Below are 55,256 nucleotides of genomic sequence, written 5' to 3' on the forward strand. Positions count from 1 at the left end.
CTGGGCTTCGGCGAGGAAGAACCAGGTTTCCAGCACCGAATCCGGGTTCAGGGAAACGCTCTCGATGCCCTGCTCCATCAGCCAGCGCGCCAGATCCGGGTGGTCCGACGGACCCTGGCCGCAGATACCGATGTATTTGCCCGCCTTGTTGCATGCCTGGATGGCGTTGGACAGCAGCTTCTTGACCGCCGGGTTACGCTCATCGAACAGATGCGCGACGATTCCGGAGTCACGATCCAGGCCCAGGGTCAGCTGGGTCAGGTCGTTGGAGCCGATGGAAAAACCGTCGAAGTATTCCAGGAATTCCTCGGCCAGGATGGCGTTGGACGGCAGCTCGCACATCATGATGACCTTCAGGCCATCCTGCCCGCGGGCCAGGCCGTTCTCGGCCAGCAGATCGACCACCTGCTTGGCTTCGCCCAGGGTGCGCACGAACGGCACCATGATCTCGACGTTGGTCAGGCCCATCTCGTTACGGACTTTCTTCAGCGCCCGGCACTCGAGCTCGAAGCAGTCGCGGAACGATTCGCTGATGTAGCGCGACGCGCCACGGAAGCCCAGCATCGGGTTCTCTTCTTCCGGCTCGTACAGCTTGCCGCCGATCAGGTTGGCGTATTCGTTGGACTTGAAGTCGGACAGGCGCACGATGACCTTCTTCGGCCAGAACGCCGCCGCCAGGGTGCTGATGCCTTCCACCAGCTTCTCGACGTAGAAGTTCACCGGGTCGGCGTAGCCGGCGATGCGCTTCTCGACGCTTTCCTGGATTTCCGGCGGCAGGCCGTCCATGTTCAGCAGCGCCTTGGGGTGCACGCCGATCATGCGGTTGATGATGAACTCCAGGCGCGCCAGGCCGATACCGGCGTTGGGCAACTGGGCGAAATCGAAGGCGCGATCGGGGTTGCCGACGTTCATCATGATCTTGAACGGCAGTTCGGGCATGGCGTCGATGGAGTTCTGACGCACGTCGAAACCCAGTTCGCCCTCGAAGATGAAACCGGTGTCGCCTTCGGCACAGGAAACCGTCACGCCCTGGCCGTCACGCAGTGCGTGGGTGGCGTTGCCGCAACCGACCACGGCCGGAATGCCCAGCTCGCGGGCGATGATCGCCGCGTGGCAGGTACGCCCGCCGCGGTTGGTGACGATGGCGCTGGCGCGCTTCATCACCGGTTCCCAGTCCGGATCGGTCATGTCGGAAACCAGCACGTCGCCGGGCTGGACCTTGTCCATCTCGGACACGTCGTTGATCACCCGCACCTTGCCGGCGCCGATCTTCTGGCCGATGGCGCGGCCTTCGACCAGCACGGTGCCTTTTTCCTTGAGCAGGTAGCGCTCCATCACGGTGGCGCTGGCGCGGCTCTTCACGGTTTCCGGGCGCGCCTGGACGATGTACAGCTTGCCGTCGTCACCGTCCTTGGCCCACTCGATGTCCATCGGACGACCGTAGTGCTTCTCGATGATCATGGCCTGCTTGGCCAGCTCGCTGACCTCGGCATCGGTGAGGCAGAAACGCGCGCGGTCGGCACGGTCGACGTCGACCACCTTGACCGACTTGCCGGCCTTGGCTTCGTCGCCGTAGATCATCTTGATCGCCTTGCTGCCCAGGTTGCGACGCAGGATCGCCGGGCGACCGGCCTCCAGGGTCTGCTTGTGGACATAGAATTCGTCGGGATTGACCGCGCCCTGAACCACGGTCTCGCCCAGGCCGTAGGCACCGGTGATGAACACCACGTCGCGGAAACCCGATTCGGTATCCAGGGTGAACATCACGCCGGCAGTGCCGGTTTCCGAACGCACCATGCGCTGCACGCCGGCGGACAGGGCGACCAGCTTGTGGTCGAAGCCCTGGTGCACGCGGTAGGCGATGGCGCGGTCGTTGAACAGCGAGGCGAAGACTTCCTTGGCCGCGCGGATGACGTTTTCCACGCCGCGGATGTTCAGGAAGGTTTCCTGCTGGCCGGCAAAGGAGGCATCGGGCAGGTCTTCGGCGGTGGCCGAGGAACGCACGGCCACCGCCATGTTGTCATTGCCACCCGCCATGGCGGCGAAGGCGGTGCGGATCTGCTCGTTGAGCGCAGCCGGGAACTCGGCCTCCATCACCCACTGGCGAATCTGCGCGCCGGTCTTGGCCAGGGCGTTGACGTCGTCGACATCCAGGGCGTCCAGGGCCTCGTGGATCTGCGCATTGAGGCCGCTCTGCTCGAGAAAGTCGCGATAGGCCTGGGCCGTCGTGGCGAAACCACCGGGAACCGAAACGCCAGCGCCCGCCAGGTTGCTGATCATCTCGCCGAGGGAGGCGTTCTTGCCCCCTACATGCTCGACATCGTGATTGCCGAGCTTATCGAGGGAAACTACGTACTCTGCCAAGGTGATCTCTCCACTTCAGTGTTGGAAAAGCTCATGGGCTGGAAACGCCGTCGGCATGCGCCGGGTGGACAATGGCCTGGCCCTGGAAAATAAGTAACAATGCAAACCCATCAGGGCCGGCAAAAAACCGACCTATCATAGCCAAGATTCGTTCCCAGCTTATAGGCCATTTGCGCAATGACACGAACCGCGTACTTCATCTCCGACGGCACCGGTATCACCGCGGAGGCATTGGGGCAAAGCCTGCTGGCCCAGTTCGACACCATCGGCTTCACCAAGCTCACGCGGCCCTACGTGGACAGCGTCGAAAAGGCGCGCGCCATGGTACAACAAATCAATAATGCCGCCGACAAGGACGGCGCCAACCCGATCATCTTCGCCACCATCGTCAACCAGCAGATCCACGACATCCTGGCCGAGTCCCGCGGCTTCATGATCGACATCTTCTCGACCTTCCTGGCGCCCCTCGAGCAGGAACTCGCCTCCCACTCGTCGTACTCGGTGGGCAAGTCGCACTCGATCAGCGGCAATACCAACTACATGGAGCGCATCGAGGCGGTCAATTTCGCCCTCGACAACGATGACGGCGCACGCACCCATTACTACGACAAGGCCGACCTGATCCTGGTCGGCGTGTCGCGTTGCGGCAAGACCCCGACCTGCCTGTACATGGCCATGCAGTACGGCATTCGCGCCGCCAACTACCCGCTCACCGAAGACGACATGGAGCGCCTGCAACTGCCGGCTTCGCTGAAGAAACACCGCGAGAAGCTGTTCGGCCTGACCATCGACCCCGACCGCCTGGCGGCCATCCGCAACGAGCGCAAGCCAAACAGTCGCTACGCCAGCTATGCTCAGTGCGAATTCGAGGTGCGCGAGGTGGAAAGCCTGTTCCGCCGCGAATCGATCGCCTTCATCGATTCCACCCATTTCTCGGTGGAAGAGATTTCCGCCAAGATCCTGGTGGAAAAAGGCGTCGAACGACGCTTCAAATAACCGCCCCCTTGAGGCCCCAGCCATGACGCTGTCCGATGCCGTGCTGTTCGCCCCGCTCGCCTTTGTGATCGCCTTGACGCCGGGGCCCAACAACTTCTGCGCGATGAACAACGGCATCCGCCATGGCATCGGCGCGGCCCTGCTGGCCACCACCGGGCGGGTGGTGGCGTTCGCCATTTTCCTGAGCATCTCCGCCGTTGGCCTGGGCGCCATGTTGCTGGCGTCGGAAACCGCCTTCACGGTGATCAAGTGGGTCGGCGCGCTGTACCTGCTGTATCTCGGTGTCAGTGCCTGGCGCAGCCGGGAATTCAGCGGCCTGGACCTGGAAGGCGCGGTGCCGGCCGTGCAGCCACAACGGCAGGTGTCGCGCCTGATGCTGCAGGAGTTTCTGATCGGCATCAGCAATCCCAAGGCGATTCTTCTGTTCGCCGCGATCTTCCCGCAGTTCATCAAGCCCGGCGAGCCGGCAAGCGAACAGTTCATATACCTGGGCGCCACCTATCTGCTGGCCGAATACGCCGCCTCGCTGGTCTATGCCCTGTTCGGTCGGCAGATCCGCCGCTTTATCCGCACCCGGCAAGGTGCGCAGCGGCTGAACCGCACCACCGGCGCCTTTTTCATGGGCGCAGGCGGTTTGCTGCTCAGCACGACTCAGCACTGACGAGTAGCCGGTTCACGCCGGCACCCGTACCCAGCCTTCCATAAGGATTCGCGCACTGCGGCTCATGATCGCCTTGGTGACCGCCCAGCTGGCGCCGACCTGACTGGCTTCGGCGCCGACCCGCAAGGTGCCGGAAGGATGCCCAAAGCGCACCGCCTGCCGCTCGCCACCGCCAGCGGCCTGGTTGACCAGTGTGCCAGGTACCGCCGCCGCCGCGCCGATGGCCACCGCGCAGGTGCCCATCATGGCGTGATGCAGCTTGCCCATGGACAGCGCGCGCACCAGCAGATCCACTTCATCCGCAGCGACCGTCTTGCCGCTCGATGCCCGGTAGCTTTTCGCTGGGCTGACGAAGGCGATCTTGGGCGTATGCTGGCGGGTCAGGGCCTCCTCCGGGCTTTTGATCAAGCCCATACGCAATGCGCCGGCCACGCGAATCTGCTCGAAACGCGCCAATTGCGCCGGGTCCGAGTTGATGTCTTCGCGCAACTCGGTACCTTGATAGCCAAGGTCCGCGGCGTTGACGAAGATGGTCGCAATGCCGGCGCTGATCAGGGTCGCCTTGAACGTACCGACCCCAGGCACGTCCAGCTCATCCACCAGATTGCCGGTGGGAAACATCGAGCCACCCTCCTCGCCTTCCTCGGACGGATCGAGAAACTCCAGCACGATCTCGGCTGCCGGGAAGGTCACCCCATCGAGTTCGAAATCGCCGGTTTCCTGGACCTGGCCATTGCTGATCGGCACATGGGCGATGATGGTTTTCTGAATATTGGCCTGCCAGATACGTACCATGCAGGTGCCGTTCTCGGGAATGCGCGAAGCGTCCATCAGGCCGGCATGGATGGCGAAGGCGCCGGCGGCGGTGGACAGGTTGCCGCAGTTGCCGCTCCAGTCGACAAAGGCCTTGTCGATGGACACCTGGCCGTAGAGGTAGTCGACATCGTGACCAGGCTGGCTGCTTTTCGACAGGATCACGCACTTGGAGGTGCTCGACGTCGCACCGCCCATGCCATCGATATGCGCCGAGTAGGGATCGGGGCTGCCGATCACGCGCATAAATAGCTTGTCGCGGGCCTCGCCCGGCACCTGGCATTGCACGGGCAGATCCTCGAGGCGAAAGAACACGCCCTTGCTGGTACCGCCACGCATATAGGTGGCGGGGATTTTCACTTGCGGCAGATAAGCCATGAGCGCAGTCCTGATAGAAAAATGGTGGGGCTGGTTTTCCCGAATTACAGCCTGGCTATGCACTAAATAAATCGTCGGGTGGATCGGGGCGCGTAGCTCACGCCCCATCGATACACCGTGGAACTCGCCACGGTGGATGGAAAAGCGCCATCCACCCTACGTGATCAAGCCACCGCGCCTTCGAGGAAGTCCTTGGCGAAGCGCTGCAGCACGCCACCGGCCTTGTACACACTGACATCGGCCGCCGTATCCAGCCGGCAGGTCACCGGTACCCGCACCACCTCGCCGTTGCGCCTGTTCACCACCAGGGTCAGCTCGCCGCGTGCCGTGATATCGCCCTGGATATCGTAGGTCTCGGTACCGTCCAGGCCCAGGGTCAGGCGCGTGGTGCCCGGCTTGAACTCCACCGGCAGCACGCCCATGCCCACCAGATTGGTACGGTGGATGCGCTCGAAGCCTTCGGCGACGATCACCTCGACACCCGCCAGGCGCACGCCCTTGGCTGCCCAGTCCCGCGACGAGCCCTGGCCGTAGTCGGCACCGGCCACGATGATCAGGTTCTGCTTGCGGTTCATGTAGGTCTCGATGGCCTCCCACATGCGCATCACCTGGCCCTCGGGCTCGACGCGGGCCAGCGAGCCTTTCTTCACCTCACCGTCGACCACGACCATTTCGTTGACCAGTTGCGGGTTGGCGAAGGTGGCGCGCTGTGCAGTCAGATGGTCACCCCGATGAGTCGCGTAGGAGTTGAAGTCCTCCTCCGGCAAGCCCATTTTCGCCAGGTACTCACCGGCGGCCGAGTCCGCCAGGATGGCGTTGGACGGCGACAGGTGATCGGTGGTGATGTTGTCCGGCAGGATCGCCAGCGGGCGCATGCCCCTGAGCGTGCGTTCACTGGCCAGCGCGCCCTCCCAGTACGGCGGGCGGCGAATGTAGGTGGACGTCGGCCGCCAGGCATACAACGGGCTTTCAGCCTCCTGCACGCTGCCCAGATCGAACATCGGAATGTAGATCTGCTTGAACTGCTCGGGCTTCACGCTCGCGGCGACGATGGCGTCGATCTCTTCGTCACTCGGCCACAGGTCCTTCAGCGTGATCGGATTGCCGGCCGCGTCATGGCCGAGCACGTCCTGTTCGATATCGAAGCGCACGGTACCGGCGATGGCATAGGCCACCACCAGCGGCGGCGAGGCCAGGAAGGCCTGCTTGGCATAGGGGTGAATGCGCCCGTCGAAATTGCGGTTGCCCGACAGCACGGCAGTGGCATACAGGTCGCGGTCGATGATTTCCTTCTGGATCGCCGGATCCAGCGCGCCGGACATGCCATTACAGGTGGTGCAGGCATAGGCGACGATGCCGAAGCCAAGCTTTTCCAGCTCCGGCAACAGACCGGCCTCCTGCAAATACAGCTTGGCGACCTTGGAGCCTGGCGCGAACGAGGTCTTCACCCAGGGCTTGCGCACCAGGCCCAGCGCGTTGGCCTTCCTGGCCACCAGGCCGGCGGCCACCACGTTGCGCGGGTTGGAGGTGTTGGTGCAACTGGTGATGGCGGCGATGATCACCGCGCCATCGGGCATCAGGCCCTGGGCTTCCTCGCCTTTGCCGACCTGCAGCTTGGCTTCGTCGGCGATCCCGCGCTCGGCCAGTGCCGAGGTCGGCAGGCGACGGTGCGGGTTGCTCGGGCCGGCCATGTTGCGGCCCACGCTGCCCAGGTCGAAACGCAGCACGCGCTCGTACTCGGCGGTTACCAGCGCATCGCTCCACAAGCCAAGGGTCCTGGCGTAGTGCTCCACCAGGGCGACCTGCTCCGGCTCGCGGCCGGTGAGCCGCAGATAATCGATGGTCTGGCCATCGATATAGAACATCGAGGCGGTGGCGCCGTACTCCGGACACATGTTGGAAATGGTCGCACGGTCGCCGATGGACAGGCTGTCCGCCCCCTTGCCGAAGAACTCGACCCAGGCGCCGACCACCCGCTCCTTGCGCAGGAACTCGGTCAGCGCCAGGACGATATCGGTGGCAGTGATGCCCGGCTGGCGCTTGCCGGTCAGCTCGACACCGACGATATCCGGCAGGCGCATCATCGATGGGTGACCAAGCATCACCGTCTCGGCTTCCAGGCCGCCGACGCCGATGGCGATCACGCCCAGGGCGTCGACGTGCGGGGTATGGGAGTCGGTGCCGACGCAGGTGTCCGGGAACGCGATGCCGCCGCGCGCCTGGATCACCGGGCTCATCTTCTCCAGATTGATCTGGTGCATGATGCCGTTGCCGGCCGGGATCACGTCGACGTTCTTGAACGCGGTCCTGGTCCAGTCAATGAAGTGGAAGCGGTCCTCGTTGCGGCGGTCCTCGATGGCGCGGTTCTTCTCGAAGGCGTCCGGGTCGAAGCCCGGCGCTTCCACGGCCAGCGAATGGTCGACGATCAACTGGGTCGGCACCACCGGATTGACCTTGGCCGGATCACCGCCCCTCTCGGCGATGGCGTCACGCAGGCCGGCCAGGTCGACCAGCGCGGTCTGGCCGAGAATGTCGTGGCAGACCACCCGCGCCGGGTACCAGGGGAAGTCCAGATCACGCTTGCGATGGACCAGTTGCTCCAGCGAGGCGGCCAGATCCCGGGGCTCGCAACGGCGCACCAGTTGCTCGGCAAGCACCCGCGAGGTGTAGGGCAGCTTGCTCCAGGCGCCGGCCTGAATGGCCTCGACAGCCTCGCGGGCATCGAAGTAATCCAGGTCGGTGCCGGGCAGGCGCTTGCGGTATTGGCTATTCACGGTGTAGTTCATGGTGTTTTCCATGATTGATTATTTGCGGTCCTTGAGCGGCACGAACTTCAGGTCTTCAGGCCCTGTGTAGTTGGCGCTCGGGCGGATGATCTTGCCGTCGATGCGCTGTTCGATGACATGGGCGGACCAGCCGGCGGTGCGGGCGATGACGAACAGCGGGGTGAACATGGCGGTCGGCACGCCCATCATGTGGTAGCTGACGGCACTGAACCAGTCGAGGTTGGGGAACATCTTCTTGATGTCCCACATGATGGTTTCCAGGCGCTCGGCAATGTCGAACATCTTGTTGTTGCCCTGCTCGGCCGACAGCTCCCGTGCGACTTCCTTGATCACCTTGTTGCGCGGGTCGCTGACGGTGTAGACCGGGTGGCCGAAGCCGATCACCACTTCCTTGCGCCCCACCCGCTCGCGGATATCGGCCTCGGCCTCGTCCGGGCTGTCGTAGCGCTTCTGCACCTCGAAGGCCACTTCGTTAGCGCCGCCGTGCTTGGGCCCGCGCAATGCGCCGATGCCGCCAGCGATGGCGGAAAACAGGTCCGATCCGGTGCCGGCGATCACCCGCGAGGTGAAGGTCGAGGCGTTGAACTCGTGCTCGGCATACAGGTTCAGCGAGGTGTGCATGGCACGCACCCAGGAAGCGCGAGGCGCTTCGCCGTGCAGCAGGTGCAGGAAATGTCCGCCGATGGAGTCGTCGTCGGTCTGCACCTCAATGCGCTTGCCGTTGTGGCTGAAGTGGTACCAATACAGCAGCATCGAGCCGAGCGAGGCCATCAGCTTGTCCGCGATATCCCGCGCGCCGGGGTGGTTGTGATCATCCTTTTCCGGCGACAGGCAGCCGAGCACCGATACGCCGGTGCGCATCACATCCATAGGGTGAGCCGAAGGCGGCAGCTGCTCCAGCGCGACCTTGAGTGCTGCCGGCAAACCACGCAGCGCATTGAGCTTGGCCTTGTAGGCGGTCAGTTCGGCAACGGTCGGCAGTTTGCCGTGCACCAGCAGGTGGGCGATTTCCTCGAACTCGCAGCTGTTGGCCACGTCGAGAATGTCGTAACCGCGGTAATGCAGGTCATTGCCGGTGCGGCCCACGGTGCACAGGGCGGTGTTGCCGGCAGCGGTGCCACTCAGGGCGACGGACTTCTTCGGCTTGAAACCCGCAACGGTGGTGTCGGTGGCGCTCATCAGTCTCTCCTTTCATCCGCAGGGGATGTCTTGTTGTTATGCACGGGCGCGGTGCGGCCCGCCAGGCGATCACTTCTTGGCGGCGAACAGCGCGTCGAGCTTCTGCTCGAAGGCGTGGTAGCCGATACGCTCATACAGCTCGGCACGGGTCTGCATCTGCTCGACCACCTCCTGCTGATGACCATTTTGGCGAATCGAGGTGTAAACGCTTTCCGCCGCCTTGTTGGCCGCGCGGAACGCCGACAGCGGATAGAGCTGGATGGCCACGCCCACCGACGCCAGTTCGTCGCGGGTGAACAGCGGCGTGGCGCCGAACTCGGTGATGTTGGCCAGGATCGGCACGTTCAGCGCATCGACGAAGCGCTGATAGGTCGGCAGATCAATGGCGGCTTCGGCGAAGATGCCTTCGGCGCCCGCCTCCACATAACGAAGGCAACGCTCGATGGCGGCGTCCACGCCCTCGGCCTGGATGGCATCGGTGCGCGCGATCAGGAAGAAGTCCGGGTCGGTCCTGGCGTCGGCCGCAGCCTTCACCCGGTCGGCCATTTCCTCGCAGGAGACGATTTCCTTGCCCGGGCGGTGACCGCAACGCTTGGCGCCGACCTGATCCTCGATGTGCGCTGCCGCCGCACCGGCCTTGATCAGGCTCTTGATGGTGCGCTCGATGTTGAAGGCGCTGGGGCCGAAGCCGGTGTCGATATCGACCATGAGCGGCAAGCCGCACACGTCGGTGATGCGGCGCACGTCGATCAGCACGTCTTCCAGGGTATTGATGCCCAGGTCCGGCAGACCCAGTGAGCCCGCCGCCACACCGCCACCGGACAGGTAGATCGCCTTGAAGCCGGCACGCTGGGCCAGCAGCGCATGGTTGGCATTGATCGCACCGATCACCTGCAACGGTTTTTCTTCAGCGAGGGCCTGGCGGAAACGCTGGCCGGCAGAAAGCTGGGTCATGATTCACCTCGGGTCTTGGAAGGTTTGGCGAGCGCCACCTGCCCGACCTGGGCCTGGTAATGACGCTCGATATTGCGTTTGGAAGCGCCGATATGCCGGCGCATCAGCAACTCGGCCAGTTCGCCGTCCCGGCCTTCGATGGCATCGAGAATGCGGTGGTGTTCGGCAAAGGCCTGGTGCGGCCGGTTGGGCGTGGCGGAGAACTGCAGGCGATACATGCGCACCAGCTGATACAGCTCATCGCACAAGAGCTTGGCCAGGGTACGGTTGCCGCTGCCCTGGATGATCCGGTAGTGGAAGTCGAAATCACCTTCCTGCTGGTAGTAGCCGACACCGGCCTGGAACGCGGCATCCTGCTCGTGCAGGTCGAGCACCCGGCGCAGGTCGTCGATCTCGGTCTGGCTCATGCGTTCGGCCGCCTGACGGCAGGCCATGCCCTCCAGGGATTCGCGGATCTCGTACAGCTCGATCAACTCGGCATGGCTGAGCGACACCACCCGGGCGCCGACATGGGGAATGCGCACCAGTAGCTTCTGCCCCTCGAGCCGATGGATGGCCTCGCGCAACGGCCCGCGGCTGATGCCATAGGTCCGTGCCAGTTCGGGCTCGGAAATCTTGCTGCCCGGCGCCATCTCGCCACGCACGATGGCCAGCTGAATCTGGCGAAAGACGTTTTCGGCCAGGGTCCCAGCATCTTCCTCAGACTCAACGGCTTCCAGCATATTGTCGACACTCACCTAGATTTATCTGCAGATAAAGCGATATCGGCAGAAATTTCAAGTCACCGTGTCGACAATAATCACGCAAGCGAGGCTGACCTCGATATCCATCGCCCCTGCCGGAGCGCCTCGCCCAGCGCCTGGCTGGCCACGGGCTCGGTGCCGGATGATCGCCCAGACCCGTTGGAGGTCGGTCACGGCTCCGCGAGCCGCTGGAGCGGCTCACTGCCTGACCGTACCGGCGCGCGAGCGGATCACAACGGCTTGGCGGCACGGGTGGATTCACCACAACCGAGCCCCTGGCGAACGCCGGTGGTGCGCTGCACAAGCGACTGTCGGCACCTTCGCGGGCCATGCTAGACTTCGCCTCATTTCGCCCCCGGCCACTGCAGCAGCGGCCTGGGGGCCGTCTTCAATGGCGCATGGATCGTCCCATCGCTTCATCTACTCAAGGACCCATGAGACTTCATTTCCTGACTACTCTGCCCTGCCTGCTGGCGCTGTCTTGCCATGCTGTCGCTGCGGACAAAACCATCTATGGGCTGAACGAATACGTCAGCCTCGACATCGACGTGGAAGTGGCCGCCAAGCTCGATACCGGCGCCCAGACCGCCTCGCTCAGCGCTCGCGACATCGAGCGTTTCAAGCGCGACGGTGAGCGCTGGGTGCGTTTCTACCTGGCCATCGACGATGCCCATGCGCATCCCATCGAGCGCCCGCTGGCACGCATCAGCAAGATCAAGCGCCGCGCCGGTGATGTCGACGAGGATGACGAGAAGACCTACACCGCCCGCCCGGTCATCGAACTGGACGTGTGCATGGGTAACGTCAAACGCCAGATCGAAGTGAACCTTACCGATCGCAGCGCCTTCCAATACCCGCTCTTGATCGGCTCCGACGCGCTCAAGCGCTTCGATGCCCTGGTCGACCCCAGCCTAAAATACGCAGCAGGGAAACCTGACTGTTCCAACGCAAAATCCGGCGAGTAATCCCCATGCGCTCTCTTACCCTGCATCTGAAAATCCTGATCACCATTCTGGTGAGCCTGGGCGTTCTGATTACGGCCTATCAGATTTTCATTCTCGGCATCCCGGTCAGCAGTGACGAAACCGACGACCTCTGGAACATCGACACCCGGGTCGAATTCCAGGCCAATGGCCGCGACCCGATCAAGCTGCAGATGTTCGTACCGCCGCTGAACCAGGACTACGTCAGCCTCAACGAGAGCTTCATCTCCAACAACTACGGGGTGAGCGTCAACCGTGCCGATGGCAACCGCAAGGTGACCTGGTCGGCGCGTCGCGCCAGTGGCAAGCAGACCCTCTACTACCGCCTGGTGCTGACCAAGCGCTACAGCGGCGAGCAGGCCAAGGCCAAGGGGCCGATCTTCCGTGACAGCATTCCGGTGGAAGGCCCCGAGAAGATCGCCGCCGAGGCGCTGCTGGCGCCGATCCGCCAGCACTCGGCCGACGTCGAGACCTTCATCAGCGAGACCATCAAGCGCGTCAACAACACCAACGACGACAACGCCAAGCTGCTGCTCGGCGGCGATGCCTCGACCACCAAGAAGGCCCAGGCCGTCGAACTGCTGCTGTCCATCGCCCACGTGCCGATGGAGCGCGTGCACACCATTCGCCTGGCTGCCGACATCCAGCAGAGCCCCGAACTGTGGCTGCGCAGCTTCAACGGCGACCGCTGGCTGTACTTCAACCCGGAAACCGGCGAGCAGGGCCTGCCGGCCGATCGCCTGGTCTGGTGGACCGGTGACGAGCCACTGATCACCCTCGATGGCGGTCGTCAGGCCACCACCACCTTCACCCTCAACAACAGCGAGATGAACGCCATTCGCCTCGCCCAGCTGACCGACGAGAACACCGACGCCGACTTCCTCGAGTACTCGCTGTACGGCCTGCCGCTGCAGACCCAGCAGACCTTCATGATCATGGTGATGATCCCCATCGGCGTGCTGGTGATCCTGATCCTGCGCAACCTCGGTGGCCTGCAGACCCTGGGTACCTTCACCCCGGTGCTGATCGCCCTGGCCTTCCGGGAAACCCAGCTGGGCTTCGGTATCTTCCTGTTCACGGTGATCACCGCCCTGGGCCTGTCGCTGCGCTCCTACCTGGAGCACCTCAAGCTGCAGATGCTGCCAAGGCTGTCGGTGGTGCTGACCTTCGTGGTGGTGCTGATCGCCGCCATCAGCCTGTTCAGCCACAAGCTGGGCCTGGAGCGCGGCCTGTCGGTCGCCCTGTTCCCGATGGTGATTCTGACCATGACCATCGAGCGCCTGTCGATCACCTGGGAAGAACGTGGCGGTGGCCATGCCTTCAAGGTCGCCATCGGCACCCTGGTCGCCGCCACCCTGGCGCACCTGCTGATGAGCGTGCCGGAGCTGGTGTACTTCGTGTTCACCTTCCCGGCGGTGCTGCTGGTGCTGGTGGGCTTCATGCTGGCCATGGGTCGCTACCGCGGCTACCGCCTGACCGAACTGTTCCGCTTCAAAGCCTTCCTGAAGGATTGAGCCAATGCTAGGTCTCTGGAAAACCTGGAAGGCCCTTGAAGCCAAGGGCATCATGGGCATCAACCGCCGCAACGCGGACTACGTGCTCAAGTACAACAAGCGCCACCTGTACCCGATCGTCGACGACAAGATCATCACCAAGCAGCGCGCCATCGAAGCCGGCATTCACGTGCCGGAAATGTACGGGGTGATCTCCACCGAAAAGGAGATCGACAACCTCGACAAGATCATCGGCGAGCGCAGCGATTTCGTCGTCAAGCCGGCCCAGGGCGCCGGCGGCGACGGCATCCTGGTGATCGCCGACCGCTTCGAGGATCGCTTCAAGACGGTATCCGGCAAGATCGTCAGTCACTCGGAAATCGAGCAGCAGATCTCCAGCATTCTCTCGGGCCTGTACTCCCTGGGTGGCCACCGCGACCGTGCGCTGATCGAATACCGGGTCACCCCGGACAGCATCTTCAAGAGCATCAGCTACGAAGGCGTGCCGGACATCCGCATCATCGTGCTGATGGGCTACCCGGTGATGGCCATGCTGCGCCTGCCGACCCGCCAGTCCGGCGGCAAGGCCAACCTGCACCAGGGCGCCATCGGCGTCGGTGTGGACCTGGCCACCGGCGTGACCCTGCGCGGTACCTGGCTGAACAACAAGATCAGCAAACACCCCGACACCACCAACGCGGTGGATGGCGTGCAACTGCCCAACTGGGATGGCTTCATGAAGCTCGCGGCCGGCTGCTACGAGCTGTGCGGTCTGGGCTACATCGGGGTGGACATGGTGCTCGATCAGGACAAGGGCCCGCTGATTCTCGAGCTCAACGCCCGCCCCGGCCTGAACATCCAGATCGCCAACGACTGCGGCCTGACCCATCGCGCCCACGCCGTGGAAGCGCGCCTGGCAGAACTGGCCGCCAAGGGCATCCAGGAAAACGCCGAGGAACGCACGCGCTTCTCCCAGGAGCTGTTCGGCCACATTCCGCCCGCGGAAATCTGATCGAGCCGCCTGCTGCCGGGCCACCCCGGCAGCAGGCGCGCTCGGCCTTGATCACCTGTCCGCCGCCACGGCTGCCGCGCAGATTTGCTACCATCGCCCTCTCACCCACACGCCTCGGAGCCCGCAATGGATCTCGATCTGGACAGACTCAACGCCGAATTCGCCAATCAGCCGCAAAAGCTGATCGAGTGGGCGATCGGCCTGGGCAAACCCGCCATCTGCACCACCAACTTCCGCCCCTTCGAAGCGGTGATCCTGCACATGGTCAGCCAGGCCAAGGCCGATATCCCGATCGTGTGGATGGACAGCGGCTACAACACCGAGGCCACCTACCGGTTCGCCGATGAGGTCACCCAGCAACTGGGCCTCAACCTGATCACCTACCTGCCCAAGCGCAGCCGTGCCCATCGCGAGGCCATCGATGGCCCGACACCGGGACTGGACGACCCGCGCCACGCCGCATTTACCGAAGAAGTGAAGCTCGAGCCGTTCGCCCGCGCCCTGCGCGAAACCGCGCCTGGCGTATGGTTCACCGCCCTGCGCGCCACCGACACGGCAGTGCGTGCGCAGATGCAGCCGGTGAGCATCAACCCGGACGGCCTGATCAAGGTCGCCCCGTTGCTGCACTGGTCCTCCAAGGATCTCTACGGGTACCTGACCGCCCACGGCCTGCCGAACAACTTCGACTACTTCGACCCCACCAAGGGCGAAGACAACCGCGAGTGTGGCCTGCACCTGAGCCACTGATCTCGAGACGAAAAAAATGGCGCCCTTGCAGGCGCCATTTTTCGTTTGGCTGCGTGGCTCAGTGCAGCGGCAGCTTGACGTCCTTGAACAGCTCTTCGAGCTCGACCTTGTTGTGGCACTGCACGGCCTTGGCCAGCACGTCACGGGTCAGGTGCGGGGCGAAGGTCTCGATGAAATCGCACATGAAGCCGCGCAGGAAGGTGCCGCGACGGAAACCGATGCGCGTCACGCTGGACTCGAACAGTTCGCTGGCATCGAGCACCACCAGGTCCGGGTCCAGGTTCGGATCGACCGCCATGCCGGCCACGATGCCGACACCCAGACCAAGGCGCACGTAGGTCTTGATCACGTCGGCATCGACGGCGGTGAACACCACCTTGGGGGTCAGCCCACGGTGACTGAAGGCTTCATCGAGCTTGGAGCGACCGGTGAAGCCAAAGGTGTAGGTGACGATCTCGTGCTCGGCCAGCGCCTCGAGGGTCAGCTTCGGCAATTTGCTCAGCGGATGCCCCTGGGGCACGATCACGCAGCGGTTCCAGCGGTAGCACGGCATCATCACCAGATCGTTGTAGAGCTCCAGGCCTTCGGTGGCAATGGCGAAGTCCACGGTGCCGTCGGCAGCCATTTCGGCGATCTGCGTCGGCGTGCCCTGATGCATGTGCAGGGCGACTTCCGGGTACTGCTTGATGAAGCTGCTGATCACCGGCGGCAGCGCGTAGCGCGCCTGGGTGTGGGTGGTGGCGATGGACAGCGTGCCCTTCTTCTCGTTGGAGAATTCCTGGGCGATCTGCTTGATGCTCTCGACCTTGCGCAGGATTTCCCCGGCGGTGGTGATGATCCGCTCGCCGGCCGGGGTGACGCGGGTCAGGTGCTTGCCGCTGCGGGCGAAGACTTCGACACCGAGCTCGTCTTCGAGCAGGCGGATCTGCTTGCTGATCCCCGGCTGCGAGGTGTACAGGCTCTGCGCTGTGGCGGAAACGTTGAGGTCATGGTGCGCGACTTCCCAGATGTAGCGCAGTTGCTGAAGCTTCATATAAACCCCTCAAAGCGGATAGGCCGCCGCCTGATCATCGATCAGCTATATAACCATATTAATGGTAAAGGCGGTATATATAGATTTTTTATCTGGGTTCAGCCACTTACTCATGGCGGGATCGATGCTGCAGCATGGGCACCAGGTAAATCGGCACGTCGCATAACTGCAGGAGCCGGGCAGCCGTACGGCCCATGGGCACCTCGAGCGCCGCGCCGTGGCTGTGACTGCCTACGACCAGCAGATCCACGGCGAGTTTCTGGGCGTGCTCGAGAACGGAAATCGGCGGATCACCGCGCAGAACGCTGACCGAGCCGATCAGCTCGAGGTCCTCGGGATTGTCGCCCAGTTCGTCGCGAAACCCCTCGAGCACGCGCAGCTCGATATTGCTCATGACGGTTTCCAGCCCCGTGCTGCGCAGTTCTTTCAGGCGGGCTTCGTCGACGTAGGTCTGCAGAACGGATTCGGCGAACAGGCCCATAGGTTCCACCACGTGCACCACATGCAGGCGCGCCTTGAAACTTCGGGCCATCGCCAGCGCGTGCTGCAACACATAGGGCGCATACAAACCAAGATCGGTGGCGTAGAGAATCGAACGGATCATGCGGCCTCCTCGACTGCCGGCACGGCGGGGCCTGGCTTGAGCTTAGCAGCGTCATGGAAAAGCCACCGTAAAAGGCTAGCCCATGGCCAGCCCGACCGCTGTAACGGCCAGGGCACGTCCCTCAGGGCAGCTCTTCGGGTGCTCTGGCAAACGCCTCGGTCATCGCTGCGCGCAGTTCGACAGCCGCCAGCCTGGCATGCAGCGCGCCGAAGAACGCGCCATCGCGCACCAGGAAAAGCGCCGGCAGCTGGAAGACCTCGTAGCGCTGCACCAGGCCGAAGTTCTCCTGCGCATCGATCCATACCAGACGTTCGATGGACAACGCCATCCCTGGAAGCTGCCGGCGCGCGTAGCGGCAGCTCGCGCAGCCCTGGCTGGTAAAGATCACCAGTGAGGTGCCGGGCAGATCGAGCAATCGCCGATCGGCATCAAAATCGGTCAATTCCAATTGCGTGGCTATACTCGGCAGGACAATATCATTCTGATGGCAACCGGGGTGCTCGTTCATGCGTCGCTTTCTTCGTCATAGCAGCAATCTGCCTGTGGAGTTGAGGCTACGCCGCCACTCGCCCAGCGCCAACCAATGCCTGGACAACATCAGCCTGGGCGGTGCGGCCTGCCAGTCCGGTCACCCCCTGGCCCGGGGCACGCCGGTCACGCTGCACATTCCCGTGCTGGGTGCACAGCTAGCCTACCCGGGTCAGGTCGCCTGGTGCACGCAGCAATCGGAGCATTATCTGCTAGGCGTCGCCTTCAGCGAGCACGCGCCCGAGCTGCGCGCACGCATGGTCGAAGAAATCTGCAACCTGGAACGCTACCGCAGGCATCGCGAACAGCAGGCCGGCCAGGTGCTGCCCCTGGAGCTGATTGCCGAAGAATGGCGCGAGCAGCGGCTGGCCATCTTTCAGCCGTCCAAGCCCTAAATACCATTGTCTCGACGGGCGCTAACGCGCTAAGGTTCGGCTTCCCCGCTGTGCCCATACTGCTGTGCCCGCTGCACGGGGATCGCTGGCGGCCGGCTCCCGTGACCCGATGACCCACCCGATGAAAAGCACGACAGCTGAATTACCGATCAACGACCTCAACGTCGCCTCCAACGAAACCCTGATCACCCCGGAACAGATCAAGCTTGAGATTCCGCTGACCGAACGCGCGCAACGCACCGTATCGGCCGGCCGGCAGGTGGTGCGTGACATCCTCGACGGCAAGGATCACCGCCTGTTCGTGGTGGTCGGCCCCTGCTCCATCCACGACATCAAAGCCGCCCACGAATATGCCGAGCGCCTGAAGGTGCTCGCCGAGGAAGTCTCCGACACCCTGTATCTGGTCATGCGCGTGTACTTCGAGAAGCCGCGCACCACCGTTGGCTGGAAAGGTTTGATCAACGATCCCTACCTCGACGACTCCTTCAAGATCCAGGACGGCCTGCATATCGGCCGCAAGCTCCTGCTCGACCTCGCGGAAATGGGTCTGCCCACCGCCACCGAAGCCCTGGACCCGATTTCCCCGCAATACCTGCAGGACCTGATCAGCTGGTCGGCGATCGGTGCGCGCACCACCGAGTCGCAGACCCACCGGGAAATGGCCTCGGGCCTGTCCTCGGCGGTCGGCTTCAAGAACGGCACCGATGGCGGCCTCACGGTGGCCATCAACGCCCTGCAGTCGGTCTCCAGCCCGCACCGCTTCCTGGGTATCAACCAGCAAGGCGGTGTATCCATCGTCACCACCAAGGGCAACGCCTACGGGCACGTGGTGCTGCGTGGCGGCAACGGCAAGCCGAACTACGATTCGGTCAGCGTGGCCATTTGCGAGCAGGAACTGAAAAAGGCATCGATCAAGCCGAACATCATGGTCGACTGCAGCCACGCCAACTCCAACAAGGACCCGGCGCTGCAACCCCTGGTGATGGACAACGTCGCCAACCAGATCCTCGAAGGCAACCAGTCGATCGTCGGCCTGATGGTCGAAAGCCACCTGGGCTGGGGCAACCAATCGATTCCCAAGGACCTGCAACAGCTCAAGTACGGCGTCTCGATCACCGACGCCTGCATCGATTGGGAAAGCACCGAGAAGACCCTGCGCAGCATGCACGGCAAACTCAAGGACGTGCTGCCCAAGCGCCAGCGCGGCTAATACTGCCACCATGAAAAACGCCGAGCAGATGCTCGGCGTTTTCGTAGGCGGCGCCTATTTCAATCCTGCTCGGCAGCGCCTTCGGTACGCGCCATGTAGCGCTCCACATAGGAGCAGGACGCGATCACCGTGTAGCCCATGCTGTCGGCGTAATCCAGCGCCGTCTTGGTCAGGGCCGCAGCGATGCCACGACCGCGCAACGAGTTGGGCACGAAGGTGCGATAGATATCCAGGGTCTGCTTGCCCAGATCCATATAGGAAAGATAAGCGCGATCCCCATCCACTGTGGTCTCGAACTGGTGACCGGCAAGGTCATGATGAATGGACAGTGGCTCGCTCATTACTACTCCTCTCGATTGGGCCAGGCACGACATCCCCGGCAGGGCCTGCGTACATCCGGTAACAATAGGCTATAAAGCCACTGTAGAACGTAAAGGGCAAGGCAAAATCCGTTCACCGGAAAATTGCCGACCCGGCAGAAATCCGAGACGTGAAAATCCTCGCGCTCAGTCGCGTACACGGCCGCCATCTGTACAGCTATTCGGCGCTAGCGCATTCATTTCAGAGAAAAAATTCGGAACCCTTGCCCCTCGTCCGTTTACTTACTAAAAGTTACAGGTAGTATGTACGCCGGCCATTTTCCGGGTTCGGGAAAGGGCTTCAATAAGCAAAAAACTGACCCTAAGGGGAACACGATGAACAACGTTCTGAAATTCTCTGCTCTGGCTCTGGCCGCAGTTCTGGCTACCGGTTGCAGCAGCGTCACCAAAGAAACCGAAGCTCGCCTGACTGCAACCGAAGACGCAGCAGCCCGCGCTCAAGCTCGTGCCGACGAAGCCTACCGCAAGGCTGACGAAGCACTGGCTGCCGCTCAGAAGGCTCAGCAAACTGCTGACGAAGCCAATGAGCGCGCTCTGCGTATGCTGGAAAAAGCCAGCCGCAAGTAATCGCCCTCGGGCAATGAAAAAGCCGGCTTTCGAGCCGGCTTTTTTATGTCTGCATGAATGCTCCACCGGGCGCTCCCCGAGCGCCCGGCACGCCGTCGTCAGAGAGCGGGCGCCTGCGCCTGGATGACCGCATCGCGCGGCGAAGCGATCTCTACCGGCAGGCCGTCATGGGCAGCCACCACCTCACGCACCACGTCCCAGTCCAGGCTATCGGCGCTGAGGTCGTTACGCCGGATCAGGGCGTTGACCACCTCGGTGTGGTGATCGACCGCCGGGGCATCCTCCTCGCCCAGCGGCGTGTGCGCCTCCAGGTAGACCTTGCCGCCGCTGACGCCGAACTTGTACGGCTCGTTGACGATACGCACCGGCGTGCCGACCGGCACCATGTCGGCCAGCTCGAGCACGTTGTTGTTGAGCATGCGGAAGCAGCCATGGCTCACCCGCATGCCGATGCCGAACTTCTTGTTCGAGCCGTGAATCAGGTAGCCCGGCACCGACAGCGTCATCTTGTAGGGCCCCAGCGGATTGTCCGGGCCTGGCGGCACGTAACTCGGCAGCGGGTCGCCGTCGGCCGCGTGCTCGTCGCGAATCGACTGCGGTGGGTACCAGCCCGGGTTCGGTGTCTTGGCGGTGATGCGCGCCTGGGTTACCGGCGAACTCCAGCCCTCGCGACCGATGCCCAGCGGATAGGTGTGGACCACGTTCTGGCCCTTCGGGAAGTAGTACAACCGGTATTCGGCGAGGTTGATCACGATGCCTTCACGCGGCCCGGGCGGCAGGATGAAGCGGGTCGGCAGCACGATATCGGTGCCCTCGCCCGGCAGCCAGGCATCCACACCCGGATTGGCGGCGACCATTTCCAGATAGCCCAGGTCGTTCGCCGTACCGATGTCGGCGAAGGTGTCCTCGTAGCGCGCCTTGATGACCTGGATCTCGCCGACGATGTCCTCGCCGGGCGGTGGCAACGGCAATTCCAGTGCGGCGGCGGAGCCTGCCAGACAGACAGCACCCAACGACAGACAGCGGGCAAGAGCTGAAACGCGCGGCGACATGCAGAAAACCTTCGAGGTGGTGGTGATGGTGGGAGTTGATTGTATACCGTGGCGCCCTTCAGCGCCCCGGCCACGCGGGCCGCTCACCACGGCGCTGGGCCTCCAGCGTCGCCAGGCAGGCGCGGCACAGGCGGCGGTCCTGCAACATCGGCCGTTCCAGGTCGCGCCACAGCGGCTGCGCGGGCAGCAGGCCACCGCACAGGGTGCGATCGGCGTGGCCACCAAGCTCCAGCTGGCGAGCGACCAGGTGCACCTTCACCTCGCGGCAGGCGAACAGATCCAGCTGCTCGTCCGGCTCGATCAGTTGGTAGGCATACAGAGACCAGACGGGTCGCAACATGGGGGGCTCCAGAACGGGGGCGCCACATTAGCCGAAACACCGTCAGCGGAAAAGCCCGTTACAGCAATGGTTTCAAGCTCGGCCAGACATTCTCGAGCAGCCGCGGCTGGGCGGCTACGGCAGGATGCACGCCGTCATCCTGCATCAGGCTCGCGACACCGCCCACGCCCTCGAGCAGAAAGGGCACCAGCGGCACATTCTTGTCGGTGGCCACGTCGTCGAACACCTTGGCGAATGCCGTGGTATAGCGCTCGCCGTAATTGGGCGGGATGCGCATGCCCAACAACAGCACCTTGGCACCGGCGCCACGGGAAGCATCGATCATCGACGCAAGATTCTGTTGCAATTGGCCTGGTGGCAAACCACGCAGGCCATCGTTGCCACCGAGCTCGACGATCACCAGTTGCGGCTGGTGCTCGGCCAGCAGCGCCGGCAGCCGCGCCGCCCCGCCAGCGCTGGTGTCGCCGCTGATCGAGGCGTTCACCACCTGGTGCTCGAACCCCTCGTTGCGCATGCGTTCATCGAGCAAATGAACCCAGCCCTGCCGGGTATCCATGCCAAAAGCGGCGCTGATACTATCGCCGACGACCAGCACGGTCCCCGCCTGCGCCATCTGCCCTATCAGCAGCAGGCCCAGGATGGCCCCCTTCACTATTGCACGCATCGGATTCCTCATGAGCTCAAGCATTCTGTCTGCGCAGAACCTTAACAAAGTGGTCTCCAGCGCGGAAGGCGAGTTGACCATCCTGCACGACCTGTCGCTGGAGCTGGAAAAAGGTGGCAGCCTGGCCATCGTCGGCAGTTCGGGGTCCGGCAAATCCACCCTGCTCGGCCTGTTGGCCGGCCTCGACCTGCCCAGCACCGGGCGCATCCTGCTGGCCGGCAACGATCTCGGCAGCCTGGATGAAGACGCCCGCGCCCGGGTGCGCGCCGAGCACGTGGGGTTCGTGTTCCAGTCGTTCCAGCTGCTCGACAGCCTCAATGCCTTGGAGAACGTGATGCTGCCCCTGGAGCTGGAAGGCCGTAGCGATGCCCGTCAGCGTGCCAGCGAGCTGCTCGAGCGCGTCGGCCTGGGTGCACGCCTGACCCACTCGCCGCGCCAGCTTTCCGGTGGCGAACAGCAGCGCGTGGCCATCGCCCGGGCGTTTGCCGCGGAACCCGATGTACTGTTCGCCGACGAACCGACCGGCAACCTGGACACCCACACCGGCGAGCGCATCAGCGACCTGTTGTTCGAGCTCAACCAGGAACGCGGCGCGACATTGGTGCTGGTCACCCATGACGAACGCCTGGCCGCGCGCTGCCAGCGCATCATCCGCCTGGAGGCCGGCCACCTGGTGGCAGCGGTGAACGCCTGATGCGCAACCTGTCCTTTGCAAGCCTGCTGTCACTGGCGGGCCGCCAGCTGCTGCGCGATGCGCGCTCCGGCGAGTTGCGCGTGCTGTTCTTCGCCCTGTTGATCGCCGTAGCCTCCAGCACCGCCATCGGCTATTTCGGCGCCCGCCTGAACGAGGGCATGAGCCTGCGCGCCACCGAGTTTCTCGGCGCCGACCTGATTCTCCGCGGCAGCGCCCCCGCCAGCCCCGAGCAGATCGAGGCCGGCACCGGGCGCGGCCTGCAGCACGCCCAGGTGGTCGAGTTCACCAGCGTGATCGCCAGCGACGCCGGCATTCAGCTGGCCAGCGTCAAGGCCGCCGGGCAGGGCTACCCGCTGCGCGGCCAGCTCAAGAGCGCCGCCGCGCCCTACGCCGAAGAAACCGTCAGCGCAGGCCCAGGGCCTGGCGAGGTGTGGGCCGAATCGCGCCTCTTGGTGGCGCTGGATCTGGAAGTCGGCGACCAGATCGAAGTCGGCGCCAAGAGGCTGCGCCTCACCCGGGTGCTGACCTACCTGCCGGATGAAGCCGGCGACTTCTACAGCCTGACGCCCCATGTGCTGATGCACCTCGACGACCTGCCGGCCACCCGCGTGGTGCAACCGGGCAGCCGGGTGCGCTACATCGAACAGTGGAACGGCCCGAGCGATGCCCTGGCCAGCTATCGGCAGGCCACCGAGCCGGGGCTGGCGGCCCACCAGCGCTTCGATGACGCCCGCGACGGCAGCCGCCGCGTCGGCGGCGCCCTGGATCGTGCCGAGCGCTACCTGAATCTCGCCAGCCTGGCCGCCGTACTGCTGGCTGGCGTGGCGGTCGCCCTGTCGGCGTCGCGCTTCGCCAGCCGCCGCTTCGACGCCAGCGCGCTGCTGCGCTGCCTGGGCCTGTCGCGCCGCCAGGCGCTGAGCCTGTTCGGCCTGCAACTGGCGATACTCGGGTTGCTCGCCAGCCTTGCCGGCGCGCTGCTCGGCTGGCTCGCCCAGCAGACGCTGTTCCACCTGCTGCAGGGCCTGCTGCCCACGCAGATTCCCCCGGGCGGCGTCTGGCCCGCCCTGGCCGGTATCGCCACCGGCCTGGTGGCTCTCGCCGGTTTCGCCTTGCCGCCATTGGCGGCGCTGGGCCGCGTTCCACCTCTGCGGGTGCTGCGCCGCGACATGCTGCCGGTACCGGCCAGCTCCTGGCTGGTCTACGGCACGGCACTGCTCGCCTTGGGCCTGATCATGTGGCGCTTGAGCCTCGACCTGACGCTGACCCTGGCCCTGCTCGGTGGCGGGCTGATCACCGCCCTCTTGCTGGGCGGCCTGCTGCTGCTCGGCCTGCAGAGCCTGCGCCGCCTGCTGGCACGCGCCGCATTGCCATGGCGCCTGGGCCTTGGTCAGTTGCTGCGCCGGCCGCTCGCGGCAGCCGGGCAATCCCTGGCCTTCGGCCTGATCCTCCTGGCGATGGCGCTGATCGCCCTGCTGCGCGGTGAACTGCTGGACAACTGGCAGGAGCAGCTGCCGGCCGACGCACCCAATCATTTTGCTCTCAACGTGCTCCCTGCCGAGCGCGACGCCTTCGCCGAACGCCTCGCCCAGCTTTCTCCCCACCCCGCCCCGCTCTACCCGGTGGTGCCGGGGCGCCTGACCCAGGTCAATGGCGAGCCGGTGCGTCAGTACGTCAGCGAGGACTCACGGGGCGAACGCGCGGTACGCCGTGACCTGAGCCTGACCTGGAGCGCCGACCTGCCCGATGGCAACACCCTGACGGCCGGACAGTGGTGGACGGCAGGTAAACAACAGGAGTTGCCTGGCGTGTCGGTAGAAGACGAACTGGCGCAGAGCCTGCACATCAAGCTCGGCGACCGCCTGACCTTCAATGTCGGCGGCGTCGATCGCGATGCCGTGGTGAGCAACCTGCGCACGGTGGACTGGAACAACTTCCAGCCCAACTTCTTCATGATCTTCGAGCCCGGCACCCTCAAGGACCTGCCGGTGACCTACCTGACCAGCTTCTACCTGCCCCCGCAGCATGAGCAGCAGCTGGTGGAGCTGTCCCGCGCCTTCCCGTCGGTATCGCTGCTGCAGGTCGAAGCGCTGCTCAACCAGCTGCGCAGCATCCTTGCCCAGGTCACCATCGCCATCGAGTTCGTATTGCTGTTCGTGCTGGCAGCGGGCCTGGCGGTGCTGTTCGCCGGCCTGCAGTCGACGCTGGACGAGCGTATCCATCAGGGTGCCCTGCTGCGCGCCCTGGGCGCCGAACGCAAACTGCTGGTGCAGGCCAGGCGTGCCGAATTCGGCCTGCTGGGCGCCGCCAGCGGCCTGCTGGCGGCATTGGGCTGCGAGCTGGTCAGTTTCCTGATCTACCGCTACGCCTTCCAGATGGCCTGGCAGCCCCATCCGTGGCTGCTGGTGCTGCCGTTGATCGGTGCGCTGCTGGTCGGCATCGCCGGTGTACTCGGTACCCGCCGCGCGCTGAACGCCAGCCCGCTCACCGTTCTGCGCGAGGGTTGATAGACTGCGCGTCCGCACCAGACAGAGCCGAGCATGAGCCGATATCGCCCTCCCCGCGCCGCGGGTACGCCCTTGATCACCCCGCAAGGCGAAGCGCGCCTGCGCGCCGAGCTGCATGAGCTATGGCACGTGCGCAGGCCCGAAGTAACCCGCTCGGTCAGCGAGGCAGCGGCCCAGGGCGATCGCTCGGAGAACGCGGAGTACACCTACGGCAAGAAGATGCTGCGCGAGATCGACAGTCGCGTGCGCTTTCTGACCAAGCGCCTGGAAAAACTCAAGGTCGTGGATACCCGCCCCAGTGATCCGGACAAGGTGTACTTCGGCGCCTGGGTCACCGTCGAAGACGAAGACGGCGTTGAGGCGCGCTATCGCATCGTCGGCCCCGACGAGCTCGACCTCAAGCTGAACCTGATCAGCATCGACTCACCCTTGGCCCGGGCGCTGGTCGGCAAGGGCCTGGACGCCGAGGTGCGGGTGCAGACGCCCACCGGCGACAAGTACTGGTACATCGTCGCCATTGACTACCCCTGAGAGCTGGTTCAGCGCAGGGTGATCAACCCCTGCCGGGCGATACGCGTCAGTTGCCCGAGCGCCTCGGCACTCGGCCGTTGCAGCACGGCGAAGTCGAAACTGTCAGTGGCGAAACGATGCAGCGACTCGCCCGGCTCGGCGAACTGCACGAGAAAGGCGCGCTGGCCTTCGCGGCGAGCGGGCCAACCGTCCAGATAACGCAGCAACGTTGGCTGATGAGTACCGCCCAGCAGTATCCGTGGGTTGCGACGAACCAGCCGGGTGGTGATGGGGACGATACGAATTTGCGCAGCCTGGGAACAGCTCATGGTGTTTGTCTCCGCCTCGGAAATCCCGCTGGGCAGCGGTGAGAGGCAACACCGAACCAGCGCTTTAGCGGAATTTCGAGACTCGTGACAAGTCCCTGAGGCGCCCCGCAAGTAGCTGTCTAAATCGGCGCAAGTGGCAATCCTAGAGAGTTGCCGATCAGCCTGTCAATAACCAGGAAAGCCCGCATGGGCGGGCTTTCGCAAGTGAGGCAGTGATCAGCCGGCGATGCGCTTGTCCAGCGACAGCCGCCCGGCGCCTTCGATCAGCAGCGCCAGCGTGGCGGCCAGCAGCGCCAGGGCGAACTCGTAGCCATTGTTGGCCATGAAGAAGCCATTGCCGATATGCACCGAGAAGATCGCCACCAGCATGGTGATCGCCAGTACCGCCGAAGCAGGCCGCACCAGCAGGCCGATGACCAGGGCCAGGCCGCCGAAGAATTCGGCGCTGCCGGCCAGCAAGGCCATCAGGTAGCCCGGCGCCAGGCCGATGCTCTCCATCCACTGGGCCACGCCGGCAAGGCCATAACCGCCGAACCAGCCAAACAGCTTCTGTGCGCCATGGGCCATGAAGGTGATGCCGACCAGCACGCGCAGGACGGTCAGGCCGAAGCCGGCGCGGGTGGCTGTCAGGGATTTGATGAACGGGTTCATGGGGCGAATCCTTTGCTATGCGAGTGAGATGGCGGCATATTAATTCAAATAGCCAATATGAACACCGAATAAAACCGCTAAAGATAATCGAATAAATCGATTATTTACCCATACTCACTTTTTGCCCCGGCTCCAGGGAATAACGCTCGCGGGCGTAGGCGAGGTAGTACTTATTCACCGCGTTGACGTAGCTGACCACGCCCATACCCAGTTCCTCCATCGCCACCCGCTCGACCTGAAAAAACCACTGATCGGGGTTGAGGCCGCGCCGCCGCGCTTCTGCCCGCAGGCTCTGTACCCGCTGCGGGCCCAGGTTGTAGCCGGCGAGCACGAACGCCATGCGTTCGCGCTCGTTGAGCCGCGGGCTGTTGAAGAAACCGCGGCGAATCTTGGCGAGGTACTTGGCACTGGCCTGCACGTTGTTCTCAACCCGCGAGATATCGCTGACGCCAACGCTGCGCGCCGCCGCCGGGGTGATCTGCATCAGCCCGGTGGCGCCGCTGCTGCCGCGAGCCGCCGGGTTGAGCGTCGACTCCTTGAAGGCCAGGGCCGCCAGGGCCAACCAGTCGAAATCGTGCTGTTCGGCGTAGCGCTGCAACACCGGTCGCACCCGCTCCAGGCGCTGGCGCTCGGTGCGCCCCATGGGCGAATGCACCTTATAGAGCCGCCGGTACACACGCTGGAAGGCGGCGTCCTGGTCATCGGGCACTCGGTAGCCGTCCAGAAAGCGGTCGACGCTGGCACTGAGCATGGGTGCGTCACGGCGCATGTACCATCGCATGTCGCCACTGCTGTCGAGCACCAGATGGCGGTCGACACGCAGCTTGGGCATCACCTTGGCCCAGCGCTCGGCGATGTGCAGCTCCACGGCGGTAAAATCGAAGATACCGGCCTGGACCATCTCCAGCACGTCCTCGACGGCCAGGGTCGGATCCACCCACTCGACGACGATGGGCGGCAGTTTGCGCGCCTCGAGCCGGCGGTTGATGTCGTGCAGTGCCTCCTTGGCGACGCTGCCGGTGGGCAGCGACAGGCTGCGCCCGGCCAGCTGCTCGAGCCGCTGGTAACGCCGATTGCCCTGCCGGGCGACGATCACCACCGGTACGTCACGGCGTATCGCTTCGCTGGCCAGCACGTTGCCGCCCTGGCTGCTGAGCAGTTCGCCTGGCGCCACCAGATCACCCTCGCCACGCTGCAGGGCGGCGAGCAACTGGTCCTTGGCCTTGGGAATCAGTTTCAGGCGCAGGTTGCGGCCATCGCGGGCGTTGCGATTGAGATACTGCTCCAGAGCACGCAGGCGCTGGTACTCCACGCCGATGCTCTGCCCCTTGACCTCACCCGAGCTGTTGCGACTCTGGTTGACCAGCACCTGCAGCTCGCCGCTCTTGCGAATACCCGGCAGATCCCGTGGCGCGGCTGTGCCGGTGACCTCCAGCGGACCGGCGATACGTGCCATTGCCGGCATGGGCAGGCAGAGCAGCAGGCAGATGATGAACAGGACGCGCAATATCGATGCTCCGATAGCGGAAATCGGCTGATAGCCAGAGCGGGTGATTCGAAGATGGATCGCCAGGCACGGCATGTGCCGACACCCTAATGGCTCGGCTCTTTATTTACCTCACGAATCGACCACAAGTTTTTGTAATCGTTAGCTTTTTATTGGCGACAAAAAGCTCTGTTATGCTGCGCCCTCTCGTTTCACAGGGTCACACCATGCAACTCATCGACATCGGCGTCAATCTGACCCACGCAAGCTTCGACGACCAGCACACGGCCGTGCTCGAACGCGCCTTTGCAGCCGGCGTCTGTCAACTGGTATTGACCGGCACCAGCCTGGGTGAAAGTGACCATGCGCTGAGCCTGTGCCGGAAACTCGATGAGCACGCCGAGCGGCTGTTCAGCACCGCCGGCGTGCACCCCCATGACGCCAAGCACTGGAGCAGTGACGACAGCAAGCGCCTGCGTGCCCTGCTCGCCGAGCCGCAAGTCAGGGCGGTGGGCGAATGCGGGCTGGACTTCAACCGTGATTTTTCGCCACGCCCGCAGCAGGAAAAGGCCCTGGAGGAACAACTGAGCCTGGCCGCCGACTTGCAGATGCCGGTGTTCCTGCATGAGCGCGACGCGCACCCGCGCTTCGTGCAGCTCCTGCGCGACTATCGCGATCGCCTGCCAGCCGCCGTGGTGCACTGCTTCACCGGTGAACAGCGGGCGCTGTTCGACTACCTGGATCTGGACCTGCACATCGGCATCACCGGCTGGATTTGCGATGAGCGCCGCGGGGCGCATCTGCATCCTCTGGTAAAGGAGATTCCGGCCGGCCGTCTGATGCTGGAAAGCGACGCCCCCTACCTCCTGCCGCGTAGCCTGCGCCCGAAACCCAAGGGCGGTCGCAACGAGCCGGCGTTCCTCCCCGAAGTGCTGCGCGAAGTGGCCCTGCACCGCCAGGAATCACTCGATGAAGTGGCCAGGCACACGACGGCCTGCGCCCGGGCGTTCTTCGCCCTGCCGACCCTCGCCGAACCGGTCGATGATCGGGAACATGACTGGGAGCCCTCAAGCCAGGCGGATCGTCGCCGTTAACCCGCAGGCAACCGCGCTGCTTGCGAGCCGTGGTGGCCGAGTCGTCGGCTGCCGTTGACTCATATCAAGGGATGATGAATTTGCCCATGAAAGAATAATGGCGCCTTGCCAGCACTTCATTCATGTCGAGAGCAAAAGAACATGCCCGTGTGGATTCGCGATATCTCCCTGAAACACAAGTTCTGGGCGGTGAATGCCGTCGCCTTCGTTACGACCCTGCTGCTGGTGCTGTTCGCCATGCTTCAGGAGCAGGACACCTTCGCCCAGGCCGCCCGCGCCGATGCCCAGCAGCGGGCGCAACTGGTCGCCGCCTGGCCAGCCACCCAGGCGCTACCCGCCAGCGCAGGACTGATCGCCTTCAAGGCGGGTGAAACGCCAGGGCTGCCCGGTGACGCGGACGCCACGCCGCTGCGCAGCGGGCGCGGCTGGGTTGCCCTCGAGCACGAGGTGCTGTTCGGCAGCGAGCCGCTGCTCGGCGCGCAGCTCGTCGAGCGCGGCGCCGGTCAGCGTATCGCCGTCCTCGCCACCGGCCGCAGCCTGGGCCAGGTGTTCGCCGCGCGTGCCGGCAGCTACGCCGTGGCGGTCGCCGTGCTGATGCTCGCCCTGCTCGCCGCCTCGCAGTTGCTGATCCGCTTTCTGCTCACCCACCTCAATACCCTCAAGGACGTCATGCTGCACGTCGAGAAGAGCGGTGACCTGGCCGCCCGCGTGCCCCTGCAGAGCCGCGACGAGGTCGGGCAGATGGCCGGCGCCTTCAATGCCATGCAGGCGGGCTACCAGCGGGTCGTTGGCGCCGTCATCCAGGCGGCCTCGCAGCTCGACGAGGGCACCCGGCGCCTGGCGCAGAGTATGAAGGACGTGCGCCAGGGCATGCTCGGCCAGCAGAGCGAAACCGATCAGGCCGCCACCGCCATCAACGAGATGTCGACCACCGTTCACCACATCGCCGAACACGCCGCCACCACCCGCGACCAGTCGCAGGCCGCCGATCAGCTCGCCGGCGCCGGGCAGACCGTGGTCGCCCGCGTGGTCGATTCCATCACCGGCCTGTCCAGCGGCGTGCAGCAGACGGCCACCATGATCGAGCAGGTGGCCGCCGACAGCCAGAAGATCAGCGGCGTGGTCAACGTCATTCACGGCATCGCCGAACAGACCAACCTGCTGGCCCTCAACGCCGCCATCGAGGCGGCGCGGGCCGGTGAAATGGGCCGCGGTTTCGCCGTGGTGGCCGATGAGGTGCGCAACCTGGCCAAGCGCGTGCAGGACTCCACCGACGAGATCACCAGCATGATCGGCACGCTGCAGGCCGGCACCCGCGATGCCGTGGAGTTCATGCGGGAAAGCTCGCTGAAAGCCGACGATTGCGTGCGCGCCGCCCATGAGGCCGGCGACGCGCTCGCTGCGATCACCGGCGCGGTGGCGCAGATGCGCGAAAGCAACACGCAGATCGCTGTCGCGGCCGAGCAGCAGAGCCTGGTGGCCGAGGAGATGACCCGCTCGGTGATCGGCATCCGTGATGTCACCGAACAGACCGTCCAGCAGACCCTCGAGTCCGCCACCACCAGCAGTCAGCTGGCCGAGCTGGCGGGCGAACTGTCGCGGGCCATCCGCCAGCTGAAACCCTGAGCACCGAAGCACTTGCGCCAAAGCAGATAGTAGAAACCCTATCTGCCGTATAGCGCGGATCAATTCGCGACCCTTGGTGCCTGCGCCATAGACTGGCTCCATCTGATGCAGGAGACCGTTCATGAGCACCCAAGCCGCTACCCTCGCCCGTCACACCGAATCGCTGGACATGCCGATGCTGGCCATTGCCCTGCCCTTGCTGCTGGTATCCCTGGCACTGGCAGGCAGCGGTTCCGGTGCCCTTGCCCTGGTGCTGTCAGGCCTGGGTGCCATTGCCGCCTATGCCCTGGCGCGCCAGGCGCTGCTGGGTGGCGCTTAGTCGAAGACGGTTACGGTCTGACGGCTGATGGCCAGCAACTCGCCGTCCGCGCTCCACAGCCCTGCCGCCACGTGCCCGTAGCCATCGCGGGCATGCTCGATTTCGGCGCGGTACAGGCACCACTGATCGGAGGTGATAGGGCGCAGCGGCTGAATGAACTCGATGGTCCAGGTCAGCGAACTGCCAGGCGCCGGCTTGTCGAGCAGCGACAATACCGCCGGTGGCCACGCATCGACCAGCCCGAGCAGGTGGGCTTCGTCGAGGGTTTCGATGCGCTGCTGGTCGCGAAAACGTACCCAGCCGCCCATTTCCCGCGACGGGTTTCCACTGAACGGCAGACCACCCAAGCCCCAGCGCATCGCCAGATGGCGGGTGAATTCCGGCGTGACCTGAGCAATGTAGGGCAGCTCCTGGCTTTGCTCGGGCGCCTTGATCACCGGCGCCGGCAGCGCCTCTACGCTGATCGAAGAGCTGCGCGGGGTGCCGAAACTACCCTGGATCAAGGCCACCACCTGGCCGTTCTGCACGGCACGTCCTAGCACCTGGCTGACCGCCGATCCCGCGCGCAGCACCTCGGCCTCGAAACCGGTGGCGATGCCGGGGGCGACAGGCGCGACAAAGCTGATCGCCAGGGACCGCGGCGGGCGATCGGCGGGCACCTTGCTGCGCATCACCGCATAGATCAACGCCGCCACGATACCGCCGAAGCTGGCACGGCCCTGGCCCCACTCAGGCGGGATCGACAGCGCCTCGGGTCTATGCTGCACCTGCTCCAGTAGCTCGAAGAAATCCATGGTCACCTCCCCTTGTCATCGTTGGGATGGTAAGAGACGCACCACGCGACCGCGAGCCCGGCGCAGACGGCAGATCGGTCATTGTTGCGGCTGAAGTGTTGCCAGCAGACGCGCCTGGATGGTTTGCGCCGAACGCTCGGCGGCCTCCATCGAGGCGCGCCAGGCGGGGATGAAGCCGCGCAGATCGGGCTCGCGCTCGGCAGTCGCCAACCACTGCACATGGTCGTGCCAATCCCCGAGCACCGCCTGGCCTTTCTTGAGCAGTTTCACCTGGGCAGCCGACAGCGGCGAAAGCTGCGGGTAGGCCTCGGCGGTGTAGCGCACGCGCTTGATCAGCAGACGTACGCGGTGGCGATCGTGCTCTGCATCGCCCAAGGCCTCGACCAGCTTGGCAAGCTGCTTGCGCAGGTAGCGCCGTACCTTCTTGCGCAACTCCTCGAGCTCGCCACTCGCCTGCTGGGCAGCCAGTTCCCGGGGCCACTCGTCCAGGGCGCGGAATAGCGCGGGTAAGGCGCGGCTACCGAGTACCAGGGCATCGCCCTTGCGGCGCTGTACCAGGCGGCGCTGCGCCGCGGCGTGCTCACCACTGGCGCGCAGGGTGCCGATCAGCACCTCCAGATCCCGTATCGGGCCCGTCAGACGCCCGAGTTCGGCAGCGCGCTTCTGCAAAGGATCGCTCCCGGCAGCGCCCTTGAGCGGCTTAAGCAGGCTGCGCAAGCGGCGCAGGCAGACCCGCAGATCGTGCAGCGCCTCGTCATCGGTCTGCGCCTGCAGACGCTCGCGACAGGCGTAGAGCGCAACCTCTAGGCGCAGCACTTCGCTGCGCAACGTACCGACAAAACCACTCATCACGGAACTCCTGAAAAACCGTTCAAGGGGATCGGCTCCAGCGCCAAGGCAGTTGGCGGCGCAGCGCGTTCAGCTGTTGGAGCAGCGCCCGGGGGGAAATGTTCTGCCCTGCGTAACGCTGCGCTTCGAAAGCCTGCACGAAGGCCAGAATGGCGTCTGCCTGGGCGGGCAGCGCCTCGCCGGCACGCTGCGCGAAGCCCCGTGGCCCTTCGCCGGCATGACGCCGCACGCCGTGCTGGGCCAGCAGTCGCTCGAAGCGTTGAAAGAGGCGCAGCAGGGGGTCACGCTCGACCCGCCAGGGCTTGAACAGCCACAGCGAGAGCAGGCCCAGCAGCAAGCCACCGCCACCGACCAGCGCGAATATCAGCCTGCCGGCGTCGACCTGGCCGAACCAGCGCTGCAGCAGTTCGAACTGCTGCGCGCCCTGGTAGCCCAGCACCCAGCGCTGCCAGCCGTAGTTGAGGTCGTCCCAGCCCAGGCGCAATTCGTTCAGCCAGGTCAGGTTGCGGTAACGCAAGGGCGAGAACGGCGAGTCGGCGAGAAAGCTCTGTTCACCGGCCAGGGCCTGCTCCAGGCCTTGCTCGATGCGCTCGGGGGCGACCTGAAAGGTCGGATCCACACGTGTCCAGCCCCGCTCCGGCAACCAGTACTCGACCCAGGCATGGGCATCGAACTGGCGAACCTGCACGTAGCTGCCGTTGCCACTGAGTTCGCCGCCCTGATAACCGGCCACCACGCGGCTGGGAATGCCGGCCGCACGCAGCACGAAGGTCATGGCCCCGGCATAGTGCGCGCAAAAGCCGCTGCGGGTATCGAACAGGAACTCGTCGATGGAGTCCTCGCCCAGGGGGGTTGGCGTCAAGGTATAGACGTAGGGCTGGCGGTTGAAATGGCTGAGCAGCGCCGCGACCAACTGTTCATCCTGCGCGTACTGGCTGCGCAACTCCCCAGCCCAGGCGCGACTGCGGGCATCCCCCCCACGGGGTAGACGCAGCAAGGCCTGCCGGCGGTCCGGCGGCAGCTGCGGCTCGCGCAGCGCGTCAGGCCAGGAGCTCACGTCATAGAGCAGCGCGCGCTCCACCGGCCGGTTGCGCTGCAGCCGGAAATCCCCCATCTGCCGTGTACCTGGCATGTCGGTCCGGGCCACGTCGAGGGCGAACAACCAGGGCCGCGTGGTGGGCTGCATCACCACGCTGTAGTGCAGCGCCTCACCACGGGGCTGCCACTGCGGCGCCGGCGAGAACTGCTCCCCAGGCGACTGCGACCAGCGCCGGCCATCGAAGTGATCGAGCGTCAGCGCGCGCCAGTACAACTCGCCACGCGCTGGCACCCGCCCCTCGAAGCTGGCACGAAAGGCCAGTTCACCGGAACGGGTCAGCTCGGCGATATCGCCGGGCGCCATGCTGTCGGCCAACCCGGTGACCGCGCCACGCTCGTTGGGTACCGGTAACGACCACAGCGGCCCCAGCCGCGGGAAGAACAGGAACAGCAGCAGCATCAACGGCAGCGCCTGCAGCAGCAGGCTGGCCGACAGGCGCAGCGTGCGCCACGGCCGTGTTGCCGTACCGCTCTGCTGCAGCCCGATCAGGGCGGCCAACAGGGCACACACCGGCAGCAGGCTGAATAGCGCGACGAGCATGCTGTCATCGAACAGGTAGGCGGTGACCACCACGAAGAAGCCGAGAAAGATCACCACCAGCGCGTCGCGGCGAGTGCGCATCTCCAGCAACTTGAGGCAGAACGCCGCGACCAGCAACACCACCCCGCCGTCCAGGCCGACCAGGGTGCCGCGGGACAGGAACACGCCGGCGGCCGCCAGGACGATCAGGCAGATACGCACGAGGAGGCTGGGGTAGCCGGCACGCATGCGGAAGATCTGAATGCGCCACGCCGCACAGCCCAGCCACAGGCCGATCACCCAGACCGGCAGGTGGAAGGCGTGCGGCAGGATCACCAATGCCTGGGCGACCAGCAGCCAGGTCAGGCTGATACGCGGAATACCGGCGACGCTGCTCATGGGCGCGCTCCATGCAGCGCCAGCGCGCGCAGGCACTGCTCACGGTGGCGCTCGCCGATAGCCACCGGCAACGACTCGCTCGGCAGTTGCAGGGCGAACGGCTGCTGACGTTCGGAGAGCACCAGCACCCAGTGGCAGAGCAGCGACAAGCGGCTTTCCAGGTCGCCGCTGAGCACATCGAAATCCAGCAACAGGTCACGGCCGGTCTGGGCGGCGAAGTCCTTGACCAGCAATCCCTGCCCGCGCGAGTAAGCCTTCCAGTGCAGCCGCCGCCGTGAATCGCCTGGCTGATAAGTGCGCAGCCCCTGGAAGTCATCGCTGCCCTGCCCCTGGCTGACCAGCCCGGCCTGCTCGTCATCCTCACGGCCGCCAGCCGCCAGCGGCAACTCGCCCTCGAGTGGCCGCGGATACACCAGCACCGCCTGATCAAGATCGACATGGCTCCAGGCGACCAGCAGCCCCAGGGGAAAACGGCTCTCCACCCGCAAGCGACCGGGTTCAAGCCAGCCGCGGCGCTGAGTCTGCAGGCCCAGCTCGCACTCGACCGAGCCTTGCGCCGGCACGTCCTGCTGCTGCAGGTCGGCAGGCGGCCAGCCCAGGGCGATGGCTTCGTGGGCCCGGCCGCGACTTTCCAGACGTACCCGCAGGCGCGCCGCCTCGCCGGCGAACACCGCACCGGCACCACCGGCGTGCAGCACCAGCCCGGCCAGGTTGCGGTAGGTGTGCAGGATGGTGACCACGAACACCGAGCCGAGCAGAAAGGTCAGCCCGTAGGCCAGGCTGTTCTGGTAATTGACGGCGGCCAGCAGCATGACCAACAGGGCGAACAGAAAGGCCACGCCCACGCGGCTCGGCAGGATGAAGATGCGCCGCTGGTTGAGCTGAACGCTGGCGGCCGCCGGTATGCGCCTGGCCAGCCAGCGATTCCAGCGCTGCCTGAAGGCGCCGGTCAAAGTGCCGGCACCTCACGCAGCAACCATTGCACCAGGGCACCGCCGCCGTGACCCGCCGGGTCCGCCTGATCACGCAGGCGATGCCCGGCCACGGCCGGCAGCACGGCCTGGACGTCCTCGGGAATCACGTAATCGCGCTCGGCCAGCAGTGCCCAGGCACGTGCCGCCGCCAGCAGCGCCAGGCTGCCGCGTGGCGACAGGCCCCAGGCGAACTGCGGCTGGGTACGGGTGGCTTCGACCAGACGCAGCACGTAGTCGACCAGGGCATCACTGACGCGCACCTTGGGTACTTCGGCCTGCAGCTTCGCCAGCTCCGCGTGATTGAGTACCGCGTCCAGCGTCGGCAGCACCGAGCGACGGGGCTCGCCAAGCAGCAGGGCTTTCTCCGCGGCACGGGCCGGGTAACCCAGCGACAGGCGCATCAGAAAGCGGTCCAGCTGCGACTCCGGCAGTGCGAAGGTGCCGCTCTGGCTGATCGGGTTCTGGGTGGCGATGACGAAGAAGGGATCGGGCAGCGGCCGTGTGGCGCCCTCGATGGTCACCTGCCCCTCCTCCATGGCCTCGAGCAGCGCGCTCTGGCTTTTCGGCGTGGCGCGGTTGATCTCGTCCGCCAGCACCAGCTCGGCGAACACCGGGCCGGGGTGGAACAGGAACTGGCCGCTGTCCTTGTCGAACACCGAGGTGCCGAGAATATCGCCCGGCAGCAGGTCGGAGGTGAACTGGATGCGCTGGAAGCTCAGCCCCAGCACCTTGGCCAGGGCATGGCTGAGGGTGGTCTTGCCCATGCCGGGCAGGTCTTCGATCAACAGATGACCGCGGGCCAGCAGACAGGTCAGCGCCAGGCGCACCTGCGCCTCCTTGCCGAGCAGCACCTGGTTGATGGTATCCAGGCAGGCGTCCAGTTTCGTGTGCATCGTCCACTCCTCGTGCAAGTGGCCTGATGCTACTGACCTGACGGCGGTGGGCAAAGCGTTACGTAATGTTTGCTGACGAAACTGTGCACCAGGCCCGGGCCTGCAGCGAACCGCGCGGACGCCCGCTAGAGGCGAAAATGCGCGGCCATGCCCTGCAATTCGCGACCCAGCGTCGCCAGTTGCTGGCTGGAGCGGGCGTTTTCCTGCATGGCGGCGGCGGACTGCTCGCCCAGGTCGCGAATCGACGTGACGCTGCGGTTGATGTCCTCGGCCACCGCGGTCTGCTGTTCGGCGGCAGCGGCGATCTGCTGGTTCATGCCGTGGATTACCGCAACGGCGTCGGCGATACCGGTCAAGGCCTCTTGCGTAAGGCGAGCGTCGCCCACCACCTGCTCGACCAGTTCGTCGCTGCGACGCATGTCGGCCACCGAGCGGGTGGCGCCAGCACGCAAGGTGCCCAGCAGCCCTTCGATTTCCTCGGTGGATTGCTGGGTACGCCGCGCCAGCGCACGTACCTCGTCGGCGACCACCGCGAACCCGCGTCCCTGCTCACCGGCCCGTGCCGCCTCGATCGCCGCGTTGAGCGCCAGCAGGTTGGTCTGCTGCGCCACGCTCTTGATCACCTCCAGCACCGCGTCGATATTGCGGGTGTCGGCGCTGAGCTGTTCGATACCTTGACGGGTCACCGCCATGGCCGCGACCAGCTGCTCGATGCGTTGCAGGGTTTCCCCCACCACCTGGCTGCCCGCAGCGACCCGTGAATCGGCCAGGGCGGTGGAGGCAGCAGCCTGCTCGGCGTTTTGCGCCACCTCATGGACCGTCGCCGCCATCTGGGTGATCGCCGTGGCCACCAGATCGGTTTCTTCCTTCTGGCCGCTGACGCCCTGACGCGCCTGCTCGGTGACCGATGAAAGCGTCTGCGCCGACGTGGACAGCTGCACCACGCCGTCCTGCAGGCGCCCGACCATGCCACGCAGGTCCCGCGACATGCCTTGCATGGCAAGCAGCAGTTGGCCGATCTCGTCGGTGCGGCGTACTTCGATCTCGGCGCAGAGGTCACCGGCGGCGATGCGCTGGGCGACCGCGGTCACCTGCTTGAGCGGGCGCACGATCACCCGGGTGATGAGCAACGTCGCCAGCAAGCCGACCAGCAAGGCGGCAGCGGCGGCGACCAGAATCAGCAATGCGCTGCTGCGCACCAGGCTGTGAAGCGCATCTTTCTGCTGGGCATAGGTCTGGCCGACCCGCTCGACCACGTTGTCCGCACGCGCCACCAGTTGCCCGTGCTCCTGCTGTTGCTGTTGCAGCAAGCCGGTGTATTCCTGCAACCGCTGGTTGAAGGAGTCGATATTGCCCACCACCTCGGCAAGCACCGAACGGTACCCCGGGTCACCCAGCGCGTCGCGCAACTGGGCCGCCTGGGTCTGCGCATCGAGCGCTTCCTGGATGCTGCTGCTCGGCACTTCGCCACTGCTGCGGCTGTTTTCCAGGAGAACCCGCGCCTGCTCCAGGGCCTGCAGGAGCAGCACATGCACCTTGCCGATCTGGCCGGCCTGGGTGACCGCCTCGCCGCCCTGGTTGCCCTGGCTCTCCTTGAGGGCGTAAACCCCGTCCTCGGCCAGCCCGTCCTTGAGCAGATCCAGGCTGTTGGCGGCGCCGACCACCAGCCATTTCGCGGCATCCAGCGACAGACGCATATTGTCGCTCTGCTCCACGTAGCGATCGAAGACCTGCACGTATCCGGCAATGTCCTCGTCGACCTGCTGCAATGCCTCGCGCTCGCTACCGGCAACCTGATCGTGCAGCTGTTGCACCTGTTCGCGGATGGCCTGCGCCTGTTCGTGCAGACGCTGGGTCTGCGCCGCGTCGCCGCTGGTGATGAAGGCCTGTTCGGTGCGGCGCATCTGCGCGACGCGATCATTGATGTCGCTGAAACGCTCGAACAGGGAAAACCTGGCGCCCACGTCACCCAGGGCGAAAAACCCGGTAGCCGCCACCACCAGGGTGAGCAGCAGCACCACGCCGAATCCCAGGGACAATTTGACCGCCGTTGCCAGGCTGGCCAGTGCGCGTAGAGAAACCATTGCCGACCCTCCCGTGCTGGGCAGTAGCCCTCCAGGGGTCAACAGTGATACAGGCGACTAGTGGCGACAAGCCAGCAAGGCGCCAGCGGGTGGTTTTAGCTAAGACGATGTCGTTTTCAGGATATGGCCGGCTGTCGGAGAGTCACGCCAGCCGACGATCGCACATCGCCATCAGCCAAGGCCCGTTGTTAGAATCGGCGTGCATTCAGGCTGACGACGGCGTCGGCAGGACAGTCATCATGCCCACCCCATCCCGCCCCGCGTTCCCCCGACTCGCGCTGCTCATCGCCGGCCTGCTGGCGAGCGCCCAGAGTCTTGCCGAGATGGCAGGTGGTGAAGTGGGCATTCGCCTGACCGTGCACAGTGCCTGCCAGGTGGACAGCAGCACCGAGCAGGAAACGCTGCTGCTGACCAACCACGATTGCCGGGATGGCTACCGCATTCGTTACCAGAACGCCGACCTGCAGGTCGACCGCGAGGCCCTGGCACAGGCCAGCACGCGGGTAGACGAGCGCTTCCCGCGATCGCGCATCGAGCTCTATTGGTAGATCAGAGCGGGCGCTGCAGGTCGAAGGTGTCACGGGTGCGGCTGTAGGCCGTGCCGCCCAGACGCCCGATCAGATCGAGGCGCTGCGGGTTGATCCGCCCTTTCTCGTTGAGCACTTCGTCGCTGATATGCGCCAGCAGCACTTCGGCGAAGATCAGGTGATGGTTGGGCTTGTCCTGGGGGTACCCCATGATCTGCGTGACTCGGCACTCGAACGCCACGGCAGCGCCCTCGACCCGTGGCGGGGCGACGCGACTGCTGGCTATCGAGCCGATGCCACACTGGACGAATTCGCTGCTGCTGCGCGGCAGGAAGGCCGCGCTGGCATTCATGGCCTCGGCTTGCGCGAACGCCACCAGGTGGATGACCAGTTCTCCGGTTTCCTGGGCATTGCGCAGGGTGTCTTTCAGCGCGCCGTCGTCGCGGGTGCCGACGTTGACCATCAGCGTCGCCGGCTCGTCGCTGATCACCTGAAAGAAGCTGAAGGGGGCCAGGTTGGTGACACCCTCCTTCGAGATGCTCGACACCCAGGCGATCGGCCTGGGTGTGACGGTTGCGGCGAGCCAGCGGTAGCGGTCCAGCGGGGTCAGGTCAGCGAAATCGAGCAGCATTGCGATCTCCGGCATTCAGATTGCCGCAAGCTTACTCCACTGCGCGACTCAACGGCCTGCTCGGGACTCGCGAATATAGAAGCGCGCCTTCTCGGACTTGTTGGTGCAGCCGCGGTAGGCCTCGAACTGCTGCTGGGTTTTTGCCGCGGTCATCAGCGAGGCGGCCTTGGAATAGCTGACCGTACCGGCAAAACCTTCGGCCTTGGCCAGGTCGAGTTCCTGCCAGGCCGCATCGAGTTGGGTCGCACAGCTGTCACGGTAGGACGTGGTCGCTGAGCAGCCCGCCAACAGCGCAATCGGTAAGAGAATCCAGGCTTTCATGTCGCATACTCCAGAGGTTGGCCGGCAATCAGGTCGCCGGTGCTGTGTAAGACGATGGGCCAGTGAAAAAGTGCCACTATCGAGGTGCGACAAGGCGCAGAATGCGCGTGGACAAGCGGCACAAATCAGGGAGAGCTGGATGAGCAAGAAAGTGGCCTTGGTGCTGGGCTCGGGCGGTGCGCGTGGTTACGCGCACATCGGCGTGATAGAGGAGCTGGAGGCGCGCGGCTACCAGATCGGCTGCATCGCCGGGTGCTCCATGGGGGCGGTGGTCGGTGGCATCTACGCGGCCGGCAAGCTCAAGGAATACAGCGACTGGACCCAGAGCCTGGACTACCTGGATGTGCTGCGCCTGCTGGACGTCAGCTTTCGCCTGGGCGCCATACGCGGGGAAAAGGTCTTCGGGCGCATTCGCGAAATCGTGGGCGAAATCACCATCGAGTCGCTGAACATCCCCTTCACGGCGGTGGCGACCGACCTCACCAACCAGCAGGAAATCTGGTTTCAGGAAGGCTGCCTGCACCAGGCCATGCGCGCCTCGGCGGCGATTCCCAGCTTGTTCACCCCGGTGATCCAGGGCAAACGCATGCTGGTCGATGGCGGCCTGCTCAACCCGCTGCCCATCGTGCCGGTGGTCTCGAGCCACTGCGACCTGATCGTCGCCGTCAACCTCAACTCGGCCCATCAACAGCACTATCAGTTGCCCGTCATCGAGCGCCCTGCCGCCCTGAAGGGACGCTTCGATCAGATGATGACGTCGCTGGGCTCGCATCTGCCGTCGCTGCGTCGCAAAGGTGGCGAGGACGATCCGCTGCTGCTGGAGGCAACCCAACCGGCGGTGCCGCGGCAACCCGACCTGTGGCTGCAGGAGCCGGTCGATCCCCATGGCCAGCAGCCAGCCGCCGCGCCCCAGGACGACAGCGCGCCCAAGTCGGCCAGCGGCTCACGGGTCGCCCATATGGCCGGGCCGGCGTCGCTGCTGGAGTTGATCAACCAGAGTTTCGAGGTGATGCAGACCTCGCTCTCGCAATACAAGATCGCCGGTTACCCGCCGGACATCCTGATCAACGTGCCCAAGCGGGTGTGCCGCTTCTTCGAGTTCTACAAGGCGCCGGAACTGATCATGCTGGGCCGGCAGATCGCCCGCGATACCCTCGACAGGTACGAACGCGGCGACCGCTGAGCCGCCGCGCTACAACGGCGGGCTGCGTTCCTCACGGGGCGGCAGACCCGCCGGCGCCTTGTGGGCGACCCAGTCGCTGAGCAGGCTGTAGGCCACGGCGAGCAGGGTCGGCCCCAGGAACAGGCCCATGAAGCCAAACGCCAGGATGCCGCCGAACACGCCGAGCAACACCACCACCAGCGGCAGGTTGCCGCCGCGACTGATGAGATACGGCTTGAGGATGTTGTCCACGCCGCTGATGATGAAAAAGCCCCACACGCCGAGAAAGATCGCCATGCCGATCTCGCCCTGCCAGATCAGCCAGCCCACCGCCGGGCCCCAGACCAGGGGCGGCACCATGATCAGGCTGCAGGCGAAGGTCAGCAGGCCCAGCAACAAGGCGCCCGGGATACCGGCGATCATGAAACCGATGTACGCCAGCAGCGCCTGCGCCACCGCGGTGCCGATCACCCCGTTGACCACCCGCTGCACGGTCCCGGCGACCAGTTCGAGGTAATGCTGGGCGCGATCGCCGATCAGGCGCTCGAGCAGGCTTTCGACGAAGGCGGCCAGGCGCGGGCCATCGCGATAGAAGAAGAACACCAGGATCAGGCTTAGGGCGAGCTCGAGAATGCCGCCGCCGATCTTGGCGCTGCGCACCAGCAGGAAGTTGCCGACCTGGCCGAGATACGGCTGCACCGTGGCGAACAACGCCGAGCCCTGCTGATCCAGGGTTTCCCAGATGCTCACCAGGCGGTCGCCGACCAGGGGCACCGAGGCCAGCCAGCCTGGCGGAGGCGGCAGGCCCTCGACCTGCACGTCCTTGAGCATCGCGGTGGCATCGCGAATATGGTCGGCGAGGTTGAAGCCCAGCATCACCAGCGGCACCGCCACCAGGACGATCCACACCCCGGTCAGCACGCCGGCGGCAACCGATTGCCGACCTTTCAACACGCGCGTCAGCCAGCGCATCACCGGCCAGCTGGCGAAAGACAGCACGGCAGCCCAGAACAGTGCTGACCAGAATGGCGCGAGCACCCAAAGGCTCGCACCCAGCAGCCCCAGTAGCAGGATCTGCACCAGCAAGCGGTCGTTATTCGGCATTTTTCAGGACTTCCAGAAAACCAGACTCAGGCCCGTGGCACGGGCGCGCTCAACGTAGCACGTCGATGCGCAAACCGTCGCCACTGCTCTCGCCGATTTCCAGACGCGCGGCCCTGACCCGCTCGTCGATCAGCGCTTCCCGCCAGGCCTCGGCATTGACACCGGAGAGGCTGACACGCAGGGTGCTGTCCAGGTTAAGGCTGCGCGCCAGCAGCTCCGTCCACTCCGGTTTGGGCTCATCCTGGCCCGGCAAGCGCAGCTCGCCGGTGCTCTTGAGCTGTCGCGACAGCGTGGCCGGAGTTGGCAGCACCTTCGCCAAGGGCTGGTCCGCCGCCAGTTGCTCGGCATGCAGGTAGGCGCGGCGATTACCGCGGGTGATGCTGTACAGCGCCACCAGGCTGTTCTCGTTGGGCTCTGCCAGGCGCAGCAACGCATAGGCCTGCTGGTCATCGGAGCCGTACAGCGTGGAGTTGCCGAACACTGAATTGGCCCACAGGCTGCTCGAGCCGCACTCTCGTCCCTGGCACCAGTAGAGCAGTTGCGCATCCTGATCCTGCAGGGCCTCGCGCGCCTGGGCGAACACTTCGTTGGCGCTGTGGGTGCGCGGCAATTCGTAGGTGACCGCCGTCAGCGCGCCCTGAACGAGTACTTCGCGCTCGTAACGCAGGCGCCCGCTGATGCGCCGGACGGTCCCCTGGGGATACAGGCGCTCCTGATCGGCCTGTTCCCTGAAGGTGACGATTTCACTGCCTGGGAAACGCGGCAATACTTCCAGATCGCGGCTACCGGCCACATCGGCACCGGCCAACGGGCTGAACACCAGCAGCGCAAGCAGGTAACTCAGACGCATGCCGCCCCTCTTACCCCGATGGCGAGAGGCGTCGGCGAACAGGCAAATGGGGTGGGCAGCGCATCCGGCGCGACGGTATACAGGTCGGTCATGCAGATCTCCATGGCAGTGCCCGACACCTTTCCCCAGTTGCAACGGGCCGTCAAGGCGCACTCAGGAATGGATTGAAACAGTCTGCTACGAGTTGCGCGCCCCGCTCGTCATCCAGATGCAGGTGGTGCCCGCCGGGCAGGCGCTCGACCATGATCGGCGTCCGCCTCAATAATTCGTCCAGGCCTTCACGGGACGCCAGGAGCCCCTGCTCGGCCAGCACCAGGCGGGTGGGACAGCTCAGCGCCATGACGAATGCCTGCACGTGGGCCATGGTCAGGCGCATCGGCGTAGCCAGCGTCAGGCGGCTGTCGGTGCGCCAGGTCAGACCGCCCTCCACCGGCATCAGCCCGCGCTGCGCCAATAACCGGGCCGCCTCGAAACTGACGTGGCCGACACCGCGCTGGCGTATCTGGGCAGCGCGCTCGAGGCTGGGATACAGCGGCTTGCGCTTGGCAGCCAGGGCCAGGCGCCCACGCAGCGCCTCGGCCAAGGTGGCCACCGCTGCATCGGCCTCGACGGTGGGTGGCACCAGGCCGTCTATCAATGCCAGGCGCTGCACCCGTTCGGGGAAGGTTGCCGCCAGCAGCACCGAAACGATGGCCCCCATGGAATGGCCGAGCAGGCTGAAACGCGGCCAGCCGAGCTGTTCGGCAGCCAGCAGCACGTCGTGCACGTAATCCCACAGGGCATAGCCAGCGCCTGGCGGGCGGTGCGCCGAGTGGCCATGGCCGGCGAAATCCACCGCGACGATGCGCAGGCCCCGAAGCTTGGGTGCCAGGCGGGCGAAGGTCGCCGCGTTGTCCAGCCAGCCATGCAGGGCGATCACCGGTATGCCGTCGGCCGGGCCGTACACCTGAGCAGCCAGTTCGATATGCGGCAATCGCAGGTGTATCTCTTCAGGTGCAAGGCTCATCGCACGCCCTCGGCAGGTTCCTGCCAGCGCGTGAACAGACGGCGGATCAGCTGCGCGGTGGCGTCCGGGTGTTCGAGCGGAAACATGTGCCCGCCCGGCAGGGTCAGGAATTCGCCCCGCGGGGCGCGCCGTGCCATGCGCCCATGATGGGGCAGCACCACACGGCTCTGCGCCCCTTTCACCAAGGCCAGTGGCACCTGCAGCTGGTGCGGCCGCCCCGGGCTGGTATGGGGCACGCTGCGATAGATGCTGATTTCGGTCGCCGCTTCGAAGCGCAGGCGCAGACCGTCCTGGTGAGGGTGCAGGCCATGCTCGACATAGGCGTCCAGGCATTCCGGGTCGAAACGGCTGAACAGCGCACGCTCGGCGAAATAACGCCGTGCCTCCAGCCCATCGACGAAGGCTTCGCGCCTGCCCAGCGTACGCCCGGCAGGCGTGAGGCGGTCGATCAGGCCCAGGCGTTTGGCCGCCTGAATCACCAGCTGATCGAGGCGACTGAGCACCGGCGAGTCGAGCATCACCAGGCCGCGATAGAGATCCGGTCGACGCAGCGCCGCGTGGTAATGCAGCACCCCGCCCAGGGAATGGCCCACGCCCCACACCGGCTCGGCGCATTGCTCGAGGTGATGGAGCAGCTCGTCGACCAGGTTGCTCCAGTTGTCATTGACCGGGAAACGCGGGTCATGGGCATGCTGCGCCAGGTGCCGCACCTGGTACTCCGGCGCCAGCGCCGCGAACAATTTGCGGTAGGTGGCCGAGGGAAACCCGTTGGCGTGAGCAAAGAAGATCAACTGGTGCATGGCAGACGTGCTGGTGGCGGGCAGTGAAGGGATTGTCAGGCAGCCCCCTTGAAGGCGGCAACGCCCGTAATGGTCAGGAAGGACGACGCTCCGGCCAAGTACCTGGCGCGCCTAGCCCTGTGGCGGCGGGCTGCCATGCGGCACGATGGCCACGGTCAGCCGGGAAATGCAGCTGGTCCTGCCGTCGTCGCCATGCAGACGGATGTCCCAGACATGGGTGCTACGGCCCAGGTGCACCGCCCTCGCCACCGCGGTGACGCGCCCGCTGCGCAGCCCGCGCAGGTGGTTGGCATTGACCTCCAGGCCCACGCAGAAGAATTGCTGCGTGTCGATGCACTGGTAGCTGGCCGTGGAGCCCAGGCTTTCGGCCAGCACCACCGAGGCACCGCCGTGCAGCAGGCCGTAAGGCTGATGGGTCCGCGAATCGACCACCATGCTGGCGGTCAGCGACTCGTCATCGCAGGCCTCGAAGCGGATGTCCAGCAGCTCACCGATGGTGTTGCGCTGGGCAGCGTTCAGTTCGTCGAGGTCGGGGGTCCGGCGCCAGATGCTCATGCTCGATCCTTGTTCTTATGAAGTGTTCCGACACCGCCCGTTCAGCGCTCCTCGGGGTGCGCCAGCAGGCTGAGGGACATCAGCCCGGCGATCAGGTCATCGCCTTCGAGCAGCGCCAGGCTGGCCGTATGCATGGTCAGCGGCTGCTGGCGATGACCGTGTACCAGAAGCCCGCCCAGTGCGCCAATGAAGGGCTGATGGGAAACCAGCAGGATTTCATCGCCAGCCAGTTGCTGCAACCTGGCGAGGCTGTCACGCGGGTCGCTATCGGGGGTCAGCCAGGCAACCGTCTGCAGCGCACCCGCCACCGACAGAGCGTCACGCACCAGCGCAGCCGTCTGTTGCGCTCGCACATAGGGGCTGGCGTAAATGTTGGGCGCGCGACCTCGCAGGTGCTCGATCGACTGCCCCACTTCGTCGCGGCCATGGGCCGTCAATTCACGCGCCGCATCGGTACGCGCCTCGGCCTGGGCCTGCCCGTGGCGCAGCAACCACAGCCTCATGCTGGCAGACTCATGGCTTTGGTTCCTCGTCGCGGACCGGATGAGGCGCCGGCGGCACGCTGTGCGCCGCCTCGCCTTGCGGTGGGCGCGCAGCCGGCCAATCGGCGAACGGCCAGGGCTTGGTTTCGGTATTGAAGGTGCCGAAGCGGCCGATCTGCGCCAGGTACTGGCTGAGGCTGTCGCCGAAACTCAGCAGACCGACATTCGGCGCACCGTAGACGAGACGGTAGACGAGCTGCAGAAGCACGACGCCGGCCAGCAGCAGTTCGGCCAGTTGCCAGACGAACAGGAACAGCAGCATCCAGACGAGGCGCAGGCCGATGGGCTCGCCCTTGGGGTGATCATTCATACGATTTGTCCTCAGAAACCCGTGGCTGAAATGAAGTCGACATCGGTCTTGGGCTCGGCGCGCATCAGCGCCTCGATCACCTGATCGAGGGTACGCCCTTCGAACAGGATGGCATGCAGTCCCGCCACCAGCGGCATGTACACCTGCAGCTCTTCGGCCTTGGCCTTGAGCACCTTGATGGTGTTGACGCCTTCGGCCACTTCGCCGAGGCGCTCGACGGCCTCCTGCAGGCTCAGGCCCTCGCCGAGGGCAAAACCGACCTGGTAGTTGCGGCTTTTCGGCGACGAACAGGTAACGATCAGATCGCCCACCCCGGCCAGGCCCAGGAAGGTCATGGGATTGGCGCCCAGGTGCACGGCGAAGCGGGTCATCTCCGCCAGGGCGCGGGTAATCAACATGCTCTTGGTGTTCTCGCCCATGCCCAGCGCCGCCGCCATACCGGCGATGATGGCGTAGACGTTCTTCAGCGCACCGCCCAGCTCGACGCCAAACCGGTCGGTACTGGCGTAGACCCTGAAGGTGCGCCCGTGCAGCACTTGCTGCACCGCGCGGCACAATGCTTCGTCCTCGCTGGCCACCACGGTGGCGGTCAGGGTGTGCGCGGCAATTTCCTTGGCCAGGTTCGGCCCGGAGAGCACGCCGATGCGTGCCTGGGGAGCGACCTGCTCGATGATCTCGCTCATCAGCTTGAAGGTCTGCGCCTCGATGCCTTTGGTGGTGCTGACCAGTTGCTTGCCGGCCAGCAGGTCGGATACCGGCTGCAGCACCTGACGCAACGCGCTGGACGGCAGCGCCACGAACGCCAGCTCGCACGCCTGCAGCGCCGCCGGCAGATCGGTGGTCGGTTCCACGCCGTCGAGCACCTTGACGCCCTTGAGATAGCGAGGGTTTTCGCGCTGGGTGCGAATGGCTTCAGCCTGCACGGGGTCGCGCATCCAGTGCAGAACGCGATGCCCATTCTGCGCCAGCAGGTTCGCGATGGCGGTGCCGAAGCTGCCGCCACCCAGTACTGCGATAGGTTGCTGTTGAGTCATGACCAGTCCGTTGTGAATGCTGTGCAAGTGCCGGGCATTATACGGTTAGCCGTTGCGACGACCAGCCTTGTGGCATCGCCAGGCATGGCCGGGCATCCGAGAGGCGGTCGCGATTTTGCCGGCGCATGGCTGGCAATGCGTCGCGGCTCGGTTAACATGCCCGCTCTGCGCGAACAGGGCCGTTGCGTGACGTCTATCATTGTCGTTGATCAATCCATATTGCTGGCGACTTCACTCGCCTGTGCGTGCCCAGTCTCATGCCGCCTATCGGATCCGCTGCCTAGATGACCCGCAATTGCCTTCGCAGCATTGCGCGCTGCCGCCCGTGGATTCGCCGCGCCCTGGTGGTGTTCTGCTTGCTTACCCCTCAGCTACAGGCCGCGGAACTGCTGCTGAGCACGGCAGGCGATACCACCACGCTGGAGCATTTCGGCAACGCGCTGGCAGCGGCACGCCCCGCCGACCGCGTTCGCATCGTGCCTCTGAACGAAATGCCGCTCCTCGACCAGATCCCCGGTGAGACGCGCCTGATCCTGTTCGGCCAGGCGGCGCTGGCCTGGCGCCTGGAGTCGTCGAATGGCCCGCCGACGCTGGTGCTGCACGTCAACAAAACCCGGGCTCGCGAAACCCTTGGCGAGCATCTGCCCGCGAACCTCAGTGTGCTCTGGCAGGATCCGGCACCCCGCCGCCAGCTGCGGCTGCTCAAGCATCTGCTGCCCAGGGCCACGCGCGTAGGTGTGCTGCATGACCCCCATAGCGAGTTTCTGGTTCAGGAGCTGCGGCAGGCCGCCAGCGGGCTGGGTCTGGAAATCGTGGCCCAGGGCTGGCCGGACACCCGAGACAACAAGGCGGTGATTCGCCTGCTCGGCATTAGCGACGTGCTGCTCGCCGTCGCCGATGACGACCTCTACAACCCGCTGACCGCCAAGACCCTGCTGTTGACCAGCTACGGCCAGCAGCATGCGCTGATCGGCCCGAGTGCAGGCTTCGTGCGCGCCGGCAGCCTGGCCAGTACCTACGCCGACCAGGACGACTGGCTCGCCACGCTCGACCAGCTGCTCGACCAGGCGCCGGACAAATGGCCCGCGGGTACCTATTCGAAATCGTTCAAGGTGCTCGGCAACCCGCAGGTGGCACGCGCGCTGGGCATCACCCTGCCCAGCGATGCGGAGCTCGCCCGGCATCTATCGCAAGGAGATACGCCATGAAACGGTGGCGAGGCTGGAACATTCACGCCCGTACCCAGCTCATCAGCGTCGGCCCTGCCCTGCTGCTGACCCTGCTGTTGACCGGTTTTCTGACCTTCAATCGCCTGCAGGACCTGCGCGCGGAGATCAACCACACCGGCCAGCTGATCGCCAGCCAGCTGGCCCCCGCCACCGAATACGGGGTCATTTCCGGTAACCGTCGGGTGCTGGAGTCCCTGCTGCAGGCCACGCTGAAAACACCCCACGTGCGCTTCGTCGAAGTACGCGACCGTGATGAGAACATCCTCGCCTACCTGGAACAGCCCGACCACCCACATGCCGGCAATGGCCATCTGGACATCTTCCAGGCGCCCATCCAGCAGCAGCAGATCGATCTCGACACGGATTTCGGCGAAGCCCGATCATCCGCGGCCGAGCTGCCGGGCGCCGACTACCTGGGGCGCGTGGTCGTCGGCATGTCCAGTGACGCCTTCAATTCCCGGCAACAGGAAATCCTCCTCAAGGTCACGGTGCTCGTGCTGTTCGCCCTGCTGCTGACCTTCCTGCTGGCGCGCCGCCTGGCCAGCCGCCTGTCCAGGCCACTGAGCGCGATGAGCGACGCCGTTACCGCCATCCAGGCCGGCAACTACCAGGCCACGCTTCCCGAGGTCGGCGGCGGCGAACTGGCGACCCTGGCCAGGCATATCAACAACCTGGCCAACGGCTTGAACAATGCTGCCCAGGAGCAACAGCAGGCCATGACCCTGCTGATCAAGGCGCGCGAGGAGTCCGACCTGGCCAACCGGGCCAAGTCCGACTTCCTGGCCATGATGAGCCATGAACTGCGCACCCCCATGAACGGCGTGCTCGGCATGCTGCAATTGCTCGACACCACCGACATGAGCGAGGAGCAGCACGAATATGCCGCACTGGCCATGGAGTCCACCGAGCACCTGCTGAAGGTGATCAACGACATCCTCGACTTCTCCCGCATCGAACGCGGCGCACTGGAGCTCGAACTGATCAGCTTCAACCTGCCGGCCCTGCTCAAGGCCGCCCAGCAGGCCTTCCAGCACAGCGCCCAGCAGCGCGGCCTGCAGTTGCGCCTGGAGCTGGACGACGCCCTGCCGGCGCCACAGGTTCAGGGCGACCCGACCCGCCTGCGGCAGATCCTGGTCAACCTGATCGGCAACGCCCTGAAGTTCACCGAGCGCGGCGAGGTGCGCATCGAGGCCCACTGGCAAGCCCTGGACAATCAGGTGCTGTGGTTCACCTGCAAGGTCCACGACACCGGAATCGGCATCAGTGCCGAGCGCCTGGAGACCATGTTCGACGCCTTCCAGCAGGCCGACAACTCCATATCCCGGCGCTACGGCGGCACCGGGCTGGGCTTGCCGATCGCCCGCACCCTCGCCGAATGCATGGGCGGCACGCTCAAGGCGCAGAGCGAACCAGGCCGCGGTTCCTGCTTCACCCTGGAAATTCCCCTACCCTTTTCCGCCCAGCAGGCACAGCTGCCCATCCATACCGCCGGCACTGCACCTGTTGCAGTGCCGGTACGCTCGGTGTTGCTGGTGGAGGACAACGCGGTCAACCAGACCGTGATCGAAGCCATGCTGCGCAGCCTGGGCTACCAGGTGGAGCTGGTCGCCGATGGTGCCCAGGCGGTCGCGGCGGTCAGGCAACGGCGATTCGCCGCGGTCCTCATGGACTGCCGCCTGCCGGTCATGGATGGCTACGAAGCCACCCGGCGCATTCGCGATCTCGGCCCTGCCGGCCGCCTGCCGATCATCGCGCTGACCGCCAACGCCCTGCAGGGCGACCGCGAGGCTTGCCTGCAAGCCGGAATGAACGATTACCTCGCCAAACCGTTCAAACGCATGGAGCTGCAGGAGGTGCTCGAGCGCTGGCTGTCGGCCGGCGGTGCAGCGAACTGACGCCAGTTGCGCAGCAGCCAAGCGAAATCGCCCCAGCCGGGCGCGCAACGCTCGCAACCTCTAGTCAGATGGGCGAAAATACTGCACGCTTGCTGGTTGAAGTGGGCATCAAAGGGGCATCTGTGACACCATTGCCGCCTGCAGAGTACAACTGTACTCACCACACTGTGACTTTCACCACAACGCAACAGTCTATGACTAGGCTGCTGGCAGTCGCATCACTCATGCGCAGCCGGCCAGGACGATTTACCCAGCCGAGGCGCGTGGGGATTATTGAGGAGCTCGCATGACCAAACAAAACGCCTTCACCCAGGAAGATCTGTTGCGCTGCAGCCGCGGCGAACTGTTCGGCCCGGGTAATGCGCAACTGCCCGCCCCCAACATGTTGATGATCGACCGGATCGTCCACATCAGCGAAACGGGCGGCAAGTACGGCAAAGGCGAAATTGTCGCAGAGCTCGATATCAATCCTGATCTGTGGTTCTTCGGTTGCCACTTCGAAGGTGACCCGGTGATGCCAGGCTGCCTGGGCCTCGATGCCATGTGGCAGCTGGTCGGCTTCTTCCTCGGCTGGCAGGGCAACCCCGGCCGTGGTCGCGCCCTGGGTTCGGGCGAAGTGAAATTCTTCGGCCAGGTGCTGCCGACCGCCAAGAAGGTCACCTACAACATCCATATCAAACGCACCATCACCCGTTCGCTGATCCTGGCGATCGCCGATGGCACCGTGAGTGTCGATGGTCGCGAGATCTACAGTGCCGAAAGCCTGCGGGTCGGCCTGTTCACTTCCACCGACAGTTTCTAAAGGATCCTTTCCATGCGTCGCGTCGTTATTACCGGTCTAGGCATCGTTTCCTGCCTGGGCAATGACAAAGAAACCGTCTCCGCCAACCTCCGCGCTGGCCGCCCCGGTATCCGCTTCAATCCGGAATACGCCGAGAAGGGTCTGCGCAGCCATGTATCGGGCTCCGTCGACCTCAACCTGGAAGAGTTGATCGACCGCAAGCTGTTCCGCTTCATGGGTGATGCCGCCGCCTACGCCTACCTGGCGATGGAGCAGGCGATCAAGGACTCGGGCCTCAGCGAAGAGCAGGTATCGAACCCGCGCACCGGCCTGATCGCCGGCTCCGGTGGCGCCTCCACGCTGAACCAGATGGAAGCCATCGACACCCTGCGCGAGAAAGGCGTCAAGCGCGTTGGCCCGTACCGTGTGACCCGTACCATGGGTAGCACCGTATCGGCCTGCCTGGCGACCCCGTTCAAGATCAAGGGCGTCAACTTCTCGATCTCCTCGGCCTGCGCCACCAGCGCCCACTGCATCGGCCAGGCCATGGAGCAGATCCAGCTCGGCAAGCAGGACGTGGTCTTCGCCGGCGGCGGTGAAGAAGAGCACTGGAGCCAGAGCTGCCTGTTCGATGCGATGGGCGCCCTCTCCACCCAGTACAACGACACGCCGGAAAAAGCCTCCCGTGCCTACGATGCCAACCGTGACGGTTTCGTCATCGCCGGCGGCGGCGGCATGGTCGTGGTCGAGGAGCTGGAGCACGCCCTGGCCCGTGGTGCCAAGATCTACGCGGAAATCGTCGGCTATGGCGCGACTTCCGATGGCTACGACATGGTCGCCCCGAGCGGCGAAGGCGCGGTGCGCTGCATGCAGCAGGCGCTGGCCACCGTCGACGGCCCGATCGACTACCTGAACACCCACGGCACCTCGACTCCGGTCGGCGACGTCGCGGAAATCAAGGGTATTCGTGAAGTCTTCGCAGACAAGGCCCCGGCCATCAGCTCCACCAAGAGCCTGTCCGGCCACAGCCTGGGCGCCGCTGGGGTGCACGAGGCGATCTACTGCCTGCTGATGATGGAAGGCAACTTCATCACTGCCTCGGCCAACATCGAAGAGCTGGACCCGGCGGTCGCCGACCTGCCGATCCTGCGCGAGACCCGCGAAAACGCCAAGCTGGACACCATCATGTCCAACAGCTTCGGCTTCGGTGGCACCAACGCCACCCTGGTGCTCAAGCGCTGGGCCGGCAACTGATCGGTTGCCCGCAATAAAAAACGGCGCCTTAGGGCGCCGTTTTTTATTGCCTGGCGATTTACTCAATGCACGTCGAAGCGTTGCGCTGCCGTGCTGCGATCGCCCTGGAACGGCAGGAAACGCCGCGGGCAGCACCTCATGGTTCGCGGAGAACTCGAAGGCCATGACGGCCCGGCCCTCCGCTTCTGCGCCACCACGAACTTGTCGTGGCGCTGACAGCCTGATGACAATCAGCGAGACGCGGGCAGCGCTTCTTGCACCGTGCGCGGCAGGATGGACAGGAAATTGTCTCGGGCGACCCTGTGGGCGACATCCTCGGGCAGCGCATCGAGAAAGCGGTCGAAGCCATGCATGTACTCGCCCATGCTGTCGAAGCGACCGACCACGTCGGAACCGACCATGAAACGCTCCGGATAGCGTTCGACCAGCTTTACCCACTTGGGGTCCGGCGTGCCGCGCTCATCGGTCAGGTACGGCCGCAACATGGTCCAGGACAGATCGATGTAGAGGTTGGGATAGCTTTCCAGCATGCGCGCCAGGGTGTCGAAGAGAAACTCCAGTTTCTCCTGGTGGCGGTGAATCTCCATGCTGGTGCCCGCGTGGGCCCAGATGAAACGCACGTGGGGGTGGTTGCGTAGCGGCTCCTCGATTTCCTGCAGATACAGCGGATTACGCTCGCGCTTGGAGGTGATGTTGGAGTGCATCATCACCGGCAGGTCGTATTCGGCAGCCAGGTGATAGACCCGCGTCATGGCCTCGTTATTGGCCCGCGGCGTGCTGCCCTCGATCAGCGAGGTGAGGTCGTCATGGCGGGTGAACACCTCGCCGATGCCCTGCCACAGCCCGGGGTCTAGCTCCAGCATCCGGCGAATGTGGGAATCGGAGTTCTTGTCGTTGGGGTTGAAGCCGGACAGGAAGGGATGAAAGCGGTGCCGCTGGGCCTCGGGCACCTGCTTGTAGGCATGGGCGATCAGCACGTCGGTGGCGCTGTACCAATAGGCCGCGGCATCGTCGCCAGCGTAGTAGCGCGGGCGCTTGGGCTCGTCCTCGTGCCATTTCTTGGCCACCGGAATACCCGAGAACATCACGTGGTCGACCTTGGACTCGTCCATGCGCTTGAGCAGCATGTCCATGCCAGCGCTTTCCTGGAAAAAATCCACGTAATGCAGATGGGCGTCGCTGTATCGATACTCGCGAGCGTCGGCAAAGCCCGCCAGCAGCCCTGCCGACAATAAAAAACCGAGACGAATCAGGCGCATGCAGACGCTCCTCTGGCATTGAGCAGCATAGACTGCCGCCGCTTCGCTCAAGTTCAGGCTATCGGCGAGCGTTGCCAGGGCGCTGCCGAGACCAATTGTTTCATTGCCGGCACATCCAAACGCCCCGGTCTCGGGTATAACCCTTGCCACCCCCAGGACGCAGCCCACCACAGGACGACGGCATGTCTGACCCGATGTTCGATTACGACCGTACCCTGGAAGCCTGCGCACGCCATGACGAGCGCGCCTTCCAGGCGCTGTACCGCCAGGAATCGGCGCAGATGCTCGGGCTGGCCATCAGCCTGCTGGGCCAGCGCGACGCGGCCGAAGACTGCCTGCACGATGCCTTTGTGCAGATCTGGCGCAATGCCGGGCGCTTCCAGCGCTCACTGGGCAGCGGTCGGGCATGGATCTACAGCATCCTGCGTTACCGCGCCCTCAACCAGCTGCGTCGGCGTGGCCGTACGGTGGCGCTGGCCGACGATATCGCCGAGCACCTGATCGACGACAGCCCGTCGGCCGCCCAGCAGCACGAACAGCAGTCGGACAGGCGTCAGCTGCGCACCTGCCTGCAGAAGCTCGAGCGTCCACGGCGCCATCCGGTTCTGCTGGCCTTCTACCGGGGCCTGACCCATGAGCAGATCGCCGAGCGCCTGACCACGCCGCTGGGCACCATCAAAGGGCGCATTCGTAGCGGCTTGCGCGCATTGCAGGAGTGTTTGCAACGATGATCAGCACCGACCCCGCCGAACGCCGCGCGCTGATCGGCGAATATGTGCTTGGCCTGCTCGAGCAGGAGCAGGCCGACGAAGTCGCCGAACTGATCGAGCGCGACCCGCAGGCTGCCGCCATGGCGCTGGAATGGCAGCAGCACTTTCTCGAACTCAGTGACAGGCTCGAACCCAGCGTGCCCTCACCCGGGCTCTGGCCGCGCATCCAGCAAAGCCTGGAGCTCGGGCAGCGAGCCAACGCCTGGCAGGCCTGGTGGTCGAGCTTGAGCGCCTGGCGCCTGACCAGCGCAGCCCTGGCGATGGCGCTGATCGTGGCCCTGTTGCCCATGCCCTGGCAAAGCGACACTCCGCAAGCGAGTTACACCGCCGTGCTGCAACCGCCGGGCGAAGCGGCAGCGCCAGGCTGGGTGGTGCATATCGATGCAGCCGGCGCCTTGCTGCTCGAACCCCTGCGCGAGGACCAGGTCGCGGCGGACCGCTCGGTGCAGTTCTGGACACTGGTCGATCCCAAGGACGGCCCCCGCTCGCTGGGTCTGGTCGAGCCGGGCGAGCGGCTGAC

General features: G+C 65.0%; 56 protein-coding genes and 1 pseudogene (2 of these 57 only partly in view). 23 read left to right on the forward strand and 34 right to left on the reverse strand.

The features are described 5' to 3' along the window. On the reverse strand, window positions 1-2,364 hold the 5' portion of the coding sequence (gene ppsA / locus K8U54_RS24870) for a phosphoenolpyruvate synthase (protein ID WP_249908282.1). It extends 9 nt beyond the left edge of the window; the window shows 2,364 of its 2,373 coding nt (coding positions 1-2,364); it begins with the start codon at window positions 2,362-2,364; the stop codon falls past the left edge of the window. Window positions 2,365-2,541: 177 nt separating this feature from the next. Between ppsA and ppsR the strand changes: the two genes are divergently transcribed. Further along, the gene (gene ppsR / locus K8U54_RS24875; RefSeq protein ID WP_249908283.1) at window positions 2,542-3,360 is read left to right on the forward strand and encodes a posphoenolpyruvate synthetase regulatory kinase/phosphorylase PpsR; all 819 of its coding nucleotides are present in this window, start codon (window positions 2,542-2,544) and stop codon (window positions 3,358-3,360) included. Between the two features lie 22 nt (window positions 3,361-3,382). Further along, complete coding sequence (locus K8U54_RS24880; RefSeq protein ID WP_249908284.1) at window positions 3,383-4,021, forward strand: LysE family translocator; 639 nt, start codon at window positions 3,383-3,385, stop codon at window positions 4,019-4,021. Between the two features lie 12 nt (window positions 4,022-4,033). On the opposite strand, the gene prpF is transcribed toward K8U54_RS24880, so the two are convergent. The 5 genes from prpF to K8U54_RS24905 form a co-directional block, all read right to left on the reverse strand. Next, window positions 4,034-5,212, reverse strand: coding sequence for a 2-methylaconitate cis-trans isomerase PrpF (gene prpF / locus K8U54_RS24885; protein ID WP_249908285.1), 1,179 nt, complete (start codon window positions 5,210-5,212; stop codon window positions 4,034-4,036). A gap of 164 nt (window positions 5,213-5,376) precedes the next feature. Beyond that, complete coding sequence (gene acnD / locus K8U54_RS24890; protein WP_249910516.1) at window positions 5,377-7,986, reverse strand: Fe/S-dependent 2-methylisocitrate dehydratase AcnD; 2,610 nt, start codon at window positions 7,984-7,986, stop codon at window positions 5,377-5,379. Window positions 7,987-8,016: 30 nt separating this feature from the next. Then, window positions 8,017-9,177 carry a bifunctional 2-methylcitrate synthase/citrate synthase gene (gene prpC / locus K8U54_RS24895; protein WP_249908286.1) on the reverse strand — a complete coding sequence of 387 codons (1,161 nt, stop codon included), beginning with the start codon at window positions 9,175-9,177 and terminating at the stop codon, window positions 8,017-8,019. A gap of 69 nt (window positions 9,178-9,246) precedes the next feature. After that, a complete protein-coding gene (gene prpB, locus K8U54_RS24900; protein ID WP_249908287.1) occupies window positions 9,247-10,131 on the reverse strand; it encodes a methylisocitrate lyase in 885 nt (294 codons plus the stop codon). After that, the gene (locus K8U54_RS24905) at window positions 10,128-10,853 is read right to left on the reverse strand and encodes a GntR family transcriptional regulator (protein ID WP_249910517.1); all 726 of its coding nucleotides are present in this window, start codon (window positions 10,851-10,853) and stop codon (window positions 10,128-10,130) included. Before K8U54_RS24905 ends, prpB begins: the two co-directional genes overlap by 4 nt. Before the next feature lie 455 nt (window positions 10,854-11,308). Between K8U54_RS24905 and K8U54_RS24910 the strand changes: the two genes are divergently transcribed. The 4 genes from K8U54_RS24910 to K8U54_RS24925 all read left to right on the forward strand — a co-directional run bounded on the left by K8U54_RS24910 (window position 11,309) and on the right by K8U54_RS24925 (window position 15,109). Further along, on the forward strand, window positions 11,309-11,839 hold the full coding sequence (locus K8U54_RS24910) for an ATP-dependent zinc protease family protein (protein ID WP_249908288.1): 531 nt from the start codon (window positions 11,309-11,311) through the stop codon (window positions 11,837-11,839). Between the two features lie 5 nt (window positions 11,840-11,844). Beyond that, window positions 11,845-13,371: an inactive transglutaminase family protein gene (locus K8U54_RS24915; RefSeq protein ID WP_070887792.1), complete on the forward strand. Its 1,527-nt coding sequence runs from the start codon at window positions 11,845-11,847 to the stop codon at window positions 13,369-13,371. Between the two features lie 4 nt (window positions 13,372-13,375). Further along, window positions 13,376-14,362 carry an alpha-L-glutamate ligase-like protein gene (locus tag K8U54_RS24920; protein WP_074888503.1) on the forward strand — a complete coding sequence of 329 codons (987 nt, stop codon included), beginning with the start codon at window positions 13,376-13,378 and terminating at the stop codon, window positions 14,360-14,362. 126 nt (window positions 14,363-14,488) lie between these two features. Beyond that, the gene (locus K8U54_RS24925; RefSeq protein ID WP_249908289.1) at window positions 14,489-15,109 is read left to right on the forward strand and encodes a phosphoadenosine phosphosulfate reductase family protein; all 621 of its coding nucleotides are present in this window, start codon (window positions 14,489-14,491) and stop codon (window positions 15,107-15,109) included. 58 nt (window positions 15,110-15,167) lie between these two features. Here K8U54_RS24925 and cysB read toward each other — a convergent pair whose 3' ends face one another. The 3 genes from cysB to K8U54_RS24940 form a co-directional block, all read right to left on the reverse strand. Next, window positions 15,168-16,142 (reverse strand): HTH-type transcriptional regulator CysB, encoded by a 975-nt coding sequence (gene cysB / locus K8U54_RS24930; protein ID WP_249908290.1) that lies wholly within the window; start codon window positions 16,140-16,142, stop codon window positions 15,168-15,170. 106 nt (window positions 16,143-16,248) lie between these two features. Then, window positions 16,249-16,746, reverse strand: a complete 498-nt coding sequence (locus K8U54_RS24935; protein ID WP_249908291.1) for a universal stress protein — start codon at window positions 16,744-16,746, stop codon at window positions 16,249-16,251. Between the two features lie 121 nt (window positions 16,747-16,867). Then, window positions 16,868-17,254: a thioredoxin family protein gene (locus K8U54_RS24940; protein ID WP_249908292.1), complete on the reverse strand. Its 387-nt coding sequence runs from the start codon at window positions 17,252-17,254 to the stop codon at window positions 16,868-16,870. On the opposite strand from K8U54_RS24940, the gene K8U54_RS24945 reads away from it, so the two are divergent. Continuing rightward, window positions 17,253-17,669, forward strand: a complete 417-nt coding sequence (locus K8U54_RS24945) for a PilZ domain-containing protein (protein ID WP_249908293.1) — start codon at window positions 17,253-17,255, stop codon at window positions 17,667-17,669. The two genes, K8U54_RS24940 and K8U54_RS24945, sit on opposite strands and share 2 nt — an antisense overlap. A 121-nt stretch (window positions 17,670-17,790) precedes the next feature. Continuing rightward, complete coding sequence (locus K8U54_RS24950; protein WP_249908294.1) at window positions 17,791-18,879, forward strand: 3-deoxy-7-phosphoheptulonate synthase; 1,089 nt, start codon at window positions 17,791-17,793, stop codon at window positions 18,877-18,879. 59 nt (window positions 18,880-18,938) lie between these two features. Here the strand turns inward: K8U54_RS24950 and K8U54_RS24955 are convergent, their stop codons facing one another. Next, complete coding sequence (locus tag K8U54_RS24955) at window positions 18,939-19,220, reverse strand: GNAT family N-acetyltransferase (RefSeq protein WP_070887799.1); 282 nt, start codon at window positions 19,218-19,220, stop codon at window positions 18,939-18,941. Window positions 19,221-19,574: 354 nt separating this feature from the next. Between K8U54_RS24955 and oprI the strand changes: the two genes are divergently transcribed. Beyond that, window positions 19,575-19,826: an outer membrane lipoprotei OprI gene (oprI, locus tag K8U54_RS24960; RefSeq protein WP_013791646.1), complete on the forward strand. Its 252-nt coding sequence runs from the start codon at window positions 19,575-19,577 to the stop codon at window positions 19,824-19,826. 98 nt (window positions 19,827-19,924) lie between these two features. Here oprI and K8U54_RS24965 read toward each other — a convergent pair whose 3' ends face one another. From K8U54_RS24965 to K8U54_RS24975, 3 genes are read right to left on the reverse strand one after another with little or no spacing between them, the layout of a single operon-like run. Then, a complete protein-coding gene (locus K8U54_RS24965; RefSeq protein WP_249908295.1) occupies window positions 19,925-20,878 on the reverse strand; it encodes a L,D-transpeptidase family protein in 954 nt (317 codons plus the stop codon). A 58-nt stretch (window positions 20,879-20,936) separates the two neighbouring features. Further along, window positions 20,937-21,218: a hypothetical protein gene (locus K8U54_RS24970; RefSeq protein WP_070887801.1), complete on the reverse strand. Its 282-nt coding sequence runs from the start codon at window positions 21,216-21,218 to the stop codon at window positions 20,937-20,939. A gap of 58 nt (window positions 21,219-21,276) precedes the next feature. Further along, on the reverse strand, window positions 21,277-21,882 hold the full coding sequence (locus K8U54_RS24975; RefSeq protein ID WP_249908296.1) for an arylesterase: 606 nt from the start codon (window positions 21,880-21,882) through the stop codon (window positions 21,277-21,279). Window positions 21,883-21,892: 10 nt separating this feature from the next. On the opposite strand from K8U54_RS24975, the gene K8U54_RS24980 reads away from it, so the two are divergent. The 3 genes from K8U54_RS24980 to greB are packed head-to-tail and all read left to right on the forward strand — an operon-like array spanning window position 21,893 to window position 25,611. Beyond that, window positions 21,893-22,576, forward strand: coding sequence for an ABC transporter ATP-binding protein (locus K8U54_RS24980; protein ID WP_249908297.1), 684 nt, complete (start codon window positions 21,893-21,895; stop codon window positions 22,574-22,576). Next, window positions 22,576-25,080 (forward strand): ABC transporter permease, encoded by a 2,505-nt coding sequence (locus tag K8U54_RS24985; RefSeq protein WP_249908298.1) that lies wholly within the window; start codon window positions 22,576-22,578, stop codon window positions 25,078-25,080. Before K8U54_RS24980 ends, K8U54_RS24985 begins: the two co-directional genes overlap by 1 nt. 33 nt (window positions 25,081-25,113) lie before the next feature. Further along, window positions 25,114-25,611, forward strand: coding sequence for a transcription elongation factor GreB (gene greB / locus K8U54_RS24990; RefSeq protein ID WP_075930053.1), 498 nt, complete (start codon window positions 25,114-25,116; stop codon window positions 25,609-25,611). An 8-nt stretch (window positions 25,612-25,619) separates the two neighbouring features. Here the strand turns inward: greB and K8U54_RS24995 are convergent, their stop codons facing one another. The 3 genes from K8U54_RS24995 to K8U54_RS25005 form a co-directional block, all read right to left on the reverse strand. Next, complete coding sequence (locus K8U54_RS24995) at window positions 25,620-25,919, reverse strand: class I SAM-dependent methyltransferase (protein ID WP_249908299.1); 300 nt, start codon at window positions 25,917-25,919, stop codon at window positions 25,620-25,622. Window positions 25,920-26,135: 216 nt separating this feature from the next. Continuing rightward, complete coding sequence (locus K8U54_RS25000) at window positions 26,136-26,570, reverse strand: DoxX family protein (RefSeq protein ID WP_249908300.1); 435 nt, start codon at window positions 26,568-26,570, stop codon at window positions 26,136-26,138. Between the two features lie 100 nt (window positions 26,571-26,670). Beyond that, window positions 26,671-28,080, reverse strand: coding sequence for a transglycosylase SLT domain-containing protein (locus K8U54_RS25005; protein WP_249910518.1), 1,410 nt, complete (start codon window positions 28,078-28,080; stop codon window positions 26,671-26,673). A 203-nt stretch (window positions 28,081-28,283) separates the two neighbouring features. Here K8U54_RS25005 and K8U54_RS25010 point away from each other — a divergent pair, with 203 nt between their 5' ends. The 3 genes from K8U54_RS25010 to K8U54_RS25020 all read left to right on the forward strand — a co-directional run bounded on the left by K8U54_RS25010 (window position 28,284) and on the right by K8U54_RS25020 (window position 31,095). After that, a complete protein-coding gene (locus K8U54_RS25010) occupies window positions 28,284-29,150 on the forward strand; it encodes a TatD family hydrolase (RefSeq protein WP_249908301.1) in 867 nt (288 codons plus the stop codon). A gap of 141 nt (window positions 29,151-29,291) precedes the next feature. Beyond that, complete coding sequence (locus K8U54_RS25015; RefSeq protein WP_249908302.1) at window positions 29,292-30,776, forward strand: methyl-accepting chemotaxis protein; 1,485 nt, start codon at window positions 29,292-29,294, stop codon at window positions 30,774-30,776. Between the two features lie 121 nt (window positions 30,777-30,897). Beyond that, window positions 30,898-31,095: a hypothetical protein gene (locus tag K8U54_RS25020; protein WP_249908303.1), complete on the forward strand. Its 198-nt coding sequence runs from the start codon at window positions 30,898-30,900 to the stop codon at window positions 31,093-31,095. On the opposite strand, the gene K8U54_RS25025 is transcribed toward K8U54_RS25020, so the two are convergent. From K8U54_RS25025 to K8U54_RS25500, 7 genes and pseudogenes are all read right to left on the reverse strand, one after another. Then, window positions 31,092-31,889: an acyl-CoA thioesterase gene (locus K8U54_RS25025; RefSeq protein ID WP_249908304.1), complete on the reverse strand. Its 798-nt coding sequence runs from the start codon at window positions 31,887-31,889 to the stop codon at window positions 31,092-31,094. The two genes, K8U54_RS25020 and K8U54_RS25025, sit on opposite strands and share 4 nt — an antisense overlap. 78 nt (window positions 31,890-31,967) lie before the next feature. Then, window positions 31,968-32,738: a CHAD domain-containing protein gene (locus K8U54_RS25030; RefSeq protein ID WP_249908305.1), complete on the reverse strand. Its 771-nt coding sequence runs from the start codon at window positions 32,736-32,738 to the stop codon at window positions 31,968-31,970. Between the two features lie 22 nt (window positions 32,739-32,760). After that, window positions 32,761-34,755, reverse strand: coding sequence for a transglutaminase TgpA family protein (locus tag K8U54_RS25035; RefSeq protein WP_249908306.1), 1,995 nt, complete (start codon window positions 34,753-34,755; stop codon window positions 32,761-32,763). Beyond that, window positions 34,752-35,708 (reverse strand): DUF58 domain-containing protein, encoded by a 957-nt coding sequence (locus tag K8U54_RS25040; RefSeq protein ID WP_249908307.1) that lies wholly within the window; start codon window positions 35,706-35,708, stop codon window positions 34,752-34,754. Before K8U54_RS25040 ends, K8U54_RS25035 begins: the two co-directional genes overlap by 4 nt. Next, complete coding sequence (locus K8U54_RS25045) at window positions 35,705-36,622, reverse strand: AAA family ATPase (RefSeq protein ID WP_070887814.1); 918 nt, start codon at window positions 36,620-36,622, stop codon at window positions 35,705-35,707. Before K8U54_RS25045 ends, K8U54_RS25040 begins: the two co-directional genes overlap by 4 nt. Before the next feature lie 125 nt (window positions 36,623-36,747). Next, window positions 36,748-37,620, reverse strand: a complete 873-nt coding sequence (locus K8U54_RS25495; RefSeq protein WP_434060047.1) for a methyl-accepting chemotaxis protein — start codon at window positions 37,618-37,620, stop codon at window positions 36,748-36,750. Window positions 37,621-37,653: 33 nt separating this feature from the next. Continuing rightward, window positions 37,654-38,706 (reverse strand): annotated as a pseudogene (locus K8U54_RS25500) (HAMP domain-containing protein); the annotation flags it as partial. A 239-nt stretch (window positions 38,707-38,945) separates the two neighbouring features. Between K8U54_RS25500 and K8U54_RS25055 the strand changes: the two are divergent. Then, window positions 38,946-39,254: a hypothetical protein gene (locus tag K8U54_RS25055; protein WP_249908309.1), complete on the forward strand. Its 309-nt coding sequence runs from the start codon at window positions 38,946-38,948 to the stop codon at window positions 39,252-39,254. A 1-nt stretch (window position 39,255) separates the two neighbouring features. Here K8U54_RS25055 and K8U54_RS25060 read toward each other — a convergent pair whose 3' ends face one another. Together K8U54_RS25060 and K8U54_RS25065 are read right to left on the reverse strand one after the other, a co-directional pair. Next, window positions 39,256-39,864, reverse strand: a complete 609-nt coding sequence (locus tag K8U54_RS25060) for a flavin reductase family protein (protein WP_249908310.1) — start codon at window positions 39,862-39,864, stop codon at window positions 39,256-39,258. A 48-nt stretch (window positions 39,865-39,912) separates the two neighbouring features. Then, window positions 39,913-40,185: a hypothetical protein gene (locus K8U54_RS25065; protein ID WP_013791667.1), complete on the reverse strand. Its 273-nt coding sequence runs from the start codon at window positions 40,183-40,185 to the stop codon at window positions 39,913-39,915. A gap of 139 nt (window positions 40,186-40,324) precedes the next feature. Between K8U54_RS25065 and K8U54_RS25070 the strand changes: the two genes are divergently transcribed. Further along, the gene (locus K8U54_RS25070) at window positions 40,325-41,368 is read left to right on the forward strand and encodes a patatin-like phospholipase family protein (protein WP_249908311.1); all 1,044 of its coding nucleotides are present in this window, start codon (window positions 40,325-40,327) and stop codon (window positions 41,366-41,368) included. Between the two features lie 9 nt (window positions 41,369-41,377). On the opposite strand, the gene K8U54_RS25075 is transcribed toward K8U54_RS25070, so the two are convergent. From K8U54_RS25075 to K8U54_RS25110, 8 genes are all read right to left on the reverse strand, one after another. After that, window positions 41,378-42,451: an AI-2E family transporter gene (locus tag K8U54_RS25075; protein WP_249908312.1), complete on the reverse strand. Its 1,074-nt coding sequence runs from the start codon at window positions 42,449-42,451 to the stop codon at window positions 41,378-41,380. A gap of 49 nt (window positions 42,452-42,500) precedes the next feature. Then, window positions 42,501-43,301 (reverse strand): DUF4892 domain-containing protein, encoded by an 801-nt coding sequence (locus K8U54_RS25080; protein ID WP_249908313.1) that lies wholly within the window; start codon window positions 43,299-43,301, stop codon window positions 42,501-42,503. A gap of 142 nt (window positions 43,302-43,443) precedes the next feature. Next, a complete protein-coding gene (locus K8U54_RS25085; RefSeq protein ID WP_249908314.1) occupies window positions 43,444-44,307 on the reverse strand; it encodes an alpha/beta fold hydrolase in 864 nt (287 codons plus the stop codon). Beyond that, complete coding sequence (locus K8U54_RS25090; protein WP_249908315.1) at window positions 44,304-45,107, reverse strand: alpha/beta fold hydrolase; 804 nt, start codon at window positions 45,105-45,107, stop codon at window positions 44,304-44,306. The genes K8U54_RS25085 and K8U54_RS25090 overlap by 4 nt, the downstream gene beginning before the upstream one ends. Window positions 45,108-45,218: 111 nt before the next feature. Beyond that, window positions 45,219-45,662: a hotdog fold thioesterase gene (locus K8U54_RS25095; RefSeq protein ID WP_249908316.1), complete on the reverse strand. Its 444-nt coding sequence runs from the start codon at window positions 45,660-45,662 to the stop codon at window positions 45,219-45,221. 41 nt (window positions 45,663-45,703) lie between these two features. Continuing rightward, a complete protein-coding gene (gene sixA, locus K8U54_RS25100) occupies window positions 45,704-46,165 on the reverse strand; it encodes a phosphohistidine phosphatase SixA (RefSeq protein WP_249908317.1) in 462 nt (153 codons plus the stop codon). Window positions 46,166-46,175: 10 nt separating this feature from the next. Continuing rightward, the gene (locus K8U54_RS25105) at window positions 46,176-46,514 is read right to left on the reverse strand and encodes a DUF4389 domain-containing protein (protein WP_249908318.1); all 339 of its coding nucleotides are present in this window, start codon (window positions 46,512-46,514) and stop codon (window positions 46,176-46,178) included. Window positions 46,515-46,525: 11 nt separating this feature from the next. Beyond that, a complete protein-coding gene (locus tag K8U54_RS25110) occupies window positions 46,526-47,548 on the reverse strand; it encodes an NAD(P)H-dependent glycerol-3-phosphate dehydrogenase (protein ID WP_249908319.1) in 1,023 nt (340 codons plus the stop codon). Between the two features lie 284 nt (window positions 47,549-47,832). Between K8U54_RS25110 and K8U54_RS25115 the strand changes: the two genes are divergently transcribed. The 4 genes from K8U54_RS25115 (at window position 47,833) to fabB (ending at window position 52,707) form a co-directional block, all read left to right on the forward strand. Continuing rightward, window positions 47,833-48,756: an ABC transporter substrate-binding protein gene (locus tag K8U54_RS25115; RefSeq protein ID WP_249908320.1), complete on the forward strand. Its 924-nt coding sequence runs from the start codon at window positions 47,833-47,835 to the stop codon at window positions 48,754-48,756. Continuing rightward, a complete protein-coding gene (locus K8U54_RS25120) occupies window positions 48,753-50,672 on the forward strand; it encodes an ATP-binding protein (RefSeq protein ID WP_249908321.1) in 1,920 nt (639 codons plus the stop codon). Before K8U54_RS25115 ends, K8U54_RS25120 begins: the two co-directional genes overlap by 4 nt. Before the next feature lie 286 nt (window positions 50,673-50,958). Then, the gene (fabA, locus tag K8U54_RS25125) at window positions 50,959-51,474 is read left to right on the forward strand and encodes a 3-hydroxyacyl-[acyl-carrier-protein] dehydratase FabA (RefSeq protein ID WP_013791679.1); all 516 of its coding nucleotides are present in this window, start codon (window positions 50,959-50,961) and stop codon (window positions 51,472-51,474) included. 12 nt (window positions 51,475-51,486) lie between these two features. Further along, window positions 51,487-52,707: a beta-ketoacyl-ACP synthase I gene (fabB, locus tag K8U54_RS25130; RefSeq protein ID WP_249908322.1), complete on the forward strand. Its 1,221-nt coding sequence runs from the start codon at window positions 51,487-51,489 to the stop codon at window positions 52,705-52,707. A gap of 230 nt (window positions 52,708-52,937) precedes the next feature. Here the strand turns inward: fabB and K8U54_RS25135 are convergent, their stop codons facing one another. After that, complete coding sequence (locus K8U54_RS25135; RefSeq protein ID WP_249908323.1) at window positions 52,938-53,966, reverse strand: amidohydrolase family protein; 1,029 nt, start codon at window positions 53,964-53,966, stop codon at window positions 52,938-52,940. Window positions 53,967-54,148: 182 nt separating this feature from the next. On the opposite strand from K8U54_RS25135, the gene K8U54_RS25140 reads away from it, so the two are divergent. Beyond that, on the forward strand, window positions 54,149-54,697 hold the full coding sequence (locus K8U54_RS25140; protein WP_249908324.1) for a sigma-70 family RNA polymerase sigma factor: 549 nt from the start codon (window positions 54,149-54,151) through the stop codon (window positions 54,695-54,697). Next, on the forward strand, window positions 54,694-55,256 hold the 5' portion of the coding sequence (locus K8U54_RS25145) for an anti-sigma factor (protein WP_249908325.1). 142 nt of this gene lie beyond the right edge of the window; only the first 563 of its 705 coding nucleotides appear in the window; it begins with the start codon at window positions 54,694-54,696; the stop codon falls past the right edge of the window. The genes K8U54_RS25140 and K8U54_RS25145 overlap by 4 nt, the downstream gene beginning before the upstream one ends.

This window comes from Pseudomonas fulva, from assembly GCF_023517795.1.
Lineage (GTDB): Bacteria > Pseudomonadota > Gammaproteobacteria > Pseudomonadales > Pseudomonadaceae > Aquipseudomonas > Aquipseudomonas fulva_D.

Bases quoted from the DNA above. Each gene is read 5' to 3' on its own strand.
- ppsR (WP_249908283.1), top strand. From the start codon at position 2,542: ATGACACGAACCGCGTACTTCATCTCCGACGGCACCGGTATCACCGCG.
- K8U54_RS25060 (WP_249908310.1), bottom strand. From the start codon at position 39,864: ATGCTGCTCGATTTCGCTGACCTGACCCCGCTGGACCGCTACCGCTGG.
- K8U54_RS25025 (WP_249908304.1), bottom strand. From the start codon at position 31,889: ATGGATTTCTTCGAGCTACTGGAGCAGGTGCAGCATAGACCCGAGGCG.
- K8U54_RS24980 (WP_249908297.1), top strand. From the start codon at position 21,893: ATGAGCTCAAGCATTCTGTCTGCGCAGAACCTTAACAAAGTGGTCTCC.
- K8U54_RS25105 (WP_249908318.1), bottom strand. From the start codon at position 46,514: ATGAATGATCACCCCAAGGGCGAGCCCATCGGCCTGCGCCTCGTCTGG.
- K8U54_RS24925 (WP_249908289.1), top strand. From the start codon at position 14,489: ATGGATCTCGATCTGGACAGACTCAACGCCGAATTCGCCAATCAGCCG.
- K8U54_RS25035 (WP_249908306.1), bottom strand. From the start codon at position 34,755: ATGAGCAGCGTCGCCGGTATTCCGCGTATCAGCCTGACCTGGCTGCTG.
- K8U54_RS24935 (WP_249908291.1), bottom strand. From the start codon at position 16,746: ATGATCCGTTCGATTCTCTACGCCACCGATCTTGGTTTGTATGCGCCC.
- K8U54_RS25080 (WP_249908313.1), bottom strand. From the start codon at position 43,301: ATGCGTCTGAGTTACCTGCTTGCGCTGCTGGTGTTCAGCCCGTTGGCC.
- K8U54_RS24920 (WP_074888503.1), top strand. From the start codon at position 13,376: ATGCTAGGTCTCTGGAAAACCTGGAAGGCCCTTGAAGCCAAGGGCATC.
- K8U54_RS25075 (WP_249908312.1), bottom strand. From the start codon at position 42,451: ATGCCGAATAACGACCGCTTGCTGGTGCAGATCCTGCTACTGGGGCTG.
- K8U54_RS25065 (WP_013791667.1), bottom strand. From the start codon at position 40,185: ATGAAAGCCTGGATTCTCTTACCGATTGCGCTGTTGGCGGGCTGCTCA.
- K8U54_RS25000 (WP_249908300.1), bottom strand. From the start codon at position 26,570: ATGAACCCGTTCATCAAATCCCTGACAGCCACCCGCGCCGGCTTCGGC.
- prpF (WP_249908285.1), bottom strand. From the start codon at position 5,212: ATGGCTTATCTGCCGCAAGTGAAAATCCCCGCCACCTATATGCGTGGC.
- K8U54_RS25045 (WP_070887814.1), bottom strand. From the start codon at position 36,622: ATGCACACGAAACTGGACGCCTGCCTGGATACCATCAACCAGGTGCTG.
- oprI (WP_013791646.1), top strand. From the start codon at position 19,575: ATGAACAACGTTCTGAAATTCTCTGCTCTGGCTCTGGCCGCAGTTCTG.
- sixA (WP_249908317.1), bottom strand. From the start codon at position 46,165: ATGAGGCTGTGGTTGCTGCGCCACGGGCAGGCCCAGGCCGAGGCGCGT.
- K8U54_RS25135 (WP_249908323.1), bottom strand. From the start codon at position 53,966: ATGCGCCTGATTCGTCTCGGTTTTTTATTGTCGGCAGGGCTGCTGGCG.
- K8U54_RS24905 (WP_249910517.1), bottom strand. From the start codon at position 10,853: ATGCTGGAAGCCGTTGAGTCTGAGGAAGATGCTGGGACCCTGGCCGAA.
- K8U54_RS24915 (WP_070887792.1), top strand. From the start codon at position 11,845: ATGCGCTCTCTTACCCTGCATCTGAAAATCCTGATCACCATTCTGGTG.
- K8U54_RS25015 (WP_249908302.1), top strand. From the start codon at position 29,292: ATGCCCGTGTGGATTCGCGATATCTCCCTGAAACACAAGTTCTGGGCG.
- greB (WP_075930053.1), top strand. From the start codon at position 25,114: ATGAGCCGATATCGCCCTCCCCGCGCCGCGGGTACGCCCTTGATCACC.
- K8U54_RS25495 (WP_434060047.1), bottom strand. From the start codon at position 37,620: ATGCAAGGCATGTCGCGGGACCTGCGTGGCATGGTCGGGCGCCTGCAG.
- K8U54_RS25115 (WP_249908320.1), top strand. From the start codon at position 47,833: ATGACCCGCAATTGCCTTCGCAGCATTGCGCGCTGCCGCCCGTGGATT.
- K8U54_RS24955 (WP_070887799.1), bottom strand. From the start codon at position 19,220: ATGAGCGAGCCACTGTCCATTCATCATGACCTTGCCGGTCACCAGTTC.
- cysB (WP_249908290.1), bottom strand. From the start codon at position 16,142: ATGAAGCTTCAGCAACTGCGCTACATCTGGGAAGTCGCGCACCATGAC.
- K8U54_RS25030 (WP_249908305.1), bottom strand. From the start codon at position 32,738: ATGAGTGGTTTTGTCGGTACGTTGCGCAGCGAAGTGCTGCGCCTAGAG.
- K8U54_RS24965 (WP_249908295.1), bottom strand. From the start codon at position 20,878: ATGTCGCCGCGCGTTTCAGCTCTTGCCCGCTGTCTGTCGTTGGGTGCT.
- K8U54_RS24975 (WP_249908296.1), bottom strand. From the start codon at position 21,882: ATGCGTGCAATAGTGAAGGGGGCCATCCTGGGCCTGCTGCTGATAGGG.
- K8U54_RS25085 (WP_249908314.1), bottom strand. From the start codon at position 44,307: ATGAGCCTTGCACCTGAAGAGATACACCTGCGATTGCCGCATATCGAA.
- K8U54_RS25140 (WP_249908324.1), top strand. From the start codon at position 54,149: ATGTCTGACCCGATGTTCGATTACGACCGTACCCTGGAAGCCTGCGCA.
- K8U54_RS24950 (WP_249908294.1), top strand. From the start codon at position 17,791: ATGAAAAGCACGACAGCTGAATTACCGATCAACGACCTCAACGTCGCC.
- K8U54_RS25095 (WP_249908316.1), bottom strand. From the start codon at position 45,662: ATGAGCATCTGGCGCCGGACCCCCGACCTCGACGAACTGAACGCTGCC.
- K8U54_RS25010 (WP_249908301.1), top strand. From the start codon at position 28,284: ATGCAACTCATCGACATCGGCGTCAATCTGACCCACGCAAGCTTCGAC.
- K8U54_RS25110 (WP_249908319.1), bottom strand. From the start codon at position 47,548: ATGACTCAACAGCAACCTATCGCAGTACTGGGTGGCGGCAGCTTCGGC.
- K8U54_RS24985 (WP_249908298.1), top strand. From the start codon at position 22,576: ATGCGCAACCTGTCCTTTGCAAGCCTGCTGTCACTGGCGGGCCGCCAG.
- K8U54_RS25020 (WP_249908303.1), top strand. From the start codon at position 30,898: ATGAGCACCCAAGCCGCTACCCTCGCCCGTCACACCGAATCGCTGGAC.
- K8U54_RS25055 (WP_249908309.1), top strand. From the start codon at position 38,946: ATGCCCACCCCATCCCGCCCCGCGTTCCCCCGACTCGCGCTGCTCATC.
- prpB (WP_249908287.1), bottom strand. From the start codon at position 10,131: ATGACCCAGCTTTCTGCCGGCCAGCGTTTCCGCCAGGCCCTCGCTGAA.
- K8U54_RS25090 (WP_249908315.1), bottom strand. From the start codon at position 45,107: ATGCACCAGTTGATCTTCTTTGCTCACGCCAACGGGTTTCCCTCGGCC.
- K8U54_RS24880 (WP_249908284.1), top strand. From the start codon at position 3,383: ATGACGCTGTCCGATGCCGTGCTGTTCGCCCCGCTCGCCTTTGTGATC.
- fabB (WP_249908322.1), top strand. From the start codon at position 51,487: ATGCGTCGCGTCGTTATTACCGGTCTAGGCATCGTTTCCTGCCTGGGC.
- fabA (WP_013791679.1), top strand. From the start codon at position 50,959: ATGACCAAACAAAACGCCTTCACCCAGGAAGATCTGTTGCGCTGCAGC.
- K8U54_RS25070 (WP_249908311.1), top strand. From the start codon at position 40,325: ATGAGCAAGAAAGTGGCCTTGGTGCTGGGCTCGGGCGGTGCGCGTGGT.
- K8U54_RS24970 (WP_070887801.1), bottom strand. From the start codon at position 21,218: ATGTTGCGACCCGTCTGGTCTCTGTATGCCTACCAACTGATCGAGCCG.
- K8U54_RS25120 (WP_249908321.1), top strand. From the start codon at position 48,753: ATGAAACGGTGGCGAGGCTGGAACATTCACGCCCGTACCCAGCTCATC.
- K8U54_RS24910 (WP_249908288.1), top strand. From the start codon at position 11,309: ATGAGACTTCATTTCCTGACTACTCTGCCCTGCCTGCTGGCGCTGTCT.
- K8U54_RS24945 (WP_249908293.1), top strand. From the start codon at position 17,253: ATGCGTCGCTTTCTTCGTCATAGCAGCAATCTGCCTGTGGAGTTGAGG.
- prpC (WP_249908286.1), bottom strand. From the start codon at position 9,177: ATGAGCGCCACCGACACCACCGTTGCGGGTTTCAAGCCGAAGAAGTCC.
- K8U54_RS24940 (WP_249908292.1), bottom strand. From the start codon at position 17,254: ATGAACGAGCACCCCGGTTGCCATCAGAATGATATTGTCCTGCCGAGT.
- K8U54_RS24995 (WP_249908299.1), bottom strand. From the start codon at position 25,919: ATGAGCTGTTCCCAGGCTGCGCAAATTCGTATCGTCCCCATCACCACC.